The organism is Streptomyces sp. 3211.6, assembly GCF_003634815.1.
GTDB classification, from domain to species: Bacteria; Actinomycetota; Actinomycetes; order Streptomycetales; family Streptomycetaceae; genus Streptomyces; species Streptomyces katrae_A.
Genome location: NZ_RBXC01000001.1, coordinates 7,266,475 through 7,321,572 on the forward strand (window position 1 = coordinate 7,266,475; position 55,098 = coordinate 7,321,572).

The window sequence follows — 55,098 nt, forward strand, 5'->3', positions numbered from 1 at the left end:
CGGGCACGCCCGGCAGCGGGGGCCTGCCCGAATAGGACACGCGCCCCCGGCCGCCCCACCCCTCAGAGGCTGATGGAGCGGAACTCCTCCAGCACGGTGAACCCGGTGCTGTCGTACAGGCCCATCGCGACCTCGTTGCCACCGAAGACGTTGAACATCAGCGCCTCGTCACCGCCCTGCCGGGCGGCCCACTCGCCCACGGCCATCGCGGCCCGGCCGTAGCCCCTGCCACGGTGCTCCTCGTACACCTCCAGGGAGAAACCGAAGGTGACGCCCGGCAGGTAGCCGTGGTTGACCCAGCCGCTGCCGACCGCCTCACCGCCGGCCTCCAGCACGTAGAACGCGTGGCCCGGCGTCAGGTAGCCCTGCGGCAGCTGTTCGGCGAAGTCCCGGTCGGACTTCTCCTGGGCCTGCTGCGGCGTCAGCGCCCCGGCCCGGACGATGTCGGCCACGTACGAGGCCGCCTCGCGCGCGTACCAGTGGGGATACTCCTCCTCGCGCAGCCGCCGGACCGTCAGACCGGGCGGCAGTACGGGCCGTTCGGCCACCGCGCGGATCCGGTTCTGCCCCCGTACGGGGTAGTCGGCGAAGGCTCCCGGCCCACCCGTGAGCCGGACGACCACCCGCTCGGCCCCCTGCTCCGCACACCACCGCTCGGCCCACGCCCGGCCCTGCGCCGCCGTCAGGTCGTGTATCCGCCCCACTCTGGCCCCGTCCTCGTCGGTCACCCCGACGGCCACCCACCCCGTGCCGTCCGTGGCCAGCGTCCAGTCCTCGACGCCCCTCACGGCCCGTTCCAGCAGGGCCTGGGCCAGGGGCTGCGAGCACCCCGCGTCCCGGTAGGCGGCCAGCAGCCGCTCCTCGAACCCGCCCCGCCACTCGCCCTGTTCGGCGACGATCTCCATCTCGGTCATCCGTCCAGCCTAGCCAGCGGCACCGACAGAGCCCCCGGGGCCGGCGGACGTGGACGACGGCCCCGCCCGGACGTGGTGCTCGCCGGACGGGACCGTCTGAACGGCCGGGGGCCGCGTGGATCAGGCGTTGACGCAGGTGTTGCCCGCCGCCGGGTTGAGCAGGCCGATCACGTTGATCGTGTTGCCGCACACGTTGATCGGGATGTGGATCGGAACCTGGACGACGTTCCCGGACAGCACGCCCGGGGAGCCGATGGCGGCACCGTTGGCGTTGGCGTCGGCAACGGCGGAACCGGTGGCGCCGAGGATGCCGACAGCAGCCAGCACGGTGGCGGCGAACGCAGTGCGAATACGCATGTCACTCCAAAGTCGATGACGGACGTCGAACCAGGATCACACCGCCTACGCGGCCCTTTCGCCCGGCATTCACCTGACCAACGGCGTGTCACGGTGAATCCGCGACACGCCGCCGCCGATCCGCACACTTCTGCGCGGAACGACCGTTCGACAGGGCGGGCCGGCCGCAGCGGGCGATTTCCGGCGATGCCCGCGGCAATTGCATTCGGGTGGCAATCATCCGTTCTCCCGCTCGTTCATTCACCTTGGCAGGCGGAATTGACGGCCGGGCCGGGCCGGGAGGGTGTGCGGGGGGTGGCGGGAGCTCCGCAGCACCGATACTCTTTTACAGCACGCCCATAGAGCTCGGGATTTCCGGGAGCCTCTATCGGGTGGCGTTAATTGGCCCGGCTATAGCGGGCGGTGCCCGTCCAGATGCGTTCCAGCCGGACGCGGGTGCCGGGTCGGGGAGCGTGCCAGATCTTGTCGTGGCCCGCATAGATGCCGACGTGGCTCATGGTTCCCCCGGTGGGGAAGAAGACCAGATCTCCTGGTGCGCGCTGGGTGCGCGAGATGTGGTCGGTGCTCTCGTACTGGGCCTCCGCGGTGCGGGGGAGTACCCGGCCGGCCACGCGGAAGGCGTAGAGAGTGAGGCCCGAACAGTCGAATTCGGCGGGCCCGGTGGCGCCGTAGACGTAGGGTGCGCCCTTCTTGGACGCGGCGACGGAGACGGCCTTTATGCCGTAGAGGGAGGCGGCCTGGGCGGGGGTGGCCGGGGTGAACAGGGCGGCGGTTACGGACACTGCGAGGAAGAGGGCCCGAGAGCGATGACTCTCCCTGTGTTTTGTTGTCTTGGGCAATCGTGATACCTCCGCATTCAGATACAGGAACAAACCATGATGGTGACTGTTCTCGGTGACTGCGTTACGGCTCCCGACGACGGCCCATTTTGCACGAAATGTTCATGCGTGAGGTGTCGGACACGGCAGGAAATATCTCGGTTGGGCAAAGCAATCCGAGATGATATTCCTTCACTTTGTCCGACCATTGCCCCGGCCGGCGCGGCCGCGCAGACGCACCGAAGCGCGCGTCAGCGACGCGAACCCCCCCCGGCCACCAGCCGGACCAACCGGCCGGGAAGAGAGAAACAGCCGCCCCGCCCCCGCCGCCCCCTCACCGCCCCAACGCCAGAGCACCCCCGCGCCCCCCGCCGCCGCGCCCCCTACGCCCCCCGCCCGCCCGTCCTCACGGCGCGAACGGCGGAGCCGGACGCCCCTTGCGGTGGGGCGACAGGAACTCCCGGAACACCCGCGCCGAGCGCGGGTTCTCACCGCACTGCCACACACCGTGCGGGCAGTAGTCCGTGATGCTGTGGTACACCGGCCGGTGATCGGCGATCCACGCCAGCATCCGCCGCATGTACTCCGGGTTGTCACCGTTGCGGAACAGCCCCCACTCCGGGTACGAGATCCGCTTGTGGTGCGCCTTCGCGAACTCGACCTGCTGCCGCAGCCCGTACGGCTGCTCCACCATCTCGTCGAACGAATCCCCCGGAGGCTGGTCGTAGGAGTCCATGCCGACGATGTCCACCACGTCGTCCCCCGGATAGCACTTGGTCCACTCGATCGCGTCCCTGCCCCGGTTGGGAGCGAAGTCGAAGCGGAACCGCTGCCCCTCAGCGGAGCGCATGGCGGCCACGATGCGCCGCCAGTACCGCTTCCAGTTCCCCGGGTCGGGCCGGCACCGGTGGGTGTAGTTGAAACCGTTCATCTCCCACCCCAGCACGATCACGGTGTCCGGCACCCCCAGCCCGACCAGACGCTTGCCCAGCCGCCGGAAATGCTGGTCGAACTCGCCCTCCGCCCCGGAACGGATCAACTCGGCCACCCGCTCGTCCGGCACGTCCGCCTCGTTGCCCTCGAACATCGGCACGTTCAGCACGAACAGCCGATCGCGCCGCTCACCCCGCCACCGCGCCCAGCTGCGCAGGGACTCCGGCGCGCCCTCGATGTTCTCCCAGGTGTCACCGGGCAGATACGTGTGCCCCGCCCGCACCTCCGTCCCCCCGAGCCACCGGGAAAGCCCCTGCATCCGGTCCACCCCCGGCGTGCCGTAGTGGAGGTAGGCGCCCACCGCGACCCCCGGCCCACTGCTGCCGGACGCCCCCCGCGGCGCCGGAGCGCCACCCCCTCCACCGCCGCCGGCGAGCAGCCCCACAACGGCCACGCCCGCGCAGGCGCCGGCCATCCACCGCCCTCTACGGGACATGTCGTCTCCACAAGCCTCGGGAACCGATGTACGTGACAACGACGCTAGACACCCCCACGCACCCCGGCCCGCCCGAGGCCCCGATCCTGCGCCATTCGCGGGACCGCGCCCGCCGCGCCCGGACCCGACCGGGTGAACACACCCGACGGCGCGTCCCTTCGGGTGACCGGCGGCCACGGACGGAACCACCACGGCGTCCGACCGCTCCCCTGAGACATGAACGCGAATGAGATCACCATCGAGATCCGGGGCCTGGAATCCGCGGCCGTCAAAGCGGCCGAACAGATCTCCGCCCTGTTCCCCACCACCGTCCCCGCCCCGCCGAGCCCCCTGCGCGCCGGGGACGAGGTACTCGTCCGCATCCGGGCCGACCTCGGCCCCGCCCCCGACGCCGGAGGCTACACGGACACCTGCGCCTGACACCCTCGCGAGCGCGACCCCGAGCCCGGCCACCGGACCCCGCCGGCCCGCCCCGCAGACCGGCCGGGCAGCGAGACGGGCGGTTCACGGAGCCCCCCGCACAGCGGCCGGGGAGGGCAGGGCAGCCCAGAAAGCACACAGGTGGTCGGCGGCGAAAGAGGCCGAAGGCCCCGTGCGGCCCGGCCCGAGGGTCAGGACCGTGTACCGGCCGGGACGGACCACCGGCCACGCAACCTCACCGGGAAGGAACGGGCTGCCAGTGCGGGCGAACGCCCCCCAGCGCCGTTTCAGACCGTCCGCGCAAACGCTCTGGGCGGCGGTGAGAGGACGCCCGGCCATGGTGAAGTCGTGCAGGTAAGCCAGTTCGGCGCTGTGCGCGTTGGCCATGTCCAGGCCCGGCAGCTGCGCCCCGGCGAGGGTGGGGGAGTCCGGGTCGTCGAACTCGTACGCGTACGTGGGCACCTGCGCGGCGAAGACGCTCGCCGTTTCGTTCGAGGGTGCGGCAGGCGAACCCGGAGTCGGTGAGCACCGCCGACAGCACCTCGAACGGCGTGGACCGTCCCGTCACCGGACAGCGGGCCGGCACCTGCGGCGCCGCCGGCCCGAACAGGGCGGCGATCCGGCCGGTGTACTCCCGTTCCGTCAGGTACGGCTGGGTGCCCGCGACGAAGAACCGTGCCTCGGCCCGGGTACTGCCGATCAGCACCGGCACCTTGTGCCACCGGCCGGCCGCGATCGCCTCGGACGGCTGCGCCGGGAGCAGGCCGTCCCCGAAGGCGGGCCCGGGCACCGGACGGGCGCGGGCTGCCGAGACCAGGGCCGCGACCGGAGCCGCACGCAGGCACCCGGCGCGGGTGGCCGCGTCAGGACAGCCGGCCGCGGCCGCGAACCCCACCGCCGCGTCGGCCGCCTGACCGGAACCGGGGGGCGCCGAGCAGCGAGCAGGGCCCGCTCTGGAGGATGGCGCGCGAGAACAGCCCCGCCGTGTGCGCGGAGGCGAGCATCGCACAGACGGACCCACTGCCGGCGGACTGCCCCCACACGGTGACGTTCGCGGGGTCGCCGCCGAACGCGGCGATGTTCTCGTGCGTCCACCGGCGGCGCGGCGTACGGGACGCCCAGGAACTCCTCCGCCGGCCCTTCGACCCGCCCGGCGAGCCGGCCCTCGCCGATGGCGACGAACGGCGGCGCCGGGGCGACGGCCCCGGCCGCCGGCGGTGCGGACAGGGCCGAGACCGCCGACAAGACGAGGAGAAGGGCCAGAACCTTCGACAGCGGCTTCATGAACGGCGTGAACGGCATGAACGACCTGGGCGTCATGGACGTCATGGGCGCAGACCTTTCAGCAGCGCCGCGGCCGCGGCCCTGTCCGCCGTCCCGCCGCTCCAGTCGGGGGTGATGGGAGTGACGGACACCCGGTCGGCGCCGACCGCCTCCACATCGCCGCCCCTGCCGGCCGGTGCCGGCACCAGCGCCACGTCCACCTTCCAGGTCCCGTCACCGGAGTCGGTGTAGCGCGCCCCGAGACCCAGCTGCGGATCCTGAGTCGTGACCGACACCCCGCGCGCCGTACCGGTACCGTCCGCGCCGACCACCGGGTGGTTGACGTGCAGGCCGACGTGCTCGGGCAGCAGGCGGCCGCCCCGCGCCCGGTCCCGGAGCCGGTCGATGAGCTTGACCGCGAAGTCCCCGGTGGGCCGCACGGCGTTCAGGATCTGCTGCGGGACGGGGACGGCCAGCTCGCCCGTACTCACCGCGAGGGCGGGCACCCCCCGTTCCAGGGCGGCGACGGCACCGCCGACCGTGCCCGAATGGGTCGCCAGAGCGGCCACGTTGGGACCGAAGTTGGTGCCGGACACCACCAGGTCGGGCGCACGGTCACGGAACACGGCGGCCAGGCCGAAGGACACCGCGTCGCCGGGGGTGCCGTCCACGGCCCACACCCTCGGCTCGGGGTGCTCCACCCGGACGGCCGGGCCACTCATCAGCTTCGTCCCCGCGCCGCTCTGGTTGGTGAGCGGGGCGACGATCGTCACCTCGTGCCCCGCGGCCGTCAGCCGGTCGAACAGCAGCCGGATGCCGGGCGCGTCATAGCCGTCGTCATTGGTCAGCAGGATGCGCAGCGGGCCGGACCGGCCGACGGACCCGGGCAGCGCAGCGGCACTCGCCGGCACCGTGCCGGTCAGGGCCGGAACGCACAGGAGCAGGGCGGCCAGGGGCAGAACTCGCTTACGGCTCACGGATGATCCTTCGATGAGGGAGGGGACGGTGAGGGAAAGGGAGGACAGGAGCGGGACCGGCGTCGTGGGACGGGACGGCGCTGGACGGACGGGCCCGTCAGCGCACCTTGCGGATCGGGACGATGGCCAGCGCACCCAGCAGGGACAGGGCGCCGCCGATGAGGAACAGCGGGCCGTAGCCGCCGAGCGCGGTGACGATGGCGGAGGCGACGAACGGGGCGATGATCTGCGGCCCGGCGTTGGCGATGTTCAACACACCCATGTCGCGGGCGGCGTCCTCCGCCCGCGGCAGGACCAGCGTGACCACCGCGGTGTCCACCGCCATGAAGCAGCCGAAGGCGAGCCCGTTGAGGGCACTGAACACCAGCATCCCGGTCCAGGTCGGACTGATCACGGGGATCACCATCACAGCCCCGGCGAGGGCCGCGGACACGCCGACGAAGACCTTCCGCCGGTTCCACCGGTCGGACAGCACCCCGCCGAGCACCGTCGACAGCGCCATCGCCCCCATCGACAACGGCGTCAGCACCGCGATCGCCTCGGCGGGCTCCAGCCCGTCGGGCAGGGCGATGTGGTCGTCGAGGATGTACAGCTGGTAGCCGATGACGGAGAAATAGCCGAGCACCATCAGCGCCCGTCCGATGAACGCCCACCGGAAGTCGTGATCGGCGAGGGCGGACAGGAAGACGGCGATCTTCTCGCGGCGCGAGACCGAGGGCGCGGGCTCGCGCCGCGCCGGCACGTCCCGGCACAGCGCCGTCAGCAGCAGCGCCGCGCCGGCTGCGACCCCGCCGAGGACCAGGTAGCCGGCCGTCAGCCGGCCCGCGGTCTGCGAGGCGATCATCACCCCGACGGTCCCGCCGACGGGCAGCGCCAGTCCCACCACGGCGGACGCGGTACCGCGGCGGGAAACGGGGATGCGGTCGGGCACGATCGCGGTGACGGCGGCCTGGTAGACGTTCATCGTCGCCTGCACCAGGCACCACCCGATGCCCACCCACAGCGCGGTCCGCGCACCGCCGAGGAACGCCATGCCGGCGAGCGAGGCCAGCGCGCCACCGAGGATCCAGGGGTTCCGGCGGCCGGTCCGGTCGGACAGCGCGCCGGCGATGGGGTTGAACACGGTGCCGAAAACCGCGCTCGCACCGCCCACCGCCCCGAGGATGGCGACCTTGTGCGCCGGGTCGATGTCCGCGATCTGCGTGGGGAGCAGCACGGAGCCGACGCCCATGTACAGGGCGAACATGGAGGAGTTCGCGAGCAGGAGCAGCAGCAGGAGGCCGCGTCCGCGGCTCTCCGGAGCCGCCGGGGGCGCCTCCGGCTGCATCAGTTCATCAGCTGTCACGGTGACCACCGGGGGTGAGGGGCGCGTGGAGCGCACGGCGGGGGACTGGGGGGAGCGCCGGGACGACGGACGTGTTCGCGCTACGGCGGCCGCAGGCCGAAAAGCGGCATACCAGGCCTACGGAACGCCACTGAGTTACACGTGTTATCACTGGCTTGCTGCATTGTGTAGCAGCCGTGGCAGGCTGTTGGATAGGCCCAGTAACCATTTGAATGACGACCGTGACCGACGGAATGTGGCCCCTCTCGTTACACGTGTACCTACTCGCGGGTCGCACTTGCATCCGCCACTCCGACGGTCCAGGGTGGCCGGAAATAGCCGCGCCACAGCCGCCATGCGCAACGCCCGGCGGGCCGGGCGGCCGCCGCCCAGGCCGCCCCCGTGTCCGCTTCCCAGCTCCCTTCCCGGAGGTCAGCCGTGCCCCCGTCCCCCTGTGCACACCCGCGACGCCACCCGCTCCCGGCTGCCGCAGCCGGCGTCGCCGTCGTGGCGGCCGCCCTGCCTGCCGGGTTCGCCACCCGCGCCGAGGAGACCGGCCTTCCAGGGGCTCGGCGACCACTGCATGAGCGCCTGATACACGCTTCACCGCAGGAAGTGGTGAGCGGGTCCACCCGCGCCCCGGACGTCCTGGGCGGCCCCTTGGGCGTAGTCGTGCCCATGGTCCTGCCGAGCCCTCGCCATCCATAGACGCTGGCCATCCGGGTTACTCGTGTCCTCGGGGGTATGCGGCCTCAACGTCCCCGCGGTCCACCATGTCGAGGACTGCGGGGCCGCGGCGGTGCATGTATCGAATAATTGACGATCGTAGAATTTGCTACATACCCTGAACATCCCGTGCGGGGCGCCGACACCCGGCACACCCCACCGAGGAGGACGCACATGACGGACGTACCGGGTCAGGCCCCACCCGTCGTACAACTGCCGGCCGGACGGCTGCGCGGGAGCGACGAGGGCGGGATCTGGGTGTTCAAGGGGGTGCCCTACGCGGAACCGCCGGTGGGAGACCTGCGCTGGCGTGCCGCGCGCCCGCACCCCGGCTGGAGTGCCGCGCGGGACGCGACGGCCTTCGGACCGGCTTCGCCCCAGCCGTTCCTCGAGGGCGGGGACCCGGTCCTGGGCGGTCACGGCACCCCGCCGTTCGACGAGGACTGCCTCACGCTGAACGTGTGGACACCGGCACCGGACGACGCCCGGCGGCCCGTGCTCGTCTGGATCCACGGCGGCGGATTCGTCTCCGGATCCGGGGCGTTGCCCATCTACTCCGGAGAAACCTTCGCCCGAAATGGCGACTTGGTGGTCGTCACCCTCAACTACCGTCTCGGCCCCCTCGGTTACCTCTCCTTCGAAGAGGACCGAAACGAGAAAGCGGCCCAAGCGGAGCCGGCCAATCTCTGGTTCACCGACCAGCTGGCCGCCCTCCGCTGGGTCCACGAGAACATCGCCCGCTTCGGCGGGGACCCCGGCAACGTCACGGTCGCCGGCCAGTCGGGCGGAGCCGTCTCGACTGCCGCCCTCGCCGGCCACCCCGAAGCGCGACGGATGTTCCGGCGGGTCATCCTGCAGAGCCCCCCGTTCGGGCTGAACATCCCCACCCGCGACGAATACCGCGAACGCGTCGACGCGTACCGGCGGTACGCAGGGGCCAAAAGCCTGAAGGAACTGCGCGGCCTCCCCTGGGAACGGCTGGCCGAAGCCACCGGGGCGCTCTTCGCGCACACCGCCCGCTGGGGCCACTGGTCCACCCCCTTCCTCCCCGTGCGAGACGGAGTGACGCTCCGGCGGCACCCCGCGCAGACCCTCCTCGAGGAGGCGGCCGCGGACATCGACGTGCTCATCGGCTGGACCCGCGAGGAGGCCAACTTCGCCTTCGCCCTCGACCCGGGCTACGCCGCCATCACGCGGGGCCAGGCACTGGACCGGATCGCACAGGGCTTCGGGCAGGAGGAGGCGGCCGACGTGTACGCCGAGTACGCGCGCACCCGGCCCGGCGCCCGCCCGGCCCACGTCCTCATGGACCTGATCACGGACGAACTGTTCCGCGTCCCCTCCCTGCAACTGGCCGAGGCCCGGGCTGCCGCGGGGCGGCCCGTCTGGGCCTACCAGTTCGACCTCCCGGCGCCGGCCTACGACGGCAGGCTCGCCGCCGCGCACTGCCTCGAACTCCCCTTCGTCTTCGACAACTTCGACAGCTGGTCGCACACCCCGCTGGTCGCCGGGATCGATCCGGCCCTGGGGAAGGGACTGACGCGCTCCATGCACCGGGCCTGGATCGCCTTCGCCCGCACAGGCGACCCGAACCACGCCGACCTGCCGACATGGCACCGGTATCGGACGGACGCGCGCACCACCATGCGCTTCGACTCCGTCACCCTCCCGGTGGACGACCTGGCCGGCCACGCGCGCCGCCTGCACACCCGGCGGAACGCCGCGGCCGCCGGGTAGCGACCGCTACCGAAATCCGGCACGCGGCCAGACCTACCCTCCCAGTCCATTACACGTGTAACCTACGAGAGGCCGAGCGCGAGGGCACGGCCCGCCGGCCCCGAGCTCCTGACAGCTCGGGGCCGGCCCCTCGCCCCCTCCGGGGAGTCGTCTCGGCGCTGGAGAGCACGTACCCGTCCCGGCCCAGCGGGACGCCCTCGAAGGTGCCGACGTGCAGGTCCATCAGGTGATGAACAGGCTGTCCGGCCCGCCGATGCGGCGGATCGCCTCCAGGGGATACGGGGTCTGCCTGCTCTCGAAACGGAACTCGCGGTAGTAGTCCGTCATCACTGCGGCGATGGGGGCGTGGCGGGAGAGGATCGCCGCCACCTGCGACGGGATTCCCGTCGGAGCTTCCCCTCGGGCACAGGCGCGCACGAACGCGCTGCGCTCGTCCCCCCCGTACCCGTACAGGGCGGTGACGAGCCACTGCACAAGGTGGGTGACGGTGTAGCAGCGGTCATACGTCCGGTGTTCGGCGAAGAAGTCGGACTCCTCCCTCGACAGGCCGAACCGGGAGGAGATGGCGAGGCCGTAGTCCGTGAAGAACAGGCGCTTGCCGTCGGTGAGGACGTTCTGGAAGTGGCCGTCGAAATGCAGGAGCCCGCGGGCGTTCATGAAAGAGGTTCCCCTCTCCAGCCCGTTCGCCACCATGGTGCATGCCTGCTCGGCCGTCTCATCGTCGGCTTTGACCTGAACGTCCAGCCAGTCGTGCAGGTTCTGCGGTATGTACTCCAGGAACAGTGCGACGCACGCCGAAGAATCCCGCAACGCCTCGATCCGGTTGCGCACCTGCGGACCGCCTCCCCAGTAGGCGACGGCCTCCTCCACGTCGGCCAGTTCCTCGGGCAACGCCTGCCCGGGATGCGGCAGAACCCGCCAGTGGTACATCAACGGAAAGCCCTCGTGGTCCTGTGCGAGCACCCAGTTCGTCGTCATGCAGTGCACGGCCAACTCCCGCCAGGCACCCCACCCCGGGCTTCCGGGGACCCCGAGGCCGAGATGGCAGAAGGCAGGCAGCCTGAAGAGATTCGCCGTGGACCGGACGTTCTCCGGCTGCCTCTCCAGATCGGTCAGCGGCAGCCGCTTGACGAAGACCGGGGTCCCGCCGACCTCCAGCAACGCTGAGGTCCCGCCGATGCCACAACCCAGCGGAGCAGCCGTATCCACCAGGTCGCGCAGCTCGCGATCACTGCACAGAGCCAGCGATGTGGAGACGGCACCGTAGGCCGCCAAACGCGCACCACGAGACGCGTCGAACCTCTCGACGGCTACCTCCACCAGGGCACCAACCTCTCCGACACACCCGGCCCGCCCAAACGCCGCCCACACACGGCGCATAGCCCTGCCGTTCGCCCCTGCACTGCACGAACGGAGGGCAATCCAGGCCGGACCCCTTGTGACCAAGGATCCGAACGGACTCTGGCCGCACTGTACGTCGAGACCGACAACAAGGCCGGGCAAACAGGATGCCCCGGCAGCCTCCACTGCTCAGCGGCTCAGATCCGGTCTGTCTCGCCGTGGTCGAGCTCCATCCGCACCGCCGTGGACGCCCGGACCGCGAACGCAACCTCCGGCCCCAGGGTCAACCCCTCCGGGACTGATGACCCGGGGTGCTGGATGGATCGGCCGACGCCGTGGGAAGGCGGCGACGAGTTGTGGGCGGCGCATGCTGGTGCGCCGTGGAGAGCGTAAATGCGTAGACAGCACCCCTCGGCACCCGGCACATTGGCCGACCGTGACGAGCAGCGAACTGTGGACCCGTGCGACCGCCGACCGCTACGACGCCGAGGAGGCCGAGGCGTCCTCGGCTGCCGTTCTCGAACCGACTCTCGCCTTCCTCGCCGAACTCGCCGGAGACGGACGGGCACTGGAGTTCGCCATCGGAACCGGACGAGTGGGAGTCCCGCTCCGGGAACGCGGCGTGCCGGTCGTGGGCATCGAACTCTCCGAGCACATGGCAGCGGTGCTGCGACGCAAGATCGACGAGAACACGCTCCCGGTAGTCATCGGGGACATGGCCACCACCGTCGTGCCCGGAGAGTTCACCCTGGTCTACCTCGTCTACAACACCATCACGAATCTGCTCACTCAGGACGAGCAGGTCGAGTGCTTCCGCAACGCCGCACGGCATCTGGCGCCGGGCGGCCGATTCGTCATCGAGCTGGGCGTGCCACCGCTGCGGTTCCTGCCGCCCGGCCAGGTCGCGGTGCCGTTCGATGTCTCCGAGCAGCATCTCGGCTTCGACACCTTCGACCTGGTCGAGCAGATTCTTGTCTCGCACCACTTCACCCGCGACGGCGACGACAGCCACTACCGCCGCGACAACTCCCGGCACCGGTACGCCTGGCCGGCAGAGCTCGACCTGATGGCACGGATCGCTGGACTCGAGCTGGAACGCCGTGTCGCCGACTGGGACGAGACTCCGTTCACCCAGGACTCCGCGAAGCACATCTCCGTGTGGCGCAAGCCAATCTGAGGTAGGCCAGCGCGCTGTCAAGGTAGGCCGTGCCTGTCGTGAAACTCCCGTCGGGAGTCCAGGCGTCGCGTCGCCGGGAGATTTGTCGTGGTCGTAGCCGCGGTCGCGCCCAGCACCCTCCACGAACTCCTGCGCTGCCAGGTCCGTGAACGTGCCGCCGATCAGAGGACCCGACCCTGATGGTGCTGGACACCAAGAGTGTCCAGGCAGCCGCCGGGGTCCCCTCCTCCACGACCGGCCGGGACCCGGCGAAGAAGGGCCGGGCCGCAAGCGAGGACTGGCCGTGGACGTGCTCGGCTTGTCATCGCGGTGATCGTGCCGGCCGCGAACACCCACGACAGCGCCGCGGGCGTCGCCCTGCTGGACCAAGCCGCCGAGCGCACCGGCGGCACAGCCGAGAAGGCTCTGGTCCACCAGGGCTTCAAGAACCAGGTCCTTGCGCATGGAGCCGGCCTGGGCATCCACCTCGAGATCGCCGAACGCAAGCCGCAGGAGAAGGCATGCGTCTCAGCCGAAGCGGTGGAGGTCGAGCGGACCTACGGAATCCTGATACTCCACCGGCGTCTGGTCCGCCACCACGAGCACCATGAGGGCGATCCAAGGGGTGGCTGCGGCGGTCAGCGCCAGCAGCCACCCCACCAGTGGGGGAGGCAGCGCCAGCGCGACGTATGCGGAAAGCCCGGTGCCGACCAGCAGGAGCCCGATGGCGGGCAGGTGCACAGCGGGACGGAAGCGCCGCCATTGGTGCACCCGGCGGCGTTGGCCGGCGAGTATTGCCGGGCAGAAGACCAGACCGGCGACGGCGAGACCCAGGATCCACGGCAGCACGAAACCACTGAGCGAGGTGTGTTCGTACGGCCGGACGCCCAGGCCGGGGGCGGTGGGCGCGTACTGAACCGATATCTCCTCGCCGATGAGCGCCGGGCCCGGGGTCTCGACGTCCACAGTGACCGTGCGCGGACCGTCCACGAAGGGCACCGAGAGGTCGACCGCTGTGCGGTAGATGTTCGATCTGTTGACCCTGGCGAGCCTGCGGGGCTCCGAACGAAGTGCGAGGATCTTCACGTCGCGTTCGACGGCGCCGGCCTGGTGGATGCTCCGCAGCTGGCGGCCGTCCGCACCGTCCGGGCCACTGGCCTGCACCAACGCTGCGGCGGAGGTGAGCACCACCGTGATGCCGAGCACGATCGGGAGGATGCGCGAGGGGCGCGGCTCCCAGAGCCAGCTCGCCGTCCTCGGCCGGGCGGCGACGGAGGCGGTCAGCCAGGCCGTCCCGCACAGGATCGCGATGCCGGTCGGGAGCAGCCGTTCGGCGGTGGTCGCGCCGAGGCCGGACGGCAGGATCGCGATGAGCAGGCTGTGCACAGCCACGTACAAGCCTGCCAGCAGCGTCAGCCAGCCGGTGAGCCGGGTCCACAAGGTCGACATCTTTCCCCCTTGCCAGGAGAAGACCACACCTGGCACCTGGTGATCAAGAGGCGGGCGTGCGGTAGTGGTTGTTCTCGTGGCCGACGGGCAGGAGGCGCCAGGCTCACCGTGGAGTCGTCGGTGGTCGCATCAGCCGGACGGACCAGCCCTGTACTTCGCGGGTCGTTGAATCGGATGGAGTTGAGGGCTCGACGGTGTCCGGCGTGGGGCTGCGGGCGTTATCTGGGTGTCTCGATGACTTCCCGGTCCCCGCGGCCTCGGTCCCAGCGTCAGCGCCTTGAGTGCGTGGTGACGTCTGTGGTGGAGAAGCGTCTGGGCGCTCTGCCCGTCGCTGCCGAGTTTCTGCGCCGCCTTGATGTGGCCGGGATCGTCGACGGGCTGTGCCCGGGTGGTGGGAGCGCGCACCTGACGCACGGCCAGGTGATCGAGGCGCTGGTGGCGAACGGCTGACCTCGCCCGCGCCGTTGATTCGGGTCGCCGACTGGGGCCGGACCTGGGCGGTGGAGGAAGTCCTGGGTATCGAGGCCGGCCAGCAGTAATGGAAGCGCGCCGGATCCTGGTCCACTCCACCGGCAACGCCGCAGGCCAGCAAGCGGCCCGTGTCAAACACCTCGCCCGTGCGACCGAGGACCTGGACAAGGTCAGGAACGGAGCCGGCGGGAAGTGCTGCAACACCGAGAAGAAGATCGCCGAACGGATCGGGGTGATCACCAGAACCCGCCGGGTCGCCTCCTGCCTACGCACCGACATTGGCCGGGACGATACCGGGCGACCCATCCTGGCCTGGCACTTCGACCAACAGGTCCTGGACGACGAGGCCGCGGCCGACGGCTGGTACGCGCTGCTGACCGCGCTGACACCCGAGCAGGCCGACCCGGGCCAGGTCCTGGTCCAGTACAAAGGGCAGGGCTCGGTCGAGCGCCGGTGCGCGGAATTCAGGGGACCCCTGGCGGTCACACCGCTGTTCGTGCAGCACAACCACCGCGTCGCCGCGCTGATCCAGGTGATCTGCCTGGCCCTGGTGGTGTTCTGCCTGATCGAACGCCAGGTCAGACAAGCCCTGGGGCCCGAGCAGACGATGGTCGGCCTCTACCCGGACAACCGCCGGGTGCGGCCCACCGGCCGGATGATCCTCTACCACCTCGGCGAACTCACCTTGCGGATCGGCAACGTCACCGACGCGCCCACCGTCCAGATCACCCGCGGCGTCCAACTCCACCTCCTCGACCTCCTCGGCATCGAAGTCGCCCGAACCCGCTGGCCACAGACTTGAAACGGCGACCCCTGCAGTGCAGGCACTGCCCTCGGGGCCAGCACCGTAGGATCGGGGGCCGTGATCACGACCAGGGCCGACGGCCTAACCCTCGACACCGACCCCGCGCGCATCGACCTCGACCGCGTGCACCACTGGCTTTCCACCGACGCCTTCTGGGCCCTGGGCCGGAGCCGCGAGACCGTGGCGCGCTCGATCGAGCACTCGCTCGTCTTCGGTGTCTACGTCCCGGACACCGCCGAGCAACTCGCCTTCGCCCGAGTCGTCACGGACTACGCCACCTTCGGCTGGCTCTGCGACGTCTACGTCGCCCGCGAGGCACGTGGCCAGGGCATCGGCACCTGGCTGGCCGAGTCGGTCGTCGCGGCACTGGAGCCCTACCGACTGAAGCGGCTGATGCTCTCCACGTTGGACGCCCATGAGGTCTACGCACATGCCGGCTTCTCAGCCGTGTCCGAACCAGAGAAGCTGATGATGATCACGGCACAGGCACCTTCGACGGCTCCGGCCGACCCGGCGACCGGAGCCGTAAAGCCACTGGCCACAGACCTGGAACGGTGACCCGCGAAGTACGGGACTAGCAGGGGCGAACGCGGCGTCGGACTGAGTTTTCCATGGTCGTCGGCGCTTGGTCAGACGGTCTCGGTGCTGTATCGGGACCGCCTCGCCACCTTAGGCCTCTTGCGCCCGGCGCCAGGCGGCGCGTCCATCCTGAGCGACCTCCTTCCGGGCGGCGCAATGGCCTCCGAGGTCTCTCGAAGCGAAGGGCAGAGGGCAGAGGCCAGGGAGCGGCCACGTCGACGGCCGGCGGCCGCTCACGTCGGGGGGATCGCGGAGGCACGCCGCTGAATGACCGGCTTCCTCACTGCGGCCAGGCGTCACCCTGGACACGCGCATGCAGATGTTCGTCATGCCAGCCGTCCGAGTGCAGCAGGGCGCTTCGCATCTTGCCTTCGAGGGTGAATCCCGCTTTCGTCGCCACGCGGCAGGAGGCGGTGTTGGCTACGGAGTGGGTGATCCGCAGGCGGTGCAGACCGAGGTCGTCCAAGGCCCAGCGGCTGACACGGACAACGGCGTCGGCCATGGCCCCGTGACCCCGGCCGGCGGGAAGCAGCCAGTAGAGGAACTCGGCACTGCCTCCGGCAAGGTCGAGGTCGCCGAGACCGACGAGGCCCACGGGGCTGCCGCCTTGAGGCTCGGCGATCGCCCAGATCGCTGCCTCCTCGGTCTGCCATCGCTTCCCCCATCGCGCGATCCTGTCCCGGGCGTCATCCACCGATAGGTGGCCCGGCCGGTTCCAGTGCTGCACGTCCGGATCCTGGCACGAGCCCGCGAGGACCACGGCGTCATCGGCAGCCCATGGCCGCAGCTCGAGGCCTCCGGCCAGGCCGATCACGGGCTGGCCTGTCCCGCTCATCCGGCCCGCGGGAACAACATCAGGTATCGGAAGGGTCATCCGATCATGATGCCGCAGTCCCGCCAGGATGACGGCCGCCCCGCGCAACCTCGTGACACCGTGGAGATCTGCACAACTGCCGGACACCTCCGGCGGGCACTCCTCACCCGCGGACATCCCCGGCCTGACTGACGATCCCGTGTTCGCCCTGAGCGGGACTTAGCAGGCGGCGGGCGTCGACCTGTTGGTCGAGCCGCCAGGTGTGTCCGCCGTCGGCCGACCGTTCGTTGCGCCAGTGGAATGTGTCGGCGGTGAAGTCGGCGAAGGTCCAGCGGATGAGGTCGCCGCCGGCCGCGCGTTCCATGACGATCTCTTCGTCGATCCGGCGGGCGTACATGTGCACGAGGTCGCCGCGGGCGGTGCCGTGGAAGGTGAACCGCCACAGTTGCAGGCGCGGATCCCAGATCCGCACGCACAGCCCGCATTCCTGGTCCGGAGCGCGACCTGCGGCGGGGAGTTCCGCGCGCCCGGGCCATCGCCAGACGTCCAGGACCGCTCTGCCCTCCAGGGCGTAGCCGAACTCCCATTCGCCGCTGACGTGGCGGACCGGTGAGCCGTCGGCGGGGTAGTAGGTGATCCGGGTCGCCCAGTGTCCGGACAGGCGACCGAACTGCTCCATCTCGGTCGCGTACAGGTCGTCGGGGCCGTCGGCGAGCAGCGTCTTCATGCGTGCGTCTCCTCCGTCGTCTCCTCGGTCGTCTCCTCGGTTGCAAGCGGGGCCAGGGCGGAGGCGAGGCAGTCGACGATGGGGGCGGCGTACGCACGGTCCGGGTCGAGGTCCGGATCGTAGACGGCAACGTCTAGCCCCACCACCCGGCCGGTGCCGGCCAGGGCCGAGACGAGGGCGGTGAGCTGGGCGAAGTCCAGGCCGGGACGGCCCGGGGAGTCCACTGCGGGCAGGACACGTTCGTCGAGTACGTCGAGGTCGAGGTGGAGCCAGACGCGGTCCAGCTCGCGCCGTTCCAGGTGGCGGATGACCTGCCGGCTCAGAGCGCTGATGCCGATCCGCTGGATCTCCTGCGCGCTGAACCGGGTGACCGGGGGTGCCCCCTCGTCCTCCCGGTCGCCGATCTGGACCACGTCCTCGTCGGCGACCAGCGGTCGGCCCACCTGTGGCCAGTGGGTGAGCAGCAGTTCGCCGCGGCCGGTGGCCAGGGCCAGATCCATCCCGGCCGCCGAGCCGAGGGCCGAACCGGCGTCGTAGTTGCCGGGGTGGCGGAAGTCGTTGTGCCCGTCGAGGTGAACCAGGCCGCAGCGTCCGTGGCGCCGGGCCCCCGACAGGCACCCCAGCAGGATGCTGCAGTCGCCGCCCAGGACGACCGGGAACCGGGAGGCGGCGAGTGCGGCGTGGACTGCCTCGCCGAGCCGCAGCGCGTGCTCGCGGATGGTCACCCCGTTGCGGATGCGGGTCGCCGGCTGCGCGTCGAACTCATAGGGCGGACGGTCGAGTTCTACCACTTCGGCGGGCCGCAGACGTACTGCCAGCCCTGCCGACAGCAGTGCCTGCGGGGCCCGCCACGTGCCGGGCTCGCGCCCCGGCTCGGGCGGTCGCAGGCCGAGGTTCCAGGGGGCCGAGATGAGCTGGACACCGCCAGCCATGGGTGTCTCCTATCAGTCGGGAGGTATTCCAACCAGATAACATCAGTACACTGGTTGGACGAACCGAGGCAAGCGATGAAAGGCGGTCCACGCGTGACGAAAGCCGTCCGGCCCCACACCTTCAGGCGCCGCGACCTGGTCGGCGGGCACGTCGCCATCGACCTGGTGAACACGGTGACGGCACGTGACGCGGAGCCGCTCGACTGGCTCGACGGCTACCCGCGCCTGCTGGAATGGGCCGCCCTCACCGGTCACTTCGCCGCCGCCGACCTCACGGAACTGCTGCGGCTGGCCGAAAGCGAGCCCGGCAGCGCCGAGCAGGCCCTGGACCGCATCCGCGAGCTGCGCGAAGCCCTGCACGACCTGATCACGGCGCTGATCCACCCAGACGGCCCGGTTCCCGCGGAAGCGGTCGACCAGGTCGGTGACCACTGGAAGCGCGCGGTCGCCAGCGCGCGTCTCACTGTCAGCGGGAACCTGCCGCAGCTTCAGGCCGGCATCGGGGCATCGGGGCTTGAGTACCTCCACCACGAACTCGCCCTGCAGGCGTTCGACATGCTTCGGTCGCTGCCGCTGGATCGCACCCGCGTCTGCCCGGGCCTTCGATGCGGCTGGATGTTCATCGACAGCTCCCGGGGCGGCCGCCGCCGCTGGTGCTCCATGGCCACGTGCGGGAGCTCGGCCAAGGGCCGGACCCACTACCGGCGCAAACGAGCCCACGACCCGGGCGCGGGCGGTCCCTGAGGGCACTCCCGGGGGGATCGGTTCGCGTCGCGGCCGAAACCCGGGACGGACGGTTCGGCCCGAGACCAACCGCCGCGCGCCGGGGAGCGCATCAGGTCGTGATCAAAGGCCCCTTCCGGACCACCCTTGGTCCCAGCTGAACATGACCAGATGCACGCCGGTCAGTCGACCCTTGCACCAGCAGGATCGCCGACAGGGCTGAGCTCAGCCGGGCGTGTTCTCGCGGGCGGTGGCCGCCGCTTGCCCGGTGGCTTCGGCGACCAGGGCGGCGGCACGGGCTGCGCGCCGCTCGTCAGGATGCCCAACCCCCTGCTACAAGGTGGAGGTTCGAACGCGGCCCCTCATCGTCGTGATGACGGGGCGCCTTCCCCGAACTCCAGCAGGCTCGCCGTCCTCGCCACGAGCCAGGGCGGCGCGAAAAGTGCGCCTGCGGGTGTGGGAGCGGAAGCGGTCAAGGCGGCCGCGACGTCATCCGAGTTCTCGCACCGCTCGATCGTCACGTCCTCCCTGCCGGCTTGCACGGGCCTCGCCCCTGACCTGACTTGGCTCGCCCACCGCGCCGCCGCAGGCGCACTCGACCCGCAGATCTCATGGCGCGGCAGCTGGGACGGAGCCGCCGACGCCATTGCCGCCCTTCTTCAGCGACGACTTCACGGCAAGGCGGTCCTGGAGGTCTCCTGAGAGAGCGGTTCGTGAGGTGTTGACCGTTTCCCGGTTGGGTCGAAGCCCGCTGGTTGTCACATCGGCAGACTTCTTGGCACCTGCGAGGCTTTGACGCCGCATGCCGTTCGTTTCAATTCTTGACGGCCTCCGCGATCTGCAGGGCGGCCTGGGCAGGCGTGAGGTGTGTGGTGTCGACGACCTCGGCCTCTTCATGCAGCCATGTGCGGGCCGCCTCGGCGTAGGGCCCGAGGTATCGCAGACGGAACGGGGAGTCGGGGCCAACAACAGTGTCGCCCGCGATACGCCCGCGGAGAGTGTCCTGGTCGGCGTGGAGGACGAAGTGCCGGAGCGGAATGGCATGCTGAGCAAGGCCCGAGCTGATCTCGCGCCAGTACTGCTCGACCAGGACGGTCATGGGAATCACCAGAGTGCCGCCGGTGTAGTCGAGAACGCGCCGGGCGGTCTCGACCACAAGAGGTCTCCATGGCGGCCAGTGCTGGAAGTTGTCCGTAGCGGGCAACCCCGGTGTGATGTCCATGAGCGTCTCGCCGACCTTCTCGGCGTCGAACACCCGCGAATCCGGGATCAGCTGCTGCACGAGCGCACTGGTCGTCGTCTTGCCCGCGCCGTGGGTGCCGTTGAGCCATACGATCATGAGACTCGACGCTAGTGTCCTGAGTCTTAAATTTCCATATAGTTGAGGCATGACGCGCCCGGGACCGAAGCTTGCGCCGCTGGATTTGACTGATGCTGAGCGATCAGTGTTGGAGGGGTGGGTGCGGCGGCGTAAGTCCGCGCAGGACATGGCGATGCGGGCCCGTGTGATCCTGGCCTGTGACGATGTCGGGGAGGACGGCTTTCCCGTGTCGACGCGTGCGGTGATGGAGCGGGTCGGGGTGTCCCGCGACACCGTCTCGAAGTGGCGTAAGCGTTTCCTGGCGGACCGTCTCGACGGGTTGTCGGACGAGCCGCGTCCGGGCCGGCCCCGCACGGTGATGGACGAGCAGGTCGCCGATCTGATCGCCCGGACGCTGGAGTCGAAGCCGGAGAACGCCACGCACTGGTCGACCCGGTCGATGGCGAAGAAGACCGGGCTGTCGCAGTCGACCGTTTCCCGGGTGTGGCGGGCTTTCGGCTTGCAGCCGCACCGGTCCGAGACGTTCAAGCTATCCACGGACCCGTTCTTCGTCGACAAGGTCCATGACGTGGTGGGGCTGTATCTCGATCCGCCGGAGCGGGCGCTGGTGCTGTGTGTGGACGAGAAGTCGCAGATCCAGGCGCTGGACCGGTCCCAGCCGGTGCTGCCGATGATGCCCGGGGTGCCCGAGCGGGCCAGTCACGACTACGTCCGCGCTGGCACCACCACGCTGTTCGCGGCCTTCGACGCGGCCACCGGCAAGGTGATCGGGTCCCTCCACCGCCGGCACCGGGCCGAGGAGTTCAGGAAGTTCCTGAACAAGCTCGACAAGGAGATCCCTGCCGGACTCCAGGTCCACTTGATCTGCGACAACTACGCGACCCACAAGACCGCGGCGGTCAAGAAGTGGCTGCTGGCCCATCCCAGGTTCCACATGCACTTCACGCCCACCAGCTCGTCCTGGCTGAACCTGGTCGAGCGGTGGTTCGCCGAGCTGACGAACAAGCGGATACGGCGAGGAGTCCACAAGTCGGTCCAGGCGCTGGAGAAGGACATCCGCACCTGGATCGACTCATGGAACGAAGACCCCAAGCCGTTCATCTGGACCAAGACTGCCGACCAGATCCTCGAATCCCTCGCCTCGTACTGCCGACGAATTACCGACTCAGGACACTAGCGTCGTGCGGTCCGCAGGAACAGACACAGCAGGAATCGGCTCACTGATGAGGCTGGTGTGGGGCTGCTCGTCGCGGTTCTCGGCGGCTACTGCTGCTTGGCGCGGGTGCCTTCGACGTTCTTCGACGGCAGTTCGTGGCCGAGGGCTTCGCAGACGTCCCGGGCGCGAAGTGGTCCGGTCGCGTCGTTGAAGACACCGAGGATGCGGAGGCAGTTCGGGTGCTCGGGCAGGTGCGGCAGGGCGGCCGGGAGCCGGTCGGCGAGGGCGGTGACGGTCTTCCGCGTGATCGCGAGGTGTTCGAGGTGGGACTCTGCATCCTGCATCCTGCAAAGCCGGTAGTGCAGTCTTTCGATCTGGGTGCGCAGGTCGTCGGCCAGCGCCCGAAGGGCGTCCTCCTGGACGCCGAGCACGTCAAGGAGGATTGGATCTTCACGTGCTCACCGCCTGCTCATCGCGCCAGGTGGGGGTGTTCGCGCCGGTGAGGCGGCGGGCCATGACGTGAGTCATCGCCCAGTAGGCGCGGGAGGCGGAGGAGGTCGGCGTCCTGCTTCTTGAAGCCCTGGCCGACCAGCGCCTTCTCCACGGTGCCGCCGATGCGCTCGGCGGCTTGGTCCAGCCGGGCGATGCCCGCGGCGTTGTCGTGGGTGTTCGCGGCCGGCACGATCACCGCGATGACGAGCCCGAGCACGCCCACGGCCAGTCCTCGCTTGCGGCCCGGCACCTTCTTCGCCGGGTACCTTGCCGGTCGTGGAGGAGGGGAGGGGACCCCTGCGGCCGCCTGGACACCCTTACTGTCCAGCACCACCAGAGTCGGGTCCCTAGGGCGGCGAGCGTCCCAAGGTCACCTTCCACGCGCCCGTTTGTTACTCACCTGTCTTGCGCTCCGAACAATCCATGGCCAGAGGCTCGTTGCAAGTGATCACGATCGGGGCGTTCGCCTCCGCCCGTGCGCGGTCGGAAGCCGCCACGACCTCCTCGTAGGTCCATTCCTTGTACAGACGCTCTCCGTGGGCATCAGTAATGTCGATGACTAGGCGGGTCCATTCCTCGGCAGGCTGTTCGGGGACAAGTCCCAGTTCATACGTGGCGTCCTGGAGGAGGGATTCGGTGACGCCTATGCCAGTGAGTCTCTCGGCCAGAGCCAGGACCGCCGCCTTCCCGTCGACGACCGGGGCGCTCTCGTCGTGCTCTCCCTCGGGAGTCAGAGGGAAGCCGACTTCCCGCAACAGGGGAACCAGTTCATCGGGGCTGTTGCCGTCGCGCACCGAGGGACCCTCGAATGTCGTACGGAGCTCACCGCCCTCGAACCAGTGGAAGAGGTGGATGGGCTTGCCGCCATTGCTCGAGTGCGCCACGACCCGGCCGCCCTCCGACAGCGTCTCCACGCACGGCACCCCAAGGCCACCGTCGAAGCCGAGCACAACTGTCCAGTCTCCGTTCTCGCCCGGGGCCTTGAAGGCGCCCGCGACGTAGGACTCGTCCCAGTAGTCGTAACCCGCCTCGGCACGGTGAGCCTCGTCCGCCTCGATCAGCCCGCCGGTTCCTTCCCCGGTGCCGCACGGTTCCGCCCCCATCGCGCGCAGCACCTCCTGCGGGCTCCGCTCCTGTATCAGTGTCAAGGTGTATCCGCTCTCCATCATGTGGCGGAAAAGCGGCGAGGTGCGTATCCAGGCGTAGTCGTGCGCGGTCACCAAGTTCATAAGGCGCAGTGTGCCTGAGGCCTCTGACAGTGCCCGATGTAAGCCGGTTCTTTCAGCTGGTGCTGGTAGCCGGGCCGCGCCCTGCCCCTGCCGGCACTGTGATCGTGTTACGAGCTTCAAGCCTTGATTGGTGCGGCCGACCTGGCGGCCCGCTCGATCGTGGCGCGGTGGGCTGCACGGGCTTCCTCGTCGATTTCCTTCTCGTGTTCGGCGCGCAACCCGGTCCGGCCGTCGAGGCCTTCGCGCAGGATATCGGCGTGCCCGGCATGCCGGATGGACTCGCCGAGGACATGGACCATGATGGCGAACAGGTTGGTGTCGCCATAAGGCTCCGGCCACCACGGCACGTGGCCGGGGGCGTCGAGGGGAAGCTCGTTGATCGTCGCATCCGAGTGTTCCCACGTGCGCCGGTAGAACCCGATGATCTGTTCGCGGGTCTCGTCCTCGGTTCCCCACAGATCGCTGCCGTCGGAGTCCTGCCACCGGGGCAGCGGTTCCGGGGAAGGGCGGTCGAAGACCTCGCCGAAGTACCTGGCCTCGACGGTGGCCACGTGCTTGACCAGGCCGAGAAGGTTGGTTCCGGTCGCTGTCAAAGGCCGGCGGGCGTCGTATTCGGACAGGCCGTCGAGTTTCCAGAGCAGCGCTGTGCGGTCCCGCCGCAGTCTCCCGTGCAGGGTGTCTTTCGCGAATTCGTCGATCATGCGGCATGAGCCTGCCATGGGGTGCTCCTGGTCTCAAGATCCCTTGCGTGGTCCGCAACGACCGCAGAGCCGAGGCCTGGCCATGGCCCGCCCCGACCTGCCTCACGAAGCTCGCGAAACCTGCCACGTGAGACAACTTCATAACCAGAGGAAGCGACCTTTTAGCCGCCCTCCGGGGTCCGGCGAACTCGTGCTCAGTCGGTCTTCAACATGCATGGGCTGGGACACGGAACCCGATCTCACCGATGCTGGAAGTGCCGGCCCTTATGAGGCCGCGGACAGCCTCGTGGAGCGCTGCACTGGCCCGAGAGGGCTCCTCGGTCCTCGGCCGAGTCCTCCTGCTCTTCGGTAACGCGTGTAACCTGGGAAGAGAACTGTCAGTCGGCCCCCGAGGGCCGAGGTGTGGGAGCGGGGCAAGGACCGTCATGGGCAAGGAGCCGACCGCGCCGGCCGTCGTCACGAGCGCGGACGTCGCGCGTCTGGCCGGGGTGTCGAGAGCGACCGTGTCCTTCGTCCTCAACAACACCCAGGCCCACCGGGTCAGCGACACCACGCGTGCCCGGGTCCTCGAGGCCGCCCAGCAGCTCGGCTATGTACCACATGCCGCGGCCCGCTCGCTGCGCGCCGGCCGCAGCAACCTCGTACTCATGCCCGCGTCCGTCTCGGCGGCCGGAAGGCTGGTCGCCACCTGGGTCGACGACCTGGAGAGCGAGCTGGAGCGCCACGGCTACGTTCTCGTGCTGCACGCCGGACGGTTCCCCGACCCGGTGAGCGCCGCCCGTGCCTGGGCCGAACTCCGGCCAGCGGCGGTCGTGGCGCTGGACGGCGACAGCCTGTCCGGCCAGGCGGTGGACGTGCTGAGCCGCGCCGGCGTCCGCGGAGTACTGGCTTTCGGCTCCCGTGAGGTGGCGGGCGCCCACACCATCGATCTCGATCAGGAGCGCATCGGCGCGATGGCCGCGATGCACCTGCTCTCCCGGGGGTGCCGCAGCCTCGGCGTGATCATGCCGCGGGAACGCGGTCTGGCCACCTTCGCCGGCCCGCGGCTGGCCGGAGCCGAAGGCGTCGCCGCCCGCAGCACGGCCACCGTCAGCGCGCTGGAGCTGTCCTTCACCCACGAGTCCGCCGCCGAACTCGCGGGGAACTGGCGTGAGGTGGGTCTGGACGGGGTGTTCGCCTACAACGACGAGTACGCCGCGCTGCTGATGCACGCCCTGCGCGCCGCCGGAGTCTCCGTTCCGGGGGACGTCGCCATTGTCGGGTGTGACGACCTGGTGCTGTCCGCGTTGCAGGAACCCCCGTTGACCTCCGTACGGCTCGACCTTCCCACGCCCGCCGAGGTGGCCGACGCGCTCCATGACCTCGTGGAGCATGGGGTACCGCCGCAAGTGCGGGGCGTGCAGCCCGTCCTGGTTCACCGCCGCTCCTCATGAGCGTTCAGGCCATGAGGCCTGGCCGCCCTGTCTGGTAGGAACCGATACACGTGTAACCGCCCCTCGGTCAGGCACGGTCTGTAGCCCCACCGCAGGGGCGAGGTGCCGTCCCGGCTCCGGCCGTGTGGTCCGCCCGCACCAGGGGATCGGCGGGGTGTGGCCGGTCAACCGGTAGCTTCAGCGCCTGGACGACCAGGAGATTGCCGATCAGGTGCGTGGTGAGCAGGCAGAGCACGACGGCCAGCGCCTGTGGGCGTCAGGAGCACCAGAAACCCCGCAGGTGCCGCCGCCCCCGTCGGCCTGCCGAGCCGGTCGAGCGCCGAGGCGGCCACCGGGTACGGGCCGCGGTATGGGCCGCCCGTGCACCGCGACCGGGCGTCGTCGAGGCCTTGGAAGGGTGGCCGACTGGGGCTGCGGGCAGCGTGTCGGTCAGCGTGCTGGGGATCAGGAGGAAGAAGGAAGAAGGCTCCGGTCATCAGCGGTCCTGGGGGCGGGGGAGGGCGATGGTGGGCAGTGCCGGGGTGGCTGGAGTGGGGGAGGGGAGGGGAGGCCGGTCATGGTTGTGGGTCGCGGGTGTGGTGAGCGTGGGGCGCCGCCACGACGGTGCCCCACGCGGGGTGTGCGTCGGCTGTGCGGTCGTCGGCCGGGTTCACGCCGCCAGGTGGCGGGCGAGGAAGTCGATGCTCTGGGTGACGAGCGGTGTTACGTCGGGGCTGCCGAGGAAGATGTGGTCGGCGCCTTCCACCGGCACCAGGGTGACCTCGCCGCCCGCTCCCTTGAGGGCCGCCGCGAGGCTTTCGCTCTGGCTGTACGGCAGCAGGCGGTCCTCGGTCCCGTGGAGGAGGAGGAACGGCGGCGGGGTGGCGCCGCCCGCGTAGGTGACCGGGCTGGCGGTGCGGGCGAGTTCCGGCCACTGCTGCGGGGTGCCGCCCAGCAAGGAGGCGAACGGGTCGGGGAACACGGTGCCGTCCGGGGCGGGCGGCATTGGCAGCGGCTGCCCGAGCAGCGCCCCGAGGTCCGTGGCCGGGTACCAGCAGACGGCGGCCCGCACGCTGCTGTCCTCGCCCTGGACGCCCACACCGCCCTCCAGTGCGGCGGCCGCGTCGCCGCCGTCCGGCTGGACGAGGCCGGCGAGCGCTGCCAGGTGTCCGCCCGCCGACTCGCCCATGACGCCGATCCGGTGCGGGTCGATGCCGAGCTCGGCGGCGTGGCGGCGGACGTAGCGGATGGCGGCCTTCACATCGTGCAGCTGGGCCGGGAACGGTGCCTCCAGGCTGTGCCGGTAGTCGATGCACACCAGCGCGAGCCCCGCCCCCAGGACGGTGCCGTGCAGGAGCTCGGCCGGGACGGTCGGCGGCGGATAGCGTCGGTCGCCCTCCAGCCAGCCGCCGCCGTGGATCCACACGACCGCGGCAACCGGGCCCGCGGCCGCGGGGACCCGCACGTCGAGCAGGCACGGCCGGTAGCCGAGGGTGCTCGCGTAGGTGACGCCGTCGAAGTGGCGGGTGCCGTCCTGGCCGACCCGGGGCGGGCCCGGGGCCCGGAAGGGGGGCGGCGGCCAGGCTGCGAGATCGAGGTCGAAGGTCTGCTGGCCGGCAGGGGCTCCGGGAGGTGCTTGGGTCATTTCCCGCTCCTTCTGTGGGCGTACGGGTCCGTACGGGGTTCCTACGGGTGGTGCCGGGTACGCCGGGCCGGCGCCCTGGAGCGCCGGGCTTTCGGATGAATATCCGAAATGCCTTGTGCTCTTGAAGGGTCCGCCCTAGCGTTGTTACACGTGTAACACATCCTGCGCGGCGTAGTAAACGCCTCCGGCGCCGAATGGTTCGATTGGGAGGGCGCTGAGGTTACACGAGACATCGCTCTCTCGTTGCGTCGCCCGTCCCGCCCGGGAGTCCCATGTCCAGCCCCATGTCAATCGTGGCTACCGTCCCCCCGTCCGTCCCGCGCCCCACGACGCCCGCGGCCGCCGCCCCGTCCGCCCCTCCCCAGGGCCGCCGCCTCGCCCGCTGGACTGTGGAGCCGACGGCGTCCGGGGTCCCGCTGGTGCGAGCGTCCATGCGCCGCGCGCTCTTGGGCTGGGGCGTCGAGCCCGAACGGGCCGGGATCCTGCTGCTCGCCGCCACGGAGCTGCTGTCCAACGCCGTCCGGCACACGGGAGGCGGCGGCGCCCAGGTGTGCGTGACCGTCGCCCTCCGGCGCGGCCGCCTGTACCTGGACGTCGCCGACGGAGACCCGTTCCTTCCGCGTGTCGGTCCGGACGCGGGAGGGGCCGCGGCCGCGGACGTCGGCATGGACGCGGAGGGTGGTCGCGGACTGCTGATCGTGAACTGCCTGGTGGGCGAGGCCGGCGGCCGGCTCACGGCGTTCCGCGTCCCGTCCGGGAAGGTCGTCGGAGTCCGCATCCCGGCGGCCCCCGCCTGAAGCTCCGTCACAAAAATCTATCTCGCGCTAACTCGACCTCGCCCGTCTGACCGGCACCCATCCCCGCGGCCCCGCCACCCTCCTGCGCTACCTGGAAATGCTCGGCGCCGTGACCCGCGAGGAGCGCCCGGAGCAACGCCAGGTGGAGCGCCCGGAGCAGCGTCCGGAGGAGGGTTTCCGCCTCACCGCACTCGGCGCCCTGCTGCGCGCGGACGCGCCCGCGTCGATGCGTCCCCTGGCCCTCATGTACGGCGGCCCCTTCTACCGTTCCTTCGGCGAACTCGACCACGCCGTACGGACCGGGCAGCCGGGCTTCGACCACCTCCACGGCGAGAACCACTTCGACCACTTAGCCCGCGACCCCGAACTCGCCGACCTCTTCGACCGTTCGATGGCCGCGAGTGCGCGCATGTTCCGGCCGCTGCCCGCCCATCCGGTCCTCACCACGGCGGCCGCCCAGGCGCCCGCGCCCGCCACGGTCGTGGACGTAGCCGGAGGCAACGGGGAACTGCTCCGCCAGGTCCTCACCGCCCACCCGGGCCTGCGCGGCGTCCTCCTCGAACGCCCGCACGCCGTCGCCACGGCCCGCCGCCTGCTCGACGCCGCGGGCTGCGGCGCACGCTGCGAGTACCGGGCGGGCGACTTCGCCGACGTCCCCGCCGGAGGCGACGTGTACGTCCTGGCCCGGGTCCTGCACGACTGGGACGACGACCGCTGCCGGGAGATCCTCGGCCACTGCGCCCGCGCGATGCCCGCCCACGCCGACCTGCTGATCGTGGAACGCCTCCTGCCCGCCGACGGTTCCCCCTCGCCGGCGACCGCCTGGGACCTGCACATGCTGTGCAACGTCGGAGGCCGCGAACGCCGGGAGGACCACTACGCCCGCCTGCTGGCCGACGCGGGCCTGCGCCTCGACGGCCGGACCCCGCTGCCCCTGGGCGCCCACGTCCTCCACGCCCGCAAGGCCCCGCTGCCGGAGCCCGCACGCGCCTGACCACGGGTCGGTCACCAGTTTTCCTTAATACCCGCCCACCAACACACCACTTCTGCTGATCACCGGGGATCGACAGAGTGGGGGCATGCAAAGGATCTGCGTCATCGGCGGAAGCCGGTACTTCGGAAAGCTCCTGGTCCAGCGGTTGCGGACGGCCGGCCACCAGGTCACGGTGATCAACCGCGGCTCCGGCCGCCCGCCCGCCGGTGTCGAGCACCTCGTCGTCGACCGCGACGACGAGGCAGCCCTCCTCGCCGCCCTCGGCCCCCGCACCTTCGACGTGGTGGTGGACCAGGTCTGCTACATGCCCGTGCAGGCCGCGATCGCCGCCCGGGTCTTCGCCGGCCGCACCCGCCGGTACGTGATGACCTCCACCATCGAGGTCTACGACCCGGCGACCACCGCCCTGCCGCCCGTACCGGCGGACACCCCGGTGCCGGAGGAGACCGTCGACCCGGCCGCCTGGCCGGTGGACCTGGAACTGCCCTGGCACGACGGGGCCTACCTGGAGGCCCATTACGCCGAGGGCAAGCGCCAGGCGGAGGCCGTCCTCGCCCGCGCCGGCGGATTCACCTTCGCCTCCGTCCGCAGCGCGCACGTACTGGGCGGCGGCACACGGGAGTTCACCGGCCGCCTCGCCCACTACACCCGCCGCGCCACCACCGGCGAACCGGTCACCGTGCACGCCCGCCCCCTGCCGACGGTGTTCATCCACTGGGCGGAACTGGCGGAGCTGCTGCGCTGGGCCGCCACCGAAGCGGACTTCGCCGGCCCCCTCAACGCCTGCTCCGACGGCCCGCTCGACGTCCACGCCCTCACCGCGGCCATCGCCGCGCAGACCGGCCGGGAGCCCCGCCACCAGCCGGCCACCGCCACCACGCCCGCCTCTCCGTTCTCCTTCGACCGCCACTACGCCATGAGCAACGCCCGTGCGAAGGAACTGGGCTTCGCCTTCTCCCACACGGCCGACTGGCTGCCGGACGCCGTCACCGAAGCCCTCGCCGAAGCCGCCGTCCCCACCGCCTGAGGAACACCCACCACCATGCCGAACCCGTACCGCACCCTCGCGGGCACCACCGTCGGCGCCATCGGCCTGGGCGCCATGCCGCTGTCGATCGAGCACCGCCCGGACGAGAGCCGCGCCGTCGCCACCGTCCACGCCGCCCTCGACGCCGGTGTCACCCTCATCGACACCGCCGACAGCTACCACTGGCACGCCGGCGAAGAGGGCCACAACGAGCGGCTGGTGGCCCGCGCCCTGGCCCGCTACGGAGGCGACACCTCCGGCGTCCTGATCGCCACGAAGGGCGGCCGCGGCCGCCCCGGTGACGGCAGCTGGACCGTCACCGGCACCCCGGAGCACCTCAAGCGCGCCGCGCAGGCTTCCGCCGGGCGGCTGGGCGTGGACGCGATCGGCCTGTACCAGCTGCACAAGCCGGACCCGGCCGTCCCCTGGGCGGAGTCCGTGGGCGCCCTGCGCGAGCTCCTGGACGCCGGCACGATCCGCGCCGCCGGCATCTCCAACGTCACCACCGCCCAGATCCGCGAGGCGCACGCGATCCTCGGCGACGGCCTCGTCTCGGTGCAGAACCAGTACTCGCCCGCCGTCCGCGACAGCGAGCCCCAGCTGCGGCTGTGCACGGAACTGGGCCTGGCGTTCCTGCCCTGGAGCCCCCTCGGCGGCATCTCCCGCAGCTCCCTGGACGGCCCCTCGGGCCCGACCTCCACCGGCACCGCATTCCACCGCGTCGCGGCCGCCCACGGGGTCAGCCCCCAGCGGGTCGCCCTGGCCTGGCTCCTCTCCCGCTCCCCGTCCGTCATCCCCCTGCCCGGCGCCAGCCGCCCGGCCTCCATCACCGACTCGGCCGGGGCCGCCCGGCTGGAGCTCACCGAGGCGGAGCTGGCGGAACTCGGCGCGTCCCTGCCCCCGCAGACGGACTAGGCAGGAAGACAAGGCGACGGCGGAAGGAGACCGTGCGCCGGGTCGGGCGGAGCCGGCCGGATTCGAACCGGCGTCCTCGCGGTGTTGGAGACCGCGCGCGTCGACCTCTGCGCTACGGCTCCGCCCGGCCGCATCCTACGCAGTGCGCCCCCGTGCCCATCGGGCCGCCTCCCCGGGCCCGGCCGACGGGCGCGACGGCGCCTCTCGGGGCCCCGGCGGACCTGCGCGGTGCCGCCTCCCCGGGCCTGGCCGACGGGCGCGACGCCGCCTCTCGGGCCCCGGCGGATCTGCGCGGTGCCGCCTCCCCGGGCGCGGCCGACGGTTCCGGTACTGCCCTCCCGCGCCCGGCCGGTGCCGGTGCGGCCGTCCCGGGCATGTCCGATGAGTTCCGGCCACGCCGCCGGTCTACCCTGCAGACCCGTTCGCTGCGCAGGGAGCCCCGGATGACCGGCACGACGACCTTCGACCTCGGACCGCAGGCGGCCATCGTGGCCCGCCTCGTCAGCGGCGTCCCCGACGGCCTGCTGGCCGGGCCCACGCCCTGCCCGGCGTACGCGGTCGGCGACCTGCTGGGCCACCTCGCGGGCCTGGCCGTCGCCTTCCGTGACGCCGCCCGCAAGGAGCTCGGCCCCACGACCGCCACGCCCCCGGACGCGGCCCCGCCCCGGCTGCCCGCCGACTGGCGCGAGCGGATCCCGCAGGCCCTCGGCGAACTGGCCGGGGCCTGGGAGGACCCCGCCGCCTGGACCGGGATGACCCGCGCGGGCGGTGTGGACCTGCCGGGTGCCGTCGCGGCCGCGGTGGCGGCGGACGAGCTGGTGGTCCACGGCTGGGACCTGGCCCGGGCCACCGGCCAGGAGTACGTCCCGGACGCCGCCGCGCTGCACGCCTCCCACGCCTTCCTGTGGGCGGCGGCCCAGGAATCCGGCGGCGGCGTGGGCGTCTTCGGCCCCGTCGTGCCGGTACCGGACGGGGCGCCCCTGCTGGACCGCACGGTCGGGCTCAGCGGACGCGACCCCGGCTGGACGCCGTGACGGGCTCACGGCGCCGGGAAGCCGCTCAGGGGTGCCGCGGACCGGCCGGTTCCACCGTCGTGGCTCCCCAGACCGGCCCCTGTACGGCCGGCCGCCGCCGACGGGCCACCAGCCAGAGGACGCCCAGGACGGCGAACGCCAGCAGGGCCAGGAGGCCGACGATGATCAGCGAGCCGAAGAGGACGGCGGTCCGCCGGGTCTCCTCGTCGGAAAGGGCCACCCCGAGCACGTGGGCGACCGGTGCGGTGCCGCCGGGCGTCGTGCGCATGCGGTAGCGGGAGTCCGCCGAGTTGCCGCGGTTGTCGCCGAGGAGGAAGACGCGCCCCTGCGGCACGGACACCGAGAACGGGCCGGCCGAACCCGCCGTCGGGGCGCCGTCCTTCACGTACGGCTCGTCCAGGGGCCGGCCGCCCAGCGTCAGGCGGGAGGCGCCCGGCTCGTACGCGATGGTGTCGCCGCCCACGGCCACGACCCGTTCGACCACCGGGCCCCCGGGGCCCTCGCCGCCGTCCATGGGGCCCACCGTCACCAGCACCACGTCCCCGCGCCGGACCTCGGCCGGGTCCTTGCGGAACAGCAGCAGGTCGCCCTTGGCGTACGTGGGTTCCATCGCCGACGCCGAGTACGACACGGCCCGGTACAGCAGCCTGGGTGCCAGCGCGCCCCCGCCCGCCATCAGCAATCCGGCCGTGAGCATCACGAGAGCCGCGATCCCCAGTCCCCGCCCTGGCCTGCGCATTCTGTTCCCCGTTCGCTCTGCTTCCACCGGCCGGAATCGTACGGTGCGCGGGGGGAGTCGTCATGGGCCGGGTGCGCGGGGTTCAGCTCATGATCACCTTGCATTCTTATGTCATGTGAAATATCACATGACATAAGACCTGTCCGGGTGGGCATCCGGGCAGCGATCCATGACCATTCCCCTGGGGAGAATCCCGATGAACCGCTTAGCCCTCCTGACCGCCGGCGCCGCCGCCCTCACCGTCCTGACGGCCGCCCCCGCGTTCGCCGACACCCCTGCGACCCCCGCCGAGACGGTCACCTCCTGCGGACCCTCCGGTCTCCAGGCGGGCCTGTCCACCCGGGTGTGCGCCGAAGTCACCGGCACCACCGTCGAGTTCTACGGCACGGTCGGACTCGCCGGCCCGCCCTCTCCCGGCAGCCCGGCCCCGGCGCCGAAGCAGCTGTTCACGACCCTGTCCGTCGAGGTCGTCGGCGAGGGCGCGCCCGTCACACGGCAATGGCCGGTCGTCTTCACCTCCTCGACCGTCGAGGTCCGGGGACAGATCGCCTCCGCCCCCTGCGGATCGACCGTGCGCGCCGCCTTCGCTGTCGCCTCGTTCCCCTGGACCGCCAGGCCCGTCGTCCACGAGGTCACCCTCGGCTGCTGAGAGCCGCGCCGCCGTAAAGGCGTGAAGTGCCCTTCCCCGAAGTGCCCTTCCCCGCCGGTGACGGACACCCCGGCACCGGCGGGCGGGCGGGCGGTACGGGGACCGGCGGAGTCAGGACTCGCGCTCCATGACCCGCCGGGCCGCCTCCGCCTCGGCGGCGGGCGGGGACAGCTCGTCGAGGGTGTCGAGCTCGTCGCCCACCCCCAGCTCCTCCTCCCAGGCCGCCGCGAGGCGCTCCTGCTCCTCGCGCGGCCTGGCCGCGACGGCCTCCCGGTGCCCGGGGTCCAGAGCCGTCAGGAACCGTCCGACCGAGTCCGTCGGCATGCCGTTCTCCTTGTCACCGTGCGGGAGGCCGGCCGTCGTCCCGCTGCCGCGCCCGGCCCAGCATCGCGAACCCCTGCCGGTGCCGGGCGCCCGACACGTCCGGCCACCACCCGAAGGGCGGCGTGATCCGGCCACGCCCGGCGCTTCAACCGGAATCCCCGCACCGCCGCACTACGCTGATGGGCTGTCCGGCGCCGGAACGCAGCGCCCCGCGCTCCGGACGCTTCCGGAACGAGACGCGAGGGCCGATGGCAATCACACCAGGGCACGGGGAACTCGATCTGCTCGACGAGGACGGGGAGCGGCCCGGGGCCGGGGAACGGGCCGGGGAAGGAGGCGGGGCCGCGCCGGCGGACCCCGGCCCCCGCCCGGCCGGGGCCCCCGACGGGGCCTCTTCCAAGTCCGCCCGGTTCTCCGCCGGGCCCCCCGCCCCGCCCCGCACCCTCGTCGACGTCTTCGCCGCCTCCGTGCGCGCCCACCCCGACGACCCGGCCCTCGACGACGGCACCGCCCGCCTGACCTACCGGGCCCTGGCCGCCGAGGTCGAGCGCAGGCGGCGGGTCCTGGCCGCCTGCGGGATCGGGCTCGGAGACCGCGTCGGCGTACGGGTGCCCTCCGGGACCAACGACCTCTACGCCTCCGTCCTCGCCGTCCTCGCCGCCGGGGCCGCCTACGTGCCGGTCGACGCGGAGGACCCCGACGAGCGGGCCGCACTCGTCTTCGCCGAGGCCGGGGTCCGGGCCGTCCTCGGCGCCGGTCCCGGCATCGAGCTCACCGGCCCCCGCGCCCACGACCGGGTCCGCTCCGCCCCGCCCGCACCCGAGCACGACGCCTGGATCATCTTCACCTCCGGCTCCACCGGCCGCCCCAAGGGCGTCGCCGTCACCCACCGCAGCGCCGCCGCCTTCGTCGACGCCGAGGCCGCGCTCTTCCTCGCCGACGATCCCCTCGGCCCCGGGGACCGGGTCATGGCCGGCCTGTCCGTGGCCTTCGACGCCTCCTGCGAGGAGATGTGGCTGGCCTGGCGCCACGGCGCCTGCCTGGTGCCCGTCCCGCGCTCGCAGGTGCGCGGCGGCGCCGACCTCGGGCCCTGGCTGGTGGACCAGGAGATCAGCGTCGTCTCCACCGTCCCGACCCTGGCCGCGCTCTGGGAGCCCGAAAGCCTCGACGAGGTCCGGCTGCTGGTCTTCGGCGGCGAGGCCTGCCCGCCCGAGCTGAGCCGGCGTCTGGTCACCGAGGGACGCGAGGTCTGGAACACCTACGGCCCCACCGAAGCCACCGTCGTCGCCTGCGCCGCGCTCCTGACCGGCGAGGAACCGGTCCGCATCGGGCTGCCCCTGGCCGGCTGGGAACTCGCCGTCGTCGACGGATCGGGCGAACCGGTACCCATGGGCGGCAGCGGCCAGCTCGTCATCGGCGGCGTCGGACTGGCCCGCTACCTCGACCCCGGCAAGGACGCCGAGAAGTACGCCCCGCTCCCCTCCCTCGGCTGGCCGCGCGCCTACCGCAGCGGCGACCTGGTGCGCGCGGAACCCGAAGGACTGGTCTTCCTCGGGCGCGGCGACGAACAGGTCAAACTGGGCGGCCGCCGCATCGAACTCGGCGAGGTGGACGCCGCCCTCCAGGCCCTGCCCGGTGTCTCCGGAGCGGCCGCCGCCGTACGCACCGCACGCGGCGGCAACCAGCTCCTCGTCGGCTACCTCGTCACCCAGGACGGCTGGGACCACGCGGCCGCCCTCGCCCGGCTGCGCGCCGAACTGCCCGCCGCGCTCGTCCCGCTGCTCGCCCCCGTCGACGCACTCCCGACCCGCACCTCCGGCAAGGTCGACCGCGACGCCCTGCCCTGGCCCCTGCCCGCAGCCGCGGCCACCGCGCCCGCCGAACGGCTCCACGGCACCGAGGCCTGGCTCGCCGAACAGTGGACCGAGGCCCTCGGCGTGCCCGTCACCGGCGCCGGCGACGACTTCTTCGCCATCGGCGGCGGCAGCCTCGCCGCCGCCCGGCTCGCCACCCTGCTGCGCACCCGCTACCCCCGCGCGGCCGTCCTCGACGTCTACCAGCAGCCCGTCCTGCGCAAGCTGGCCCGGCGGCTGGAGAAATCCGTACGGGAGGACGAGGCACCCCGGACCGTCGTCCCGGTCCCGCTCCGCTCCCGGATCCTCCAGACGCTGCTGCTGCTCCCGCTGTTCACCCTGGCCGGCCTGCGCTGGACGGTGGTGCTGTTCGCCCTGGGCAACGTCCTGCACCGGCTCGGCCCCTACCCGTGGGCGCCCGCCGCCTCCTGGTGGCTCGTGGGGGCCGGGGCGGTGCTGCTGCTGAGCCCGCCCGGCCGCCTCGCGATCGCGGCGGGCGGCGCACGCCTGCTGCTGCGCGGAGTGACGGCAGGACGGCATCCGCGGGGCGGCAGCGTGCACCTGAGGCTGTGGACCGCCGAGCGGCTCGCCGAGTGCGCCGGCGCGACCTCCCTCACCGGGGCCTGGCTGGAACGCTACGCGCGGGCCCTCGGCGCCCGGGTCGGCCCCGAGGTCGACCTGCACTCCCTGCCGCCGGTCACCGGCATGCTCCGGCTCGGCCGCGGCTGCGCCGTGGAGGCCGAGGTGGACCTGCGCGGGCACTGGCTGGACGGGGACCGGCTCGTGATCGGCCCCGTCCGGGTCGGCGCGGGCGCGGTCGTCGGCACCCGCAGCCTGCTCTTCCCCGGCGCGCGGGTCGGCAAGCGGGCCGAGGTGGCCCCCGGGTCCGCCGTCGTCGGACACGTCCCGACCGGCCAGCGGTGGGCCGGAGCCCCCGCCGTCAAACTCGGCCGGGCCAAACACGACTGGCCCCGGCAGCGCCCGCCGCGCCCGTTCCTGTGGCGCACGATGTACGGGGCGACCGGCGTGGGCCTCACCGCCCTGCCCCTGCTCGCCGCCCTGCCGGCCCTCCTCGTGGCGGGCCGGTTCGTCCCCGCCGGCGCCGGCGCGGGCAGGGCCCTGCGCGGGGCGCTGCTCGCGGTGGTGCCCGGGGCGCTCGCCTACGGGCTCGCCTACGCCCTGCTGGTGCTGGTCTGCGTGCGCGCGCTCAGCCTCGGACTGCGCACGGGCAGCCACCCCACGCACAGCCGGACCGGCTGGCAGGCCTGGGCGGTCACCCAGCTGATGGACCTCGCCCGGGACACGCTCTTCCCGCTGTACGCGGCGCTGGCCACCCCCGTGTGGCTGCGGCTGCTCGGCATGCGCGTCGGCCGCCGCGCGGAGGTCTCCACCGTCCTCGGACTGCCCAGCCTGACCACCGTCGGCGACGGCGCGTTCCTCGCCGACGACACCCTGACCGCCCCCTGCGAACTCGGCGGCGGCTGGGTGCGGATCGGGCAGTCGAGGATCGGCCGCCGCGCCTTCCTCGGCAACTCCGGCATGACCGCCCCCGGCCGCAGGGTCCCCGACGACGGGCTGGTCGCGGTGCTGTCCGCGACGCCCAAGAAGGCCAAGAAGGGCGGCTCCTACCTGGGCCTGCCGCCGGTCCGGCTGCCCCGCTCCGCGGCCGCCGCCGACCAGGGCCGCACCTACGATCCGCCGGCGCGGCTGCTGTGGGCGCGCGGCCTGGTCGAACTCTGCCGGCTCGTCCCGGTGTTCTGCTCGGCCGCCCTGGCCGTTCTCAGCGGGGCGGCGCTCAGCGCCCTGGCGCGTCCGCTGGGCCCCTGGGGCGCTGCGCTGCTGTCCGGAGCGGTCCTGCTCACCGCCGGGGCCGCCGCCTGCGCGCTCACCGTGGCCGCCAAGTGGCTGCTGGTGGGCCGGCACCGGGTGGGGCAGCACCCGCTGTGGAGCGCCTTCGTCTGGCGCAACGAGCTCGCCGACACCTTCGTGGAGGTCCTCGCCGTGCCCTGGCTGGCCGGATCGGTGCCCGGCACCCCGCTGCTGACCCTGTGGCTGCGCGGGCTCGGCGCCCGGATCGGACGCGGGGTGTGGTGCGAGAGCCACTGGCTGCCCGAGACGGACCTGGTGGCCCTCGGCGACGCGGTCACCGTCAACCGGGGCTGCGTGTTGCAGACGCATCTCTTCCACGACCGGATCCTGCGGACCGATACTGTGGTGCTGCGCGAGGGCGCCACCCTGGGCCCGGGCGGGATCGTCCTGCCCGGGAGCACGATCGGAGCCCGCGCCGCGGTGGGCCCCGCCTCCCTCGTGATGGCCGGGGAATCCGTTCCCGACGACACCCGCTGGCTGGGCAACCCGATCGAGGCGTGGCGCTGACGAACCCGCGTTCCACGGCCGGCGGCGGGACGGCACACCGGCACCCCCGACGAGCACGGCGCAGGGAGCGGACACGGCAGTGAGCGGCCAGCAGACACCGGCACCGGACCCGTACTTCCCGCAGAACGGCGACCCGCGCTACCGCGCGCACCGCTACGAACTCGCCCTGGAGTACCGCCCCGGACCCAACCGGCTCACCGGCCGGGCCCGGATCAGCGCGATCGCCGGCCCGGCGGCCCTGCCCGAGTTCCAGCTCAACCTCGCCGACTTCAAGGTGGGCCGGGTCCTGGTCGACGGCCGGGCCGCGCACTACACCCACCGCGCGGGCCGGCTGCGGATCCGGCCCGCCAAAGCGCTGCCCGCGGCCGCGGCCTTCACCGTGGAGGTGCACTGGTCGGGCAACCCCCGGCCGGTGCGCAGCCCGTGGGGCGGTCTCGGCTGGGAGGAGCTGACCGACGGCGCGCTGGTGGCCAGCCAGCCGGTCGGCGCCCCCTCCTGGTACCCGTGCAACGACCGGCCCGCCGACAAGGCCTCCTACCACATCTCCCTCAACACGCCCTCCGCCTACACGGTCGCGGCCGGCGGGCGGCTGCTGACCCGCACCACCGGGGCCAGCACCACCACCTGGGTGTACGAGCAGCCCGCGCCCACCTCCAGCTACCTCGTCGGCCTGTCCGTCGGCATGTACCAGACGGTCCCGCTCGACGGCGCCGGACCCGGCGGCGTCCCCCAGAGCGCCCACGTACCCGCGCACCTGCTGCCCCGGTTCTCCCACGACTTCGCCCGCCAGCCCGCCATGATGCGCCTGTTCGAGGAGCTGTTCGGGCCCTATCCCTTCGGCGAGTACACGGTGGTCGTCGCCGACGAGGAACTCGACGTGCCGGTGGAGGCCCAGGGGCTGTCCACGTTCGGCACCAACCACGTCGACGGCGCCCGCGGCGCGGAACGGCTCATCGCCCACGAGCTCGCCCACCAGTGGTTCGGCAACAGCGTGACCATCGCCGACTGGCGGCACATCTGGCTCAACGAGGGCTTCGCCAAGTACGCCGAATGGCTCTGGTCGGAACGCTCCGGCGGCCGCACCGCACACGAACTGGCCGCCGCCGCGCACCGGCTGCTCGCGTCCCGGCCGCAGGACCTGCGCCTGTCCGACCCGGGCCGCAAGCTGATGTTCGACGACCGCCTCTACCAGCGCGGCGGCCTCACCGTGCACGCGCTGCGCTGCGAACTGGGCGACGGGGCCTTCTTCCGCATGCTCCGCGACTGGGCGACGCGGCACCGCCACGGCGTGGTGACCACGTCCGCCTTCACCGCGCACGTGGCCCGCCACGCGGACGCTCCGACGGACGCCCTGTGCGCGTCCTGGCTGGACGAACCGGCCCTGCCCCCGCTGCCCCGGCCCCCGCACGGCCCCTGAGCGGCGGGTCCGCCGCCCCGCCCCGACGCGCTGTCAGACCCGGGCCCTAGGCTGGGGGCAGTTCGGTGATCAAGGAGTGGGCTGTGCGGATAGAGCGTCATCAGGTGGACGAAGCGGCTGTTTCGGAGGCCCTGGAGGACTTCGAGAACTGGATCGGGGGGCAGGTCCGCACGATGTCGCGGGGAGGGCCGATGGCCACCTACGAGTGGCAGCGGCTCGCGGAGGAACTCCTCGACCATCTGGGCGCGCTGTCCGTGGGGACGCCCGCCCTCGACACCCCGGAGGCGGAGGCGGTCCTGAAGGACGCCGCCGCGGCCGCGGCCGGCGCGGTCGCGTACGCCGCGTACCACACGTACGAGTCCTTCCACGTCTTCCTCGACCACGTGAACTTCGGGATGAGTTACCGGCCCGGTGGCGAGCGCGACGAGCTGGACGGCGTCACCCCCTCGGAGTGGATCGACGCGTTCTGCCTCACGATCCTCGCCGACAAGGTCGCGGACAACGGCGAGGCGTTCCACTTCGCCCGCCAGGACTGGGCCGAGAACGCTCCGGGCAACCCCGCCACGGAGCTCGTCAAGGGCCTCATGGCCGAGGTCGTCGGGGACACCGGGGACGAGGAGGTGGAGCCTGCGCCGGGCGTCCGGGCGGAGCTCGCCGCCATCGACGCCGGGCTGGAGCGGATGCGCGCGCGGGCCGCGGACGGCGAGGGCGCTCTCCTCGACCGGCCGCACGCCATGGGGTTGCGCGTGCTGCGCGCCCTGTCCGCCGGTGACCGCGAGGCCTTCGACTCCGGGCTCGCCGCACTCCTGTCGGCCCACAGCGCCCAACCGGGCCCCGGCGTCCGGCCGCGCAGTCTCCTGCCGCTGCTGCCGCTCGCCCTGGCCGCGCTGGCGTACCGGAGCCACGGCTGGACACCCGCGGCCGACACGGACTACCTGCCGCTCGCCCTGGTCACCGGCTTCGCAACGGTCTGAGGCCGCGCGCGCCGGACGGCTGCCCGCCGCAGCCGCCCGGCGCGGCGCGTCAGGCGCCGTCGACCAGGCGCTGGAGGCCGGGCGCGTACAGGTCGGCCAGGTGCTCGGCGCTCGCCTGCGCGCCCGCCCCGTCGGGGCGGTGCAGGCTCAGGGTGGCGCCCAGCCCCAGCAGCTGGCCGGCGATCAGCTCGGCGCGCAGTGCGGCGTCCGGTCCCGGCAGGCTCCGGGCCAGCCGGTCGGTGACCTGCTCGCGGAATCGCGCCCGCAGCAGGGTGCGTTCGTCCTCGATGCCGAGGGAGAACACCACCCGCAGCAGCGGGTCCCCGCCGAAGCGGTCACGGAGTGCGACCATGGTCAGGACCAGGTGCCGGCCGAGCTGCGGGAGCGGGGCGGCGAACAGGGCGTCGGCGGCCGCCCCGAAGTCGGCGACCGTGTTGAACAGGGCCTCCTTGGTGCCGAACCGCTTCACGATCAGCGAGGGGCTGACCCCGGCCGCGGCGGCGATGCCGCGCAGGGTGACCTCGGCGTACGGCTGCAGCGTGAACGCCCGGCGCGCGGCCCGCACGATGGCGTCCCGCCCGCTCCCGGCGCCCGCCTCGCCCGCCTCGCCCGAGGCGGCCGTGGTGCCCGCGCCGGTCGCGGGGGCGGTTCCGTCGGTGGTGCTCATGCGCTCTCCCGGGCGGCGGTCACGGACGCTGTCACCGTGACCGTACCCCCCTTCGCTCCCCGGCCGCGCGGACGGTCCGACGGCAGGAACAGCGTGGCGGCCAGCGCGGCGAGCGCGGCTCCGGCGGCGATCAGGAAGATCAGCAGGTACGCGTGCAGGGTCGGGGCGGTGCGCCCGCCCGCCCTGAACGTCAGATGGGCCAGCACGGCGGCGACCACCGCGCTGCAGCAGGCCTGGCCGACGGACCGCATCAGGGTGTTCAGACCGTTGGCCGCGGCCGTCTCGCCCACCGGCACCGCCCGCATGACCAGGGCGGGCAGTGCCGAGTACGCGATCGCCGTGCCCGAGGAGACGACGGTGGCGCCGGCCACGATCATCCAGAGGCTGTGGCTGGTGTAGAAGCGGACCACGTAGCCGACGGCCATCACGACGGCGGCGAGCGCGAGGGCCGTGCGGGGCCCGTACGCGGCGGAGATCCGCGCCGAGACGGGGGAGAGGGCGACCATCGCGAGGCCCCCGGGCAGCAGGCACAGGCCGCTGACCACGATGGACGTCCCGAGCCCGTACCCCGTACTGGTGGGCTCCTGCACCATCTGCCCGGTGACGAGGGAGTTGGCGTAGAAGGCGAAACCGATCAGCAGGGCCGCCACGTTGGTCAGCAGCACGGCGGGCCGCGCCGAGACCCGCAGGTCCACCATGGGCGAGCGGGTGCGCAGTTCGTAGCGGCCCCACAGCAGGCCCACGGCCGCGGACGCGCCGAGCAGGCCGAGCGTGCGCGCGGAGGTCCAGCCCCAGTCGGCGCCCTGGGTGATGGCGAGCAGCAGTCCGACGAGGCAGCCGGCCAGGCCGAGGGTCCCCAGGAGGTCGAAGCGGCCCCGGGAGCGTACGGGGGACTCCGGGACGATCCACAGCACCAGGAGCAGGTCGGTCAGGCCGAGCGCGGCCGAGGCCCAGAACATCGTGTGCCAGTCGGAGTTCTCCATGACCACCGCGGCCACCGGCAGGCCGATCGCCGCCCCGATGCCGAGGGTCGAGCTCATCAGGGCGATCGAGGGCAGCACCCGCTCGGGAGGCAGTTCGTCGCGGATGATGCTGATGCCCAGCGGGATCACCGCGAGGGCCGCGCCCTGCAGGGCCCGGCCGGTGATCAGCACCCCGATGTCGGAGCTGACCGCGCACAGCACCGAGCCGAGGGTCAGCACGCCGAGCGAGGCCAGCAGGACCCGCCGCTTGCCGTACATGTCCCCGACGCGCCCGAGCACCGGGGTGAAGACCGCCCCGGTGAGGAGGGTGATGGTCACCAGCCAGCCGGCCGCCCCCGGGCTCGCGCCCGTCAGGGCGGGCACGTGCGGCAGCAGCGGGACCACCAGGGTCTGCATCACGGCGACGACCATGCCGCAGAAGGCGAGGACGGGGACGACGAGCCGGGCGTGGGCGCGCGGGCGGCCGGAGGCCGGTATCGCGGAGGGCATGCTGCTCCAGACGGAGGAGGAGAGCGGGACACCAAGGGGGTGCACGATTGTTCACCCCCAGGGTAAACGACTGTGCACCCCGCTGTCCGCACCCGTGCGGGCCCTCACCCCGCAGGCGCCGCAGGGCCCTCCGCGCCCGCCGGACGGCAGTAGCGCCGCACCAGCTCCTCGTGCTGCGGGAACAGCGCCGCCAGCTCCTGCGGCCGGCCCAGGGTCATGTCGGCGAAGTCGAACCCCGGCGCGACGGCCTCGCTGATCAGGGCGTGGTCCCCGGCCGTGAGGTGGGAGGCCTTCCACACGCCGCCCGGCACGGCCAGGGTCAGCACCTCGCCCCGCCCCGGGTCCTGCCCGAGCACGGCGGTCTCGTGCCGGCCGTCCGGATGCAGCAGGTGGTAGGTGAGCGGATCGCCGTGGTGATGGAAATGCAGGATGTCGGAGCGGTTCAGGTGCCAGTGCCCCACCGGGGACCAGTGGGTGAGCAGATAGTGGATCGACGTCAGGGTGAACCGGTCACCCGCGTCGGTCGCGATCAAAGGGCGGTGGTCCGCCTGGAAGGTCCGCCGGAAATACCCGCCCTCCACGTGCGGTTCCAGGGCGAGGGCGTCGATCCAGTCGTGTGCCGTGGGCACGGTTTTCCTCCTCGGGTGGGCACCAGGTCGCTCGAGTATCGGACGCCCGCCCCCGGCCGCCCCGTGGTTCCAGGCGGATTCGAGGGCGGTTCCACCCGTAATGCGGTGGACATTTCCGGAACGACCGTAATCTCATTCCCGTGCCCCGCCGCACGTCTCACCTGCGGGGCGCTCGACGGAGCGTCACCGAATCCATTCGGAAATGACGGGCGATCCCCTTGTCGGAAACTCATTGAATTCGAGCGGGTGGAACGGATGGGAATTCCTGTGGACCGAGAATCGAATACCCTGACCGCCCCGCGCCCGGACCACCGCACCGGCCGGCCCGCCGGCGGCCCGGTCCCCTTCGCGGCGACCGCGGTCGAGGTGGCCGGCGACCCCGAGGACGGCCCGCACCTCCTGTACCGCGCCGCCCGCCGCCTGTGCGAGGCCGCCGGGCCGGACGCCGTGCTCACCCATGCCGGAGGGGAACTCACCGCCCGCCTCGAACCCGGCCTGCACGCGGCGATGTACGTCTCCACCGAGATGCGCCGCGACGGCGCCGGATCGCCCCTGCTGCGGCTGAACCTGCGCCTGGCGGGCCAGGGCAGGACCCCCTCGCCGGCCTCGCTGGAGCACTGGGCCGAGATCTGGCACCGCCAGCCCCTCTCCCCGCACGAGGTGGTGCGCGTCGCGGGCGAGCTGCCGCTGATGAGCGCCGCCGTCGAACGCCTGCGCCCCGGCCGGCCCCTCGAGGGCTTCGCGGTGCTGGTCACCGGCCACTTCCTCACCGACCTCGTCCACCTCGTCGGCTGCCTCGCCGAACTCGGCGCCCCGCTGGACGCGATGACGGTCCTGCGCAAGGACTACGCGTACCAGTGGCGCCACCGCGTCCACGGCCACCTCGTCGAACAGGGCGTGCGCGTCGTCGACGCCGGAGACCCGGCCGCGGTGCGCGAGCACACCGAGCGGGCCCGCCGCAGGGGCCTGCGCTGCCTGGCCCTGGACGACGGCGGATACGTCGCACCGGCCCTGCTGGACCGGGCCCGCGCCGGGGAGCCCGCGCCGGCCGGGGCGGGGGAGTGGGCAGGGGTGGTGGAGCAGACCATGTCCGGGATCTACAAGCTCCAGGGCCGCGAACCCGAGCTGCCCTTCCCGGTGTTCTCGGTGGCCCAGTCCCGCCTCAAGGGGCGCATCGAGTCGTACTGGATCGCCGAGAAAGCCGTCACCACGGCCCTGGAACTGCTGCCCGCCGTCAAGATCGAGGGCCAGCCGGCGCTGGTCGTCGGCTACGGCAACGTCGGCGCGCACATCGCCGCCCTGCTCACCCAGCGCCGGATGCGGGTCGCCGTCCACGACGCCGACATCCTCCAGCTCATCGACGCGCACGAGAGCGGCTACGTCACCGACCGGGACCTGCCCGCCCTGCTGGACCGGCACGAGCCGCTGCTCGTCTTCGGCGTCACCGGCCGCACCAGCATGTCCACCCGGGAGTTCCGCTCCCTCAGACGCCCCGCCTACCTGGCCAGCGTCAGCAGCCGCGACATCGAGTTCGACCTCCCCGCCCTCGAGGCCCTGGCCGAGGGCGATCCCGTGGAACGCCCCTGCTCGCGCACCCACGTGCTGCCCGGCGGCGTCGACGTCACGGTGCTGGCCGGCGGCCGGCCCGTCAACTTCCACGAGACGGACAGCATCAGCAACCTCCACTCCGACCTCGTCTACGCGGGCATGCTCACCGGAGCCTGCGCCGTCGCCACCCGCCCCGCACCCCCCGGCCTGGACCGTGCCTGGGCCGACGCCGTCCTGGAGGAGTCCGGTCTGCTCCAGGACTACTACGACCGCTACGGCCCCCACGCACGCGTCACTGTACGGACCGCCGGCTCGGCGGCCCGCACAGCTCGTTGACGCCCGGCCGTTCAGCCGCAGTCGTCGTACCCTCCGCCCCAGTCGTCATCGTCGTCGTCGTACCAGCCGTGGCCGTGACCGTATCCGTCGTCGTCCCATCCGCCGCCACCGTGGCTGTAGGTGACCGCGTGGGTGGGCGCTGCGGCGGAGGCCGTGCCCGCCGCGCCGAGGGCGGCGCCGCCGGCCAGGAGGACTCCGATCGCGGAGGCCGCGAAGAGCCGCTTCACTCTCAGTGCTTGCATGGTTTCCCAACCCTTCTCGTACTGCGCCGCACACGGCGCTGAGCGGATTTCTCCTCCTTTCGCCAACAGAACGGAGTTTCTGCCCTTGCCCGATACACGTGGGGGGCGCATCCGCCGTCAACGTGGCCGATCGGGCCACGGACCCATGGGCTGGACCGCTCATTCACCGGGCCGTCTGCATCACCGCAGGTGATTCACCCGTTCGCACGGTGGCGGCCCTCTTCTGACCATGCTAGTCAGCTACCTGTGAGTCGTCACCTCGGGCGGCCCGCAAGCGAGCCCGGATTCCCGAGAAGGGTGTGCCCCCGTGGAACAGGAACGCACGACGTGCTGCGTGGTGGGAGGGGGGCCGGCCGGCATGGTGCTGGGGCTGCTGCTGGCCCGGGCCGGGGTCGAGGTGACGGTCCTGGAGAAACACGGGGACTTCCTGCGGGACTTCCGCGGCGACACCGTGCACCCGTCGACCCTCTCGCTCCTGGACGACATCGGCCTCGCCGAACGCTTCGCCCGGCTGCCGCAACGCCGGGTCTCCTCCGTCCAGCTGCCCATCGGACCCGACCGCTCCCTCGTCACGGTGGGCAACCTCGCGGCCCTGCACGGCACGTACAACTACATCGCGATGGTGCCCCAGTGGGACCTCCTCGACCTCCTCGCCGACGAGGCGGGCAAGGAACCGTCCTTCCGGCTGCGCATGGACACCGGCGCGACCTCGTTCCTCATGGAACGCGGCCGGGTCACGGGCGTGCGCTACCGCACCGCCGACGGCCGCACCGGCGAGCTGCGGGCCACCCTCACCGTGGCCTGCGACGGCCGCGGCTCGCTCGCCCGGACCCTGCCGGAACTCGGCCTGGAGGGCTTCGCCTGCCCCATGGACGCCTGGTGGTTCCGCCTGCCGCGCCACGAGGACGACCCCAGCGGGCTCGTCGGCGGGCTCGGCGACCGCTTCTTCACCGCCCTCATCGACCGGGGCGACTACTGGCAGTGCGCCGCCCTCATCCCCAAGGGCACGGACGCCGAGCGCCGCGCCGAGGGGCTGGAGCGCTTCATGACCCGCTTCACGCAGGCCGCGCCCTGGCTGGCCGACCGCGCCGGCTCCGTCACCTCCTGGGACGAGGTCAAACTCCTCGACGTCCGGCTCGACCGGCTGCGCCGCTGGCACCGGCCGGGACTGCTGTGCATCGGTGACGCCGCCCACGCGATGTCGCCCGTCTTCGGCATCGGCATCAACCTGGCCGTCCAGGACGCCGTGGCCGCCGCCCGCCACCTGGTGCACCCGCTGCGCGCGGGCACCGTCGGCCTGCACGACGTGCGCCGCGTCCAACTGCGCCGCTGGCCCACCACGGTGGCGACGCAGGGCCTCCAGCGCCTGGCCCACGCCCAGGTCATCGAACCGCTGCTGGCCGGCCGGGCCGCCTTCGGCAACCCCCGGCGCGCCCAGCGGATGACGGAACTGGTCACGGAATCCCGCTGGCTCAATCGCATCCCCGCCTACTTCATCGGCTACGGAGCCCTCCGCGAGCGCCCCCCGAAGGAGTCCCTGCGCTAACCCTCCGGACGGCCCGCGGCCGGCGCCCCGGCGCGCTGCCGCACACCCGCGTGGAAGTAGGGTCTCCGTTTATTCGGACTGGCTGGATATGATCGGCATCCCCACCCCCCAGGGCCGTGTCGGCAGTTCCCCCCTGCCCGCGTCCAGGCCCGTCTCCGCCGCTCCCGAGGACCGATGTCTGCGATGGCACCCGAAGGCCCACCGAGCCCGCCGCCCGTCCGGCGCCGCCGCACCGTACGCCTGCGTACCCTGCTGGTCTGCCTGGCCGTCGTCCCCACCGTGGCGATGGGTACCCAGACCGCCGTCACCGCCCAGCGCCTGCTGGCCCAGTCGGAGCACCTGCGCGCCGACGTGGAGGCCGGCGAGCGGATCGGGGTACCGCTGGTCAAGCTGATGAACGAACTGCAGGCCGAGCGGGCGATGACGGCGGCCCGGTGGGCGGGCTCGCCCGTCACCGACGAGGCCCTGCGCGACAAAAGGGCAGAAACCGACCGGGCGGCCGCGGAGTTCCGCCGCATATCGGGCACCGGCAGCGACCCCGCGCAGGGCTCGGAACACAGCCCCGACGGCCCCGGCGAGGGACGCCTGGACACCGTGAGCGGGCGGCTCGACCCGCTGGCCTCCTACCGCAGGCGCGTGGACGCCCACACCGGCAGCGCCGAGCAGGCGGTCGGCTACTACACCGGCGTCATCGACGACATCATCCGCGCCTACCAGGACGAATTCAGCCACCCTCAGGATGCCGACCTCGGCCAGGAGAGCCGCCCGGCCGTCTCCCTGTTCTCGGCCACCGAGATGGTCGCCCGCGAGGACACCGCCCTCGCTCTGGCCGGTCCCTCCCGTGAGCTCGCGGCCACCGGTTTCTCCCAGTTCCTCGACGCCGTCGGCACCCACCGGTACCTGTACGACACCTGGATCGTGCCGTACCTGCCGCCCGCCGAACGCGCCTCGTACGACAAGCTCATCGCCTCGCAGGCCTGGCAGACCAAGCTGCGCATCGAGAACGCGGTCATCGCCAACCACAAGGACACCGCCACCGGCGTGAAGCTGCCGGCCGACGTCGCCGAGTGGCCCGACGCCTACCGGGCGTTCGCACCGGCCCTCGCCGCCCTCAACACCGCCCGAGCCCGCAGCGTGTTCGACGACGCCGACGCGAGGGCCTCCGAACTCCAGGCCGAGGTCTCCTGGCTGATCGCGGCCAGCGGCGGCGCCCTGCTGCTCGTCACCGCCGTCGTGGTGCTCACCACGCGGTCGGTGCTGCGCCGGCTGAACCGGCTGCACACCCGTACCGTCGCCATCGCCGAGAAGACCCTGCCCGACGTGGTGGCACGCCTCCAGCGCGGCGAGCCCGTCGACGAGGACGCCCTGCCCGCCGTCCGCGGCCGCCAGGACGAGGTCGGCCAGATCGCCGACGCCTTCGCCCGGGTGGTCGCCGCCTCCGTCGACGGGCACCGGCAGCTCGCCGCCGAACGGCACGGCTTCGGCCTGTTCGCCTCCGGCATCGCCTCGCGCACCGGAAACCTCGTCAGCCGGCAGCTCAGCCTGACCGAGGACCTCCAGGACACCTTCGGCCACGACGAGGCGCTCCTGGCCCAGTTGATGCGCTCCGACCAGCTGACGGTGGGCATGCGGCGCCAGATCGAGAACCTGCTCATCCTCGCCGGCGGCGAGATCCCCGACCCGCACACCGAGCCCATGCGCGTCGCCGACCTGCTGCGCGAGGCCGCCGCCGAGGTCGAGGACTTCCGCCGCATCGAACGGCAGGCCCTGGACGAGGCCAGCGTGCAGCCGCACGCCATCAGCCAGATCAGCCACCTGCTGGCGGAACTCCTGGACAACGCGACCCGGTTCTCGCCGCCCCGCTCGAAGGTGGTCGTCCGCGCCGAACTCGTGGCGGACGGGCTGTCCGTGGAGATCGAGGACCGCGGACCGCGCGTGTCCCCGGCGGGCTACGAGGCCATGAACGAGCGCCTGCACTCGGCGCCGCCGTACTCCGTCCTCGCCGAGAACGCCCACCGGCTGGGCCTGTTCGTCGTGGGCCACCTCGCCGACCAGCTCCAGGCCCGCGTCACCCTGCGCCGCTCGGTCTACGGCGGGACGGCCGCCGTGGTGATCCTGCCGAGCGCGCTGCTGGCACCCGCCGCAGGGGAACCGGAGCCCCGGCGGCGGCCCGCGCCGCAGCCCCGGCCCGCCCCCGTACCCGACCCCGTACGCCTGCCCGTCCGCGAACGGGCGGCCGAGACCGGGCCCGAGGCCGGGGACCCGCCGGCCGGCGCCACCGCGACCGCCGCACCCGCGCCGCTGCCGGCACCGCGCGGGCCGGCGCTGCCGACCCGCGCCACGGCCCCCGCCGACCCGCGGCCGGCCCTGCCCGAGCGCGTCCCGCAGACCCACCTCACCCGGCAACTGCGCGGCCCCCGCGCCCCGGAGCCGGACGCCGGCCGGGACGCGGCGACACCCGAAGAGGTGGCCGACGCCTGGGCGGACTACGAAGAGGGGACCAAGAAAGTGGAAGCAGAGCTCGGAGCGGACCAGCCATGACGACGACATCCAGCGACATGATCTACGGCATCCTGGACAACAACCTGAGCCGGATCGCCGGCATCCAGGGAGCCGTGCTCCTGTCCAACGACGGCATCAAACTCAGCGCCTACCTGCTGGAGCGGGACCAGGCCGAGCGCATCGCGGCCGCCTCCTCCGGCATCGCCGCCACCATGAAGGCGATATCCCGGGAGATCGACGGCGGGCGGGTCATCCGCCAGCTGGTCGAGATGGACGACCGCTACCTGTGCGTCGTCGGCTGCGGGGAGGGCAGCACGCTCATCGTGGTCACCTCCCGCAAGGCGCGGCTCGGCGAACTGGGCGGCGAGGCCGTACGGACCGCCCAGGCGCTCGGCGAGTGGCTGGGAACCCCCGAGCGCACCTCCGCGCCGACCGCGTAATGCCCGACGAGCCGCAGCGCCGAAGCCCCCGCCGGACCCGGCTGTACGCGCTCACCGACGGCCGCACGTCCGCCGCCCCGCAGACCGTCCTCACGATGGACACCACCATCGTGGCGGCGGTCCCCGCGGACGACGACGACCCCGGCCTGGCCACCGAATGGCGGGCCGTCCTGGCCCTGTGCGCGCCGCCCGCCGGGATGGCGGTCGCCGAGATCGCCGCCCGCATGCACATGCGCCTGACGCCGATGACGCTCCTGCTGGGCGAACTCGCGGACCGCGGGCTGATCGACCACCGGCCGCCCCTGGAGGGCGCCGAGACCACCAATGTCCACCTGCTCATGAAAATCAGGGACAACCTTGCCCGGATATGACACCTCCGTCGCCCCCGCCGCCCGGGAAGCGTCCCCGGTCAAGATCCTCATCGCCGGCGGCTTCGGAGTCGGCAAGACCACCCTGGTCGAGGCGGTCTCCGAGATCGAACCGCTGCGTACGGAGGAACGCCTGACGAGTGCCGGGGTCGGTGTCGACGACCTCGACGGCATCGAGTCCAAGACCCTCACCACCGTCGCGATGGACTTCGGCAGGATCACCCTCACCGAAGCCGGGGTCGTCCTCTACCTGTTCGGCACGCCCGGCCAGGAGCGGTTCTGGTTCATGTGGGACGACCTGCTCAGCGGGGCTCTGGGGGCGCTCGTGCTCGTCGACACCCGCCGCCTGGACCGGGGATTCCCGGCGATCGACTTCTTCGAGAGCCGGGGGCTGCCGTTCGTCGTCGGGGCGAACTGCTTCCACGGCGAACAGCCCTACACGGCCGAGGAGATCGCCGCCGCCCTGCACCTGAGGGACCCCGCCACCCCGGTGCTCCTGCTGGACGCCCGCTCCCGCGCGGACGCGCGCGACTGCCTGCTGGCCCTGCTCGACCTGGTCATCGCCCGGGCGGGGGCTCCCGCGGGAGCCCCGGCAGGAGGCCCGGCGCGGATCTGACCGGCGCCCGCGCGCCGGTGCTACCGGGGCGCGGGGCGGCGGGCGGCCGCGGCCCCGCTCTCCTCCAGCAGGATCCGCAGGGCGTACTCGGCGGCCCGCCGGCGCAGGAACACCTGGGCGCGGGTGCCGGAGGCGAGCCCGCGGGCCGCGGCGGCGCCCTCGCGCGTCGCGTCGTCCCGGGTCTCGCGCCAGCCGTGCGCGGTACGCCGCACGGTGCCGTCCCAGGCGGTGTGGCGGGCCATCCAGAACCATCCGGCCCCGGCGGGGCAGCAGCCCCACACCACCGCGTCGAGGCAGGCGTCCTGCCTGTCCTGCCCGTGCGCCTGTGTCTCCCGCGTCACGTGCGTCCCCCCGGTTTGCGTCCTGGCTCGGACCGCAGGCTAGGTCAGGGCGCGGGGCACGAGGGAGTCCGGGTTTCGGCCAACCTGGAAGGCGCCGGCGGCACGGACTCCCGGGCGCGGCTCAGGAGCGGCCCGGCTGCGGCGCGGCGGGAGCCGGGCTCACGGACGGGGCCGGGCTCTGCGAGGGGGCCGGGCTCTGCGAGGGGGCCACGGCGCAGACGACCTCGTCGCGCGGGGTGTAGTGGGTGCGGAACGTCTCCCGCCCGACCTCCCGGCCCTGGTGGACGAACACGCGGTCGACCGCCACGTCGAACCCCTCGAGCGGGGTCTGCGCCTGGCAGTCGGGGCCGGAGGCCTCGCGCTTGGCGGGCGGGACGACGTTCGTGCGGGGCCCCTGGGTGGCGCGTACCGCGTCGTACTGCCGCGTGCCGATCAGGGTGATGGTCACCGAGGTGTCGGTGGACTCGGCCCGGATGGTCAGGGGGTGGCCGGAGTCGTTCCTCCAGCGCAGGTCGAGGGTGCCCCAGGCGACGGTGGCCTCGCGGCCCTCGGGGTAGCGCTCGATGTAGAAGGAGTGGGCGCCGTGCTCCACGAACGGGGCGCCCGAGAAGAACACGGCGTTGTACACGGCCGTCGCCACGCTGGAGACACCGCCGCCCGGCGCCTTCACGTAGCGGCCGTCGTTGATCATGACTCCGTCGACGAAACCGTTCTCCTTGGTGCGCTCGCCGACGGTCCGGTTGAAGCTCCAGGTCTGGCCCGGGGCGACCACCGAACCGTCGATCAGCTGGACGGCCCGCCCGATGTTCGTGGTGCGGTACGGGGCGGCGGGGAAGTTCACCGTGAACGAGGACACCACCTGACGGCCCTCCGCCGCACCGCCCACCCGGCCGGCCACGGCCCCGGCCGCCTGCCCGGCCACCGGCGGCACCTCGGCGCCGGAGGCGTGACCGGCCGGGATCAGCAGGGTGAGGCCGAGGCCGAGTGCGGCGGCCCCCGCCATCGCGGGCAGTCCGAACCGCCGGTGGTCGGTCAGGCGGTGTGCGCGTCGCATGTCTCTCCTGGGGGCGGGGCTCGGGGGCTCGGGGATTCCGGGTGCTCCGGGGTACGACCGCAGACAAGGATCCAGCCATCTTGGCCAAAAAGGACAAAAGTGTGCCGGTTCTCACGCACAACGGAAGCCCGCCCTCCGCTCGCACAGCACCCCTCCGGGGGCGGTCCACCTCGCCCGGGACGCGGAGGATAGCGTTTTCGCCATGTACGAGATCAAGGGCGTGAACGCCGCACCGGGCGGGCGGCGCACCGTCCGGTTCCACGACCACGGCTACGCCGTCACCCCGGACCGGCGCGCCGCCTCCTTCGCCGACACCTTCCTCGGTGAGGGGGCCGGCTGCGTCACCGCCCTGGTGCTGCTGGCCCTGACCGGCCTCTACAGCCTGCTCCGCACGACCGGCGCGCCGGAGGCCGCCCTCACGGCCTGCATCGTGCTGTTCCTCGTCGCGCTCTGCTACGGGGCCCTGATCGCGCTGGTGCACTGGGCGAGCGGCGTGGTCGCGGACGTCCTGATCGTCCTGCTCGCCGTGCTGACGCTGCCGGGCCTGCTGTTCCCGGCCTACCGGCGGGCGCTGCGGCGCCGGCTGGGCGGCGGGGGTCCCGAGACCCGGCGCGGCTGGGTACCCGCCACGGCCCTCGCCGGAGTCTGGTACCAGTGCGACCCCCGGGGCGGCGACGTGGTGACGGTCCGGCTCACCGACGGCTCCGTCACCGCCTACGTCCCCCCGCCGGAGCGGGGCCGCGACCTGTACCACCGCTTCGACGCCCTGCTCCGCGGCACCCGGCCCGAGCAGTCGGCGCAGCCCCAGCCCTGGCAGGGCTACGAGCCCTACCCGCCGCACCAGCCCCACCAGCACCCGGGCCACCCCCGCCCCTGACACGGGCTCCGCCCCTGCCACCGGCTCCGGTGCGGACCGGTGCTCCGCGCCGGCTACAGGGCGGCGATGAGCGCGGGCAGTTCGCGCATGTCGTGGAAGACGGTGGTGTCCGGGCCCTCGAGGCGCCCGGCGGGGGTCAGCCCGCCGGCGTAGCCGAGGGAGCGCATCCCGGCGGCCCGGGCGGCGTGGACGCCGGGCCGGCTGTCCTCGACCACGACGCAGGCCGCCGGGTCGACGCCCATGCTCCGGGCCGCGTGCAGGAACAGGTCGGGGGCCGGCTTGCCGCGGGAGACCTCGCTCGCGCTGTAGATGCGGCCGGCGAAACGTGCGTGGAGTCCGGTCCGGCCGAGGGTGTGCCGCATCTTGTCGTGGGAGCCGCTGGAGGCGACGCAGGACGGCAGGGCGAGCGCGTCGAGTGCGTCCAGGGCCTCGGGCAGGCCGTCGACCGGCGCGAGTCCCGCGTCGACGGCCTCCCGGTGGAGCTCCTCGAACCGCTGCGACCAGACCGCGGCCACGTCCTGGCCGAGCCGGCCGGCGATCTGCTCCCGGATGGCGGCGTGCGAGCGTCCGATGAACCGGTCCACGACCTCGTCCTCGGTCAGCGGCCAGCCCAGCTCGGCTCCGAGGGCCACCTGCACGCGTGCGGCGATGCGCTCGCTGTCGACCAGCACGCCGTCGCAGTCGAATATGACGAGTTCGATGGGCTTGATCATCCCCGCAGCATAGGGCCCGCCCCCACCGCTCAGCCGGCGGGCAGGCCCATGCCGAGGCGGGTGCCCAGGGCGCGGGCGGTGGTGCGCACCTCCTCACCGGTCTCGCCCTCGGCGACGGCGCCGAGCACGGCGAGCGCGAGCACGGCCTCGCGGTAGGTGAGCATCGGCAGCCGCTCGGGCCCGGCGTCGGCGTCCGCGTCGACTTCCTCGGCCACGATGTCGGTGTAGAGATCGTCAAGTGTCACACGGGACCCAACGCCGCGGCCGTCCCCCGGTTACGGCACCGGCCCGCCTGCCCTTCCCCCCTCAGTCCCGGGGATGGAGCGGCACCGGAAGCCGGTCGAGCACGATGCCGAACTCCGCGCGGTAGACGGCCCGTACCTCCTCGTCGCTCGCCAGCTCCTTTTCCGTGCGGTCGCCGTCGGCCGAGGTGGTGATGAGCGTGTGGTCCCGCAGCGTGATCCGCCCGCCGTCCCGGGTGAGCCGGGAGCATGACGAATCACGGAAAGAAGACGGCCGGGCTTGGGACGCTGCCGTTCGCGGTGGTGCTCCTGCTGGCGGCGGGGTGCGGCACGCAGCGGGCCGGCGCGGCCCCCGGCGCGTCCCTCTCCTCGGGCCTCACACCCGTCGGCACCCCGAGCGCACCGGCGGACTTCCCCTGCCCGGGCGAGAGTTCCGCACCCCCGGCGCCCACGGCCGCCACCGGTTCCGGGCCGGACGCTTCGCCCCCCGACCACTACGCCGAGAACCACGCCTTCAGGATTCCGCTCCGCCTGGACGGCCAGAGCCGCTGCGACGGCCTCGCGGCCGAGGGGCGCGTCAAGGGCGCCCTCGAACCGCTGCGCCGGCGCGGCGACTTCACCCCCGGCCACGTCCACGGCGCACTCACCGGCCTCGGCTATCCCGCGGGAAAGGTGCGGACCTACCAGAACGGTCCCACCGGGGTCGGGTTCCTCATCGACATCGGCGCCTCCCCCTGGTGCGTGGAAGGGATGCTGAACAGCGGGTCCACCACGGCGGAGGCCTTCGGCGGATACCCCGACGGCACCGGCTGCGAGCCCCCGAGGGGCGGGCACTGAACCCGGCGGCGACACCTTGCCCAGCCTATCGAAATTCGATAGATTCCCATCGTGAGTCGATGGAAGGGTGAGTCCTCATGGGAAAGCTGACAGTGGGTGCGCTCCGCGCCGTGCTCGTGGTCGTGCTCGCCGGCACGGTGTTCGTACAGGCGGGGATGGTGTGGGCGCTGGCCACCGACCCCGAGGACGGGTCGCTCCCGCTGACCCCGCTGCGCCTGGTCACGATCCTCGGCATGGTGGCGGCCCAGGTAACCGTGGTCTGCGTATGGCGGCTGGTGACCATGGTGCGGCGGGGAACCGTGTTCTCCCACGCCGCGTTCCGTTACGTGGACGGTGTGATCGGCGCGATCGGCGCGGCCGCCCTCGTGTGGTTCGCCGTCACGGCCCTGAACGCACCGGGCCAGCGGGAGGACCCCGGTGTCACCGTCATCATGGGCGGGGTGGGCGTGGCCATCCTGGGGGTCGCGCTGATCGTGCTCGTGCTGCGGATGCTGCTCGCCCAGGCGGTGGCCCGCTACGCCGAAGCGGACCAGTTGCAGGCCGAGCTGGACGAGGTGATCTGATGCCGATCGCCGTCGACATCGACGTGATGCTGGCCAGGCGGAAGATGTCGGTGGGTGAACTGGCCGACCGCGTGGGCATCACTCCCGC

The 55,098-nt window shown here is 72.4% G+C and carries 54 protein-coding genes, 1 tRNA gene and 7 pseudogenes (2 of these 62 cut by a window edge); 31 read left to right on the forward strand and 31 right to left on the reverse strand.

Translation table 11 applies throughout. The annotated features are described in order from the left end of the window. On the forward strand, positions 1–35 hold the 3' portion of the coding sequence (locus BX286_RS33295; protein WP_079423492.1) for an amino acid permease. The gene continues 1,411 nt to the left of window position 1, outside the view; the window shows 35 of its 1,446 coding nt (coding positions 1,412–1,446); its start codon lies off the left edge, out of view; the stop codon is at positions 33–35. Positions 36–62: 27 nt separating this feature from the next. Here the strand turns inward: BX286_RS33295 and BX286_RS33300 are convergent, their stop codons facing one another. The 4 genes from BX286_RS33300 to BX286_RS33320 all read right to left on the reverse strand — a co-directional run bounded on the left by BX286_RS33300 (position 63) and on the right by BX286_RS33320 (position 3,518). After that, on the reverse strand, positions 63–914 hold the full coding sequence (locus tag BX286_RS33300) for a GNAT family N-acetyltransferase (protein ID WP_079423490.1): 852 nt from the start codon (positions 912–914) through the stop codon (positions 63–65). A 120-nt stretch (positions 915–1,034) separates the two neighbouring features. Then, on the reverse strand, positions 1,035–1,271 hold the full coding sequence (locus BX286_RS33305) for a chaplin (RefSeq protein ID WP_079423488.1): 237 nt from the start codon (positions 1,269–1,271) through the stop codon (positions 1,035–1,037). A gap of 377 nt (positions 1,272–1,648) precedes the next feature. Continuing rightward, positions 1,649–2,053, reverse strand: coding sequence for a C40 family peptidase (locus BX286_RS33310; protein WP_237292522.1), 405 nt, complete (start codon positions 2,051–2,053; stop codon positions 1,649–1,651). 442 nt (positions 2,054–2,495) lie between these two features. After that, on the reverse strand, positions 2,496–3,518 hold the full coding sequence (locus BX286_RS33320; protein ID WP_107502395.1) for a glycosyl hydrolase: 1,023 nt from the start codon (positions 3,516–3,518) through the stop codon (positions 2,496–2,498). A 216-nt stretch (positions 3,519–3,734) separates the two neighbouring features. On the opposite strand from BX286_RS33320, the gene BX286_RS33325 reads away from it, so the two are divergent. Then, the gene (locus tag BX286_RS33325) at positions 3,735–3,938 is read left to right on the forward strand and encodes a hypothetical protein (RefSeq protein WP_121017350.1); all 204 of its coding nucleotides are present in this window, start codon (positions 3,735–3,737) and stop codon (positions 3,936–3,938) included. An 84-nt stretch (positions 3,939–4,022) separates the two neighbouring features. Here BX286_RS33325 and BX286_RS33330 read toward each other — a convergent pair. From BX286_RS33330 to BX286_RS33350, 5 genes and pseudogenes are all read right to left on the reverse strand, one after another. Then, positions 4,023–4,424: pseudogene (locus tag BX286_RS33330) on the reverse strand (carboxylesterase family protein); the annotation flags it as partial. A 229-nt stretch (positions 4,425–4,653) separates the two neighbouring features. After that, positions 4,654–4,833 (reverse strand): annotated as a pseudogene (locus tag BX286_RS38150) (carboxylesterase family protein); the annotation flags it as partial. Continuing rightward, positions 4,802–5,023 (reverse strand): annotated as a pseudogene (locus BX286_RS33340) (carboxylesterase family protein); the annotation flags it as partial. The pseudogenes BX286_RS33340 and BX286_RS38150, both read right to left, overlap by 32 nt. 240 nt (positions 5,024–5,263) lie before the next feature. Next, a complete protein-coding gene (surE, locus tag BX286_RS33345) occupies positions 5,264–6,178 on the reverse strand; it encodes a 5'/3'-nucleotidase SurE (protein WP_187344247.1) in 915 nt (304 codons plus the stop codon). 97 nt (positions 6,179–6,275) lie between these two features. Beyond that, on the reverse strand, positions 6,276–7,523 hold the full coding sequence (locus BX286_RS33350; RefSeq protein WP_100864850.1) for an MFS transporter: 1,248 nt from the start codon (positions 7,521–7,523) through the stop codon (positions 6,276–6,278). 879 nt (positions 7,524–8,402) lie between these two features. On the opposite strand from BX286_RS33350, the gene BX286_RS33355 reads away from it, so the two are divergent. Beyond that, positions 8,403–9,965, forward strand: coding sequence for a carboxylesterase/lipase family protein (locus BX286_RS33355; protein WP_121017353.1), 1,563 nt, complete (start codon positions 8,403–8,405; stop codon positions 9,963–9,965). Positions 9,966–10,187: 222 nt separating this feature from the next. Here the strand turns inward: BX286_RS33355 and BX286_RS33360 are convergent, their stop codons facing one another. Further along, on the reverse strand, positions 10,188–11,285 hold the full coding sequence (locus BX286_RS33360; RefSeq protein WP_121017355.1) for a protein kinase family protein: 1,098 nt from the start codon (positions 11,283–11,285) through the stop codon (positions 10,188–10,190). A gap of 457 nt (positions 11,286–11,742) precedes the next feature. Here BX286_RS33360 and BX286_RS33365 point away from each other — a divergent pair, with 457 nt between their 5' ends. The 5 genes and pseudogenes from BX286_RS33365 (at position 11,743) to BX286_RS33385 (ending at position 15,745) form a co-directional block, all read left to right on the forward strand. Continuing rightward, complete coding sequence (locus BX286_RS33365; RefSeq protein ID WP_079423471.1) at positions 11,743–12,483, forward strand: class I SAM-dependent methyltransferase; 741 nt, start codon at positions 11,743–11,745, stop codon at positions 12,481–12,483. A 117-nt stretch (positions 12,484–12,600) separates the two neighbouring features. Next, positions 12,601–13,068 (forward strand): annotated as a pseudogene (locus BX286_RS38155) (transposase); the annotation flags it as partial. Between the two features lie 1,143 nt (positions 13,069–14,211). Further along, entirely contained in the window at positions 14,212–14,361 is a 150-nt protein-coding gene (locus BX286_RS36845; RefSeq protein ID WP_187344249.1) for a DUF4277 domain-containing protein, read from the forward strand. A gap of 88 nt (positions 14,362–14,449) precedes the next feature. After that, entirely contained in the window at positions 14,450–15,184 is a 735-nt protein-coding gene (locus BX286_RS37690) for a hypothetical protein (RefSeq protein ID WP_261993591.1), read from the forward strand. A gap of 60 nt (positions 15,185–15,244) precedes the next feature. Then, positions 15,245–15,745: a GNAT family N-acetyltransferase gene (locus tag BX286_RS33385; RefSeq protein WP_121017356.1), complete on the forward strand. Its 501-nt coding sequence runs from the start codon at positions 15,245–15,247 to the stop codon at positions 15,743–15,745. Between the two features lie 301 nt (positions 15,746–16,046). On the opposite strand, the gene BX286_RS33390 is transcribed toward BX286_RS33385, so the two are convergent. From BX286_RS33390 to BX286_RS33400, 3 genes are all read right to left on the reverse strand, one after another. Then, positions 16,047–16,640 carry a GNAT family N-acetyltransferase gene (locus tag BX286_RS33390; protein ID WP_079431496.1) on the reverse strand — a complete coding sequence of 198 codons (594 nt, stop codon included), beginning with the start codon at positions 16,638–16,640 and terminating at the stop codon, positions 16,047–16,049. A 103-nt stretch (positions 16,641–16,743) separates the two neighbouring features. Further along, a complete protein-coding gene (locus BX286_RS33395; RefSeq protein ID WP_121017358.1) occupies positions 16,744–17,307 on the reverse strand; it encodes a hypothetical protein in 564 nt (187 codons plus the stop codon). Further along, positions 17,304–18,239: an arginase family protein gene (locus BX286_RS33400; protein ID WP_121017359.1), complete on the reverse strand. Its 936-nt coding sequence runs from the start codon at positions 18,237–18,239 to the stop codon at positions 17,304–17,306. The genes BX286_RS33395 and BX286_RS33400 overlap by 4 nt, the downstream gene beginning before the upstream one ends. Before the next feature lie 93 nt (positions 18,240–18,332). Here BX286_RS33400 and BX286_RS33405 point away from each other — a divergent pair, with 93 nt between their 5' ends. Then, positions 18,333–18,983: a CGNR zinc finger domain-containing protein gene (locus BX286_RS33405; RefSeq protein WP_121017361.1), complete on the forward strand. Its 651-nt coding sequence runs from the start codon at positions 18,333–18,335 to the stop codon at positions 18,981–18,983. Between the two features lie 435 nt (positions 18,984–19,418). Continuing rightward, positions 19,419–19,664, forward strand: coding sequence for a hypothetical protein (locus BX286_RS37100; protein WP_221265290.1), 246 nt, complete (start codon positions 19,419–19,421; stop codon positions 19,662–19,664). Positions 19,665–19,776: 112 nt separating this feature from the next. Here BX286_RS37100 and BX286_RS33415 read toward each other — a convergent pair whose 3' ends face one another. Beyond that, positions 19,777–20,301, reverse strand: a complete 525-nt coding sequence (locus BX286_RS33415) for an ATP-binding protein (protein ID WP_121017362.1) — start codon at positions 20,299–20,301, stop codon at positions 19,777–19,779. A gap of 49 nt (positions 20,302–20,350) precedes the next feature. Here BX286_RS33415 and BX286_RS33420 point away from each other — a divergent pair, with 49 nt between their 5' ends. Continuing rightward, complete coding sequence (locus tag BX286_RS33420) at positions 20,351–21,460, forward strand: IS630 family transposase (protein ID WP_100861852.1); 1,110 nt, start codon at positions 20,351–20,353, stop codon at positions 21,458–21,460. Positions 21,461–21,546: 86 nt separating this feature from the next. On the opposite strand, the gene BX286_RS33425 is transcribed toward BX286_RS33420, so the two are convergent. The 4 genes and pseudogenes from BX286_RS33425 to BX286_RS33440 form a co-directional block, all read right to left on the reverse strand. Beyond that, a complete protein-coding gene (locus tag BX286_RS33425; protein ID WP_261993592.1) occupies positions 21,547–21,870 on the reverse strand; it encodes a hypothetical protein in 324 nt (107 codons plus the stop codon). 19 nt (positions 21,871–21,889) lie between these two features. Then, a pseudogene (locus BX286_RS33430) lies at positions 21,890–22,292 on the reverse strand (transposase); the annotation flags it as partial. Between the two features lie 31 nt (positions 22,293–22,323). Next, positions 22,324–23,160, reverse strand: a complete 837-nt coding sequence (locus BX286_RS33435) for a DUF6461 domain-containing protein (RefSeq protein ID WP_121017365.1) — start codon at positions 23,158–23,160, stop codon at positions 22,324–22,326. Positions 23,161–23,276: 116 nt separating this feature from the next. Further along, positions 23,277–23,861 carry a DinB family protein gene (locus tag BX286_RS33440; RefSeq protein ID WP_121017366.1) on the reverse strand — a complete coding sequence of 195 codons (585 nt, stop codon included), beginning with the start codon at positions 23,859–23,861 and terminating at the stop codon, positions 23,277–23,279. Between the two features lie 425 nt (positions 23,862–24,286). Between BX286_RS33440 and BX286_RS33445 the strand changes: the two genes are divergently transcribed. After that, positions 24,287–25,294 carry a LacI family DNA-binding transcriptional regulator gene (locus BX286_RS33445; protein WP_079423451.1) on the forward strand — a complete coding sequence of 336 codons (1,008 nt, stop codon included), beginning with the start codon at positions 24,287–24,289 and terminating at the stop codon, positions 25,292–25,294. Between the two features lie 649 nt (positions 25,295–25,943). Here the strand turns inward: BX286_RS33445 and BX286_RS33450 are convergent. Next, positions 25,944–26,918, reverse strand: coding sequence for an alpha/beta hydrolase (locus BX286_RS33450; protein WP_121017368.1), 975 nt, complete (start codon positions 26,916–26,918; stop codon positions 25,944–25,946). 293 nt (positions 26,919–27,211) lie between these two features. Between BX286_RS33450 and BX286_RS33455 the strand changes: the two genes are divergently transcribed. From BX286_RS33455 to BX286_RS33470, 4 genes are all read left to right on the forward strand, one after another. After that, positions 27,212–27,715, forward strand: coding sequence for an ATP-binding protein (locus BX286_RS33455; RefSeq protein ID WP_187344250.1), 504 nt, complete (start codon positions 27,212–27,214; stop codon positions 27,713–27,715). Between the two features lie 109 nt (positions 27,716–27,824). Continuing rightward, positions 27,825–28,709 carry a methyltransferase gene (locus BX286_RS33460; RefSeq protein ID WP_315974774.1) on the forward strand — a complete coding sequence of 295 codons (885 nt, stop codon included), beginning with the start codon at positions 27,825–27,827 and terminating at the stop codon, positions 28,707–28,709. Positions 28,710–28,794: 85 nt separating this feature from the next. Beyond that, positions 28,795–29,736 (forward strand): NAD-dependent epimerase/dehydratase family protein, encoded by a 942-nt coding sequence (locus tag BX286_RS33465; RefSeq protein WP_121017373.1) that lies wholly within the window; start codon positions 28,795–28,797, stop codon positions 29,734–29,736. Between the two features lie 15 nt (positions 29,737–29,751). Beyond that, positions 29,752–30,651 (forward strand): aldo/keto reductase, encoded by a 900-nt coding sequence (locus BX286_RS33470; protein WP_079423441.1) that lies wholly within the window; start codon positions 29,752–29,754, stop codon positions 30,649–30,651. Positions 30,652–30,698: 47 nt separating this feature from the next. Here BX286_RS33470 and BX286_RS33475 read toward each other — a convergent pair. Then, positions 30,699–30,773: transfer RNA gene (locus BX286_RS33475), tRNA-Trp, on the reverse strand. Positions 30,774–31,094: 321 nt separating this feature from the next. Between BX286_RS33475 and BX286_RS33480 the strand changes: the two genes are divergently transcribed. Beyond that, positions 31,095–31,685: a TIGR03086 family metal-binding protein gene (locus BX286_RS33480; RefSeq protein WP_121017375.1), complete on the forward strand. Its 591-nt coding sequence runs from the start codon at positions 31,095–31,097 to the stop codon at positions 31,683–31,685. Between the two features lie 25 nt (positions 31,686–31,710). Here the strand turns inward: BX286_RS33480 and lepB are convergent, their stop codons facing one another. Beyond that, a complete protein-coding gene (lepB, locus tag BX286_RS33485) occupies positions 31,711–32,382 on the reverse strand; it encodes a signal peptidase I (protein WP_187344251.1) in 672 nt (223 codons plus the stop codon). Positions 32,383–32,620: 238 nt separating this feature from the next. Here lepB and BX286_RS33490 point away from each other — a divergent pair, with 238 nt between their 5' ends. Continuing rightward, positions 32,621–33,073, forward strand: a complete 453-nt coding sequence (locus BX286_RS33490; protein ID WP_121017377.1) for a hypothetical protein — start codon at positions 32,621–32,623, stop codon at positions 33,071–33,073. A 111-nt stretch (positions 33,074–33,184) separates the two neighbouring features. Here BX286_RS33490 and BX286_RS33495 read toward each other — a convergent pair whose 3' ends face one another. Then, the gene (locus BX286_RS33495; RefSeq protein ID WP_079423434.1) at positions 33,185–33,397 is read right to left on the reverse strand and encodes a hypothetical protein; all 213 of its coding nucleotides are present in this window, start codon (positions 33,395–33,397) and stop codon (positions 33,185–33,187) included. Positions 33,398–33,645: 248 nt separating this feature from the next. On the opposite strand from BX286_RS33495, the gene BX286_RS33500 reads away from it, so the two are divergent. From BX286_RS33500 to BX286_RS33510, 3 genes are all read left to right on the forward strand, one after another. Beyond that, positions 33,646–37,626 carry a Pls/PosA family non-ribosomal peptide synthetase gene (locus tag BX286_RS33500; RefSeq protein ID WP_121017379.1) on the forward strand — a complete coding sequence of 1,327 codons (3,981 nt, stop codon included), beginning with the start codon at positions 33,646–33,648 and terminating at the stop codon, positions 37,624–37,626. Between the two features lie 79 nt (positions 37,627–37,705). Next, entirely contained in the window at positions 37,706–39,043 is a 1,338-nt protein-coding gene (locus tag BX286_RS33505) for a M1 family metallopeptidase (protein WP_121017381.1), read from the forward strand. 83 nt (positions 39,044–39,126) lie between these two features. After that, positions 39,127–40,017, forward strand: a complete 891-nt coding sequence (locus BX286_RS33510) for an immunity 49 family protein (RefSeq protein WP_261993593.1) — start codon at positions 39,127–39,129, stop codon at positions 40,015–40,017. A 49-nt stretch (positions 40,018–40,066) separates the two neighbouring features. On the opposite strand, the gene BX286_RS33515 is transcribed toward BX286_RS33510, so the two are convergent. The 3 genes from BX286_RS33515 to BX286_RS33525 form a co-directional block, all read right to left on the reverse strand. Further along, positions 40,067–40,684, reverse strand: coding sequence for a TetR/AcrR family transcriptional regulator (locus tag BX286_RS33515; protein WP_121017385.1), 618 nt, complete (start codon positions 40,682–40,684; stop codon positions 40,067–40,069). Further along, positions 40,681–42,156, reverse strand: coding sequence for an MFS transporter (locus BX286_RS33520; RefSeq protein ID WP_121017387.1), 1,476 nt, complete (start codon positions 42,154–42,156; stop codon positions 40,681–40,683). Before BX286_RS33520 ends, BX286_RS33515 begins: the two co-directional genes overlap by 4 nt. 104 nt (positions 42,157–42,260) lie before the next feature. Continuing rightward, on the reverse strand, positions 42,261–42,785 hold the full coding sequence (locus BX286_RS33525) for a cupin domain-containing protein (protein WP_079423423.1): 525 nt from the start codon (positions 42,783–42,785) through the stop codon (positions 42,261–42,263). Between the two features lie 267 nt (positions 42,786–43,052). Here BX286_RS33525 and BX286_RS33530 point away from each other — a divergent pair, with 267 nt between their 5' ends. Further along, on the forward strand, positions 43,053–44,669 hold the full coding sequence (locus tag BX286_RS33530; RefSeq protein ID WP_121017389.1) for a hypothetical protein: 1,617 nt from the start codon (positions 43,053–43,055) through the stop codon (positions 44,667–44,669). Between the two features lie 11 nt (positions 44,670–44,680). Here the strand turns inward: BX286_RS33530 and BX286_RS33535 are convergent, their stop codons facing one another. Continuing rightward, positions 44,681–44,911, reverse strand: coding sequence for a hypothetical protein (locus BX286_RS33535; RefSeq protein ID WP_100864548.1), 231 nt, complete (start codon positions 44,909–44,911; stop codon positions 44,681–44,683). A gap of 358 nt (positions 44,912–45,269) precedes the next feature. Between BX286_RS33535 and BX286_RS33540 the strand changes: the two genes are divergently transcribed. The 5 genes from BX286_RS33540 to BX286_RS33560 all read left to right on the forward strand — a co-directional run bounded on the left by BX286_RS33540 (position 45,270) and on the right by BX286_RS33560 (position 50,383). Further along, positions 45,270–46,457, forward strand: a complete 1,188-nt coding sequence (locus BX286_RS33540; RefSeq protein WP_121017812.1) for an FAD-dependent oxidoreductase — start codon at positions 45,270–45,272, stop codon at positions 46,455–46,457. Positions 46,458–46,631: 174 nt separating this feature from the next. After that, the gene (locus tag BX286_RS33545; RefSeq protein ID WP_079423417.1) at positions 46,632–48,998 is read left to right on the forward strand and encodes a sensor histidine kinase; all 2,367 of its coding nucleotides are present in this window, start codon (positions 46,632–46,634) and stop codon (positions 48,996–48,998) included. Continuing rightward, positions 48,995–49,399 carry a roadblock/LC7 domain-containing protein gene (locus BX286_RS33550; protein ID WP_079423415.1) on the forward strand — a complete coding sequence of 135 codons (405 nt, stop codon included), beginning with the start codon at positions 48,995–48,997 and terminating at the stop codon, positions 49,397–49,399. The genes BX286_RS33545 and BX286_RS33550 overlap by 4 nt, the downstream gene beginning before the upstream one ends. Continuing rightward, entirely contained in the window at positions 49,399–49,770 is a 372-nt protein-coding gene (locus BX286_RS33555; protein WP_079423413.1) for a DUF742 domain-containing protein, read from the forward strand. Before BX286_RS33550 ends, BX286_RS33555 begins: the two co-directional genes overlap by 1 nt. Continuing rightward, on the forward strand, positions 49,757–50,383 hold the full coding sequence (locus BX286_RS33560; RefSeq protein ID WP_079423411.1) for an ATP/GTP-binding protein: 627 nt from the start codon (positions 49,757–49,759) through the stop codon (positions 50,381–50,383). Before BX286_RS33555 ends, BX286_RS33560 begins: the two co-directional genes overlap by 14 nt. Before the next feature lie 20 nt (positions 50,384–50,403). On the opposite strand, the gene BX286_RS33565 is transcribed toward BX286_RS33560, so the two are convergent. Next, positions 50,404–50,724, reverse strand: coding sequence for a hypothetical protein (locus tag BX286_RS33565; RefSeq protein ID WP_079423409.1), 321 nt, complete (start codon positions 50,722–50,724; stop codon positions 50,404–50,406). A gap of 121 nt (positions 50,725–50,845) precedes the next feature. Next, a pseudogene (locus BX286_RS33570) lies at positions 50,846–51,697 on the reverse strand (VanW family protein); the annotation flags it as partial. 283 nt (positions 51,698–51,980) lie between these two features. On the opposite strand from BX286_RS33570, the gene BX286_RS33575 reads away from it, so the two are divergent. Continuing rightward, on the forward strand, positions 51,981–52,655 hold the full coding sequence (locus BX286_RS33575) for a hypothetical protein (RefSeq protein WP_121017393.1): 675 nt from the start codon (positions 51,981–51,983) through the stop codon (positions 52,653–52,655). A gap of 53 nt (positions 52,656–52,708) precedes the next feature. On the opposite strand, the gene BX286_RS33580 is transcribed toward BX286_RS33575, so the two are convergent. The 3 genes and pseudogenes from BX286_RS33580 to BX286_RS33590 form a co-directional block, all read right to left on the reverse strand. Further along, positions 52,709–53,368 (reverse strand): HAD family phosphatase, encoded by a 660-nt coding sequence (locus BX286_RS33580; RefSeq protein WP_079423403.1) that lies wholly within the window; start codon positions 53,366–53,368, stop codon positions 52,709–52,711. Positions 53,369–53,397: 29 nt separating this feature from the next. Then, positions 53,398–53,613 carry a hypothetical protein gene (locus BX286_RS33585; protein ID WP_121017395.1) on the reverse strand — a complete coding sequence of 72 codons (216 nt, stop codon included), beginning with the start codon at positions 53,611–53,613 and terminating at the stop codon, positions 53,398–53,400. Positions 53,614–53,674: 61 nt separating this feature from the next. Continuing rightward, positions 53,675–53,836, reverse strand: a pseudogene (locus tag BX286_RS33590) (arylamine N-acetyltransferase); the annotation flags it as partial. A gap of 23 nt (positions 53,837–53,859) precedes the next feature. On the opposite strand from BX286_RS33590, the gene BX286_RS37695 reads away from it, so the two are divergent. From BX286_RS37695 to BX286_RS33605, 3 genes are all read left to right on the forward strand, one after another. Continuing rightward, complete coding sequence (locus BX286_RS37695; protein ID WP_261993595.1) at positions 53,860–54,447, forward strand: hypothetical protein; 588 nt, start codon at positions 53,860–53,862, stop codon at positions 54,445–54,447. Positions 54,448–54,524: 77 nt separating this feature from the next. Beyond that, positions 54,525–55,010, forward strand: coding sequence for a DUF2975 domain-containing protein (locus tag BX286_RS33600; RefSeq protein WP_079423397.1), 486 nt, complete (start codon positions 54,525–54,527; stop codon positions 55,008–55,010). Next, positions 55,010–55,098, forward strand: partial view of a helix-turn-helix transcriptional regulator gene (locus BX286_RS33605; protein ID WP_079423395.1) — the start only. The gene runs 133 nt beyond the window's last position; 89 of the gene's 222 nt are visible here — the first part of the coding sequence; its start codon is at positions 55,010–55,012; its stop codon lies off the right edge, out of view. The genes BX286_RS33600 and BX286_RS33605 overlap by 1 nt, the downstream gene beginning before the upstream one ends.

Excerpts from the sequence above, each read along its gene's own strand:
- BX286_RS33300 (WP_079423490.1), bottom strand. The coding sequence starts at position 914 with ATGACCGAGATGGAGATCGTCGCCGAACAGGGCGAGTGGCGGGGCGGG.
- BX286_RS33305 (WP_079423488.1), bottom strand. The coding sequence starts at position 1,271 with ATGCGTATTCGCACTGCGTTCGCCGCCACCGTGCTGGCTGCTGTCGGC.
- BX286_RS33320 (WP_107502395.1), bottom strand. The coding sequence starts at position 3,518 with ATGTCCCGTAGAGGGCGGTGGATGGCCGGCGCCTGCGCGGGCGTGGCC.
- BX286_RS33325 (WP_121017350.1), top strand. The coding sequence starts at position 3,735 with ATGAACGCGAATGAGATCACCATCGAGATCCGGGGCCTGGAATCCGCG.
- BX286_RS33355 (WP_121017353.1), top strand. The coding sequence starts at position 8,403 with ATGACGGACGTACCGGGTCAGGCCCCACCCGTCGTACAACTGCCGGCC.
- BX286_RS37690 (WP_261993591.1), top strand. The coding sequence starts at position 14,450 with ATGGAAGCGCGCCGGATCCTGGTCCACTCCACCGGCAACGCCGCAGGC.
- BX286_RS33390 (WP_079431496.1), bottom strand. The coding sequence starts at position 16,640 with ATGACCCTTCCGATACCTGATGTTGTTCCCGCGGGCCGGATGAGCGGG.
- BX286_RS33395 (WP_121017358.1), bottom strand. The coding sequence starts at position 17,307 with ATGAAGACGCTGCTCGCCGACGGCCCCGACGACCTGTACGCGACCGAG.
- BX286_RS33400 (WP_121017359.1), bottom strand. The coding sequence starts at position 18,239 with ATGGCTGGCGGTGTCCAGCTCATCTCGGCCCCCTGGAACCTCGGCCTG.
- BX286_RS33415 (WP_121017362.1), bottom strand. The coding sequence starts at position 20,301 with ATGATCGTATGGCTCAACGGCACCCACGGCGCGGGCAAGACGACGACC.
- BX286_RS33420 (WP_100861852.1), top strand. The coding sequence starts at position 20,351 with ATGACGCGCCCGGGACCGAAGCTTGCGCCGCTGGATTTGACTGATGCT.
- BX286_RS33435 (WP_121017365.1), bottom strand. The coding sequence starts at position 23,160 with ATGAACTTGGTGACCGCGCACGACTACGCCTGGATACGCACCTCGCCG.
- BX286_RS33440 (WP_121017366.1), bottom strand. The coding sequence starts at position 23,861 with ATGATCGACGAATTCGCGAAAGACACCCTGCACGGGAGACTGCGGCGG.
- BX286_RS33445 (WP_079423451.1), top strand. The coding sequence starts at position 24,287 with ATGGGCAAGGAGCCGACCGCGCCGGCCGTCGTCACGAGCGCGGACGTC.
- BX286_RS33450 (WP_121017368.1), bottom strand. The coding sequence starts at position 26,918 with ATGACCCAAGCACCTCCCGGAGCCCCTGCCGGCCAGCAGACCTTCGAC.
- BX286_RS33465 (WP_121017373.1), top strand. The coding sequence starts at position 28,795 with ATGCAAAGGATCTGCGTCATCGGCGGAAGCCGGTACTTCGGAAAGCTC.
- BX286_RS33470 (WP_079423441.1), top strand. The coding sequence starts at position 29,752 with ATGCCGAACCCGTACCGCACCCTCGCGGGCACCACCGTCGGCGCCATC.
- BX286_RS33480 (WP_121017375.1), top strand. The coding sequence starts at position 31,095 with ATGACCGGCACGACGACCTTCGACCTCGGACCGCAGGCGGCCATCGTG.
- lepB (WP_187344251.1), bottom strand. The coding sequence starts at position 32,382 with ATGCTCACGGCCGGATTGCTGATGGCGGGCGGGGGCGCGCTGGCACCC.
- BX286_RS33490 (WP_121017377.1), top strand. The coding sequence starts at position 32,621 with ATGAACCGCTTAGCCCTCCTGACCGCCGGCGCCGCCGCCCTCACCGTC.
- BX286_RS33495 (WP_079423434.1), bottom strand. The coding sequence starts at position 33,397 with ATGCCGACGGACTCGGTCGGACGGTTCCTGACGGCTCTGGACCCCGGG.
- BX286_RS33500 (WP_121017379.1), top strand. The coding sequence starts at position 33,646 with ATGGCAATCACACCAGGGCACGGGGAACTCGATCTGCTCGACGAGGAC.
- BX286_RS33515 (WP_121017385.1), bottom strand. The coding sequence starts at position 40,684 with ATGAGCACCACCGACGGAACCGCCCCCGCGACCGGCGCGGGCACCACG.
- BX286_RS33520 (WP_121017387.1), bottom strand. The coding sequence starts at position 42,156 with ATGCCCTCCGCGATACCGGCCTCCGGCCGCCCGCGCGCCCACGCCCGG.
- BX286_RS33535 (WP_100864548.1), bottom strand. The coding sequence starts at position 44,911 with ATGCAAGCACTGAGAGTGAAGCGGCTCTTCGCGGCCTCCGCGATCGGA.
- BX286_RS33540 (WP_121017812.1), top strand. The coding sequence starts at position 45,270 with ATGGTGCTGGGGCTGCTGCTGGCCCGGGCCGGGGTCGAGGTGACGGTC.
- BX286_RS33545 (WP_079423417.1), top strand. The coding sequence starts at position 46,632 with ATGTCTGCGATGGCACCCGAAGGCCCACCGAGCCCGCCGCCCGTCCGG.
- BX286_RS33550 (WP_079423415.1), top strand. The coding sequence starts at position 48,995 with ATGACGACGACATCCAGCGACATGATCTACGGCATCCTGGACAACAAC.
- BX286_RS33555 (WP_079423413.1), top strand. The coding sequence starts at position 49,399 with ATGCCCGACGAGCCGCAGCGCCGAAGCCCCCGCCGGACCCGGCTGTAC.
- BX286_RS33575 (WP_121017393.1), top strand. The coding sequence starts at position 51,981 with ATGTACGAGATCAAGGGCGTGAACGCCGCACCGGGCGGGCGGCGCACC.
- BX286_RS33580 (WP_079423403.1), bottom strand. The coding sequence starts at position 53,368 with ATGATCAAGCCCATCGAACTCGTCATATTCGACTGCGACGGCGTGCTG.
- BX286_RS37695 (WP_261993595.1), top strand. The coding sequence starts at position 53,860 with ATGACGAATCACGGAAAGAAGACGGCCGGGCTTGGGACGCTGCCGTTC.
- BX286_RS33600 (WP_079423397.1), top strand. The coding sequence starts at position 54,525 with ATGGGAAAGCTGACAGTGGGTGCGCTCCGCGCCGTGCTCGTGGTCGTG.